This window comes from uncultured Streptococcus sp., assembly GCF_905372115.1.
Lineage (GTDB): Bacteria > Bacillota > Bacilli > Lactobacillales > Streptococcaceae > Streptococcus.
The window spans coordinates 1-57,671 of sequence record NZ_CAJPNR010000005.1; the positions used below are offsets into that span (position 1 = coordinate 1).

54 protein-coding genes and 1 pseudogene are annotated in these 57,671 nt (G+C 42.8%); 45 read left to right on the plus strand and 10 right to left on the minus strand.

The features are described from left to right. The first annotated feature begins 263 nt into the window (after positions 1–263). The 8 genes from ulaG to QZ169_RS02825 all read left to right on the plus strand — a co-directional run bounded on the left by ulaG (position 264) and on the right by QZ169_RS02825 (position 9,812). On the plus strand, positions 264–1,355 hold the full coding sequence (gene ulaG, locus QZ169_RS02790; RefSeq protein ID WP_002899062.1) for an L-ascorbate 6-phosphate lactonase: 1,092 nt from the start codon (positions 264–266) through the stop codon (positions 1,353–1,355). A 298-nt stretch (positions 1,356–1,653) separates the two neighbouring features. After that, positions 1,654–3,630, plus strand: coding sequence for a transketolase (gene tkt / locus QZ169_RS02795; protein ID WP_295504793.1), 1,977 nt, complete (start codon positions 1,654–1,656; stop codon positions 3,628–3,630). A gap of 177 nt (positions 3,631–3,807) precedes the next feature. Next, positions 3,808–4,143, plus strand: a complete 336-nt coding sequence (gene yajC, locus QZ169_RS02800) for a preprotein translocase subunit YajC (RefSeq protein WP_002893835.1) — start codon at positions 3,808–3,810, stop codon at positions 4,141–4,143. Between the two features lie 228 nt (positions 4,144–4,371). After that, positions 4,372–5,121 (plus strand): isoprenyl transferase, encoded by a 750-nt coding sequence (locus QZ169_RS02805; protein ID WP_011837535.1) that lies wholly within the window; start codon positions 4,372–4,374, stop codon positions 5,119–5,121. 18 nt (positions 5,122–5,139) lie between these two features. Next, positions 5,140–5,943, plus strand: a complete 804-nt coding sequence (locus tag QZ169_RS02810; protein WP_011837534.1) for a phosphatidate cytidylyltransferase — start codon at positions 5,140–5,142, stop codon at positions 5,941–5,943. 225 nt (positions 5,944–6,168) lie between these two features. Beyond that, positions 6,169–7,425 carry an RIP metalloprotease RseP gene (rseP, locus tag QZ169_RS02815; RefSeq protein ID WP_126435043.1) on the plus strand — a complete coding sequence of 419 codons (1,257 nt, stop codon included), beginning with the start codon at positions 6,169–6,171 and terminating at the stop codon, positions 7,423–7,425. 65 nt (positions 7,426–7,490) lie between these two features. After that, a complete protein-coding gene (locus tag QZ169_RS02820; protein ID WP_011837531.1) occupies positions 7,491–9,341 on the plus strand; it encodes a proline--tRNA ligase in 1,851 nt (616 codons plus the stop codon). A 90-nt stretch (positions 9,342–9,431) separates the two neighbouring features. Continuing rightward, positions 9,432–9,812 carry a PH domain-containing protein gene (locus QZ169_RS02825; protein WP_011837530.1) on the plus strand — a complete coding sequence of 127 codons (381 nt, stop codon included), beginning with the start codon at positions 9,432–9,434 and terminating at the stop codon, positions 9,810–9,812. An 84-nt stretch (positions 9,813–9,896) separates the two neighbouring features. Here the strand turns inward: QZ169_RS02825 and QZ169_RS02830 are convergent, their stop codons facing one another. Continuing rightward, complete coding sequence (locus QZ169_RS02830) at positions 9,897–10,439, minus strand: hypothetical protein (protein WP_011837529.1); 543 nt, start codon at positions 10,437–10,439, stop codon at positions 9,897–9,899. Positions 10,440–10,605: 166 nt separating this feature from the next. Between QZ169_RS02830 and QZ169_RS02835 the strand changes: the two genes are divergently transcribed. The 5 genes from QZ169_RS02835 (at position 10,606) to QZ169_RS02855 (ending at position 17,452) form a co-directional block, all read left to right on the plus strand. Next, the gene (locus QZ169_RS02835; protein WP_295504801.1) at positions 10,606–14,994 is read left to right on the plus strand and encodes a PolC-type DNA polymerase III; all 4,389 of its coding nucleotides are present in this window, start codon (positions 10,606–10,608) and stop codon (positions 14,992–14,994) included. A gap of 11 nt (positions 14,995–15,005) precedes the next feature. Next, positions 15,006–15,692, plus strand: coding sequence for a class I SAM-dependent methyltransferase (locus tag QZ169_RS02840; RefSeq protein WP_032906159.1), 687 nt, complete (start codon positions 15,006–15,008; stop codon positions 15,690–15,692). Between the two features lie 19 nt (positions 15,693–15,711). Beyond that, entirely contained in the window at positions 15,712–15,864 is a 153-nt protein-coding gene (locus QZ169_RS02845) for a hypothetical protein (RefSeq protein ID WP_011837527.1), read from the plus strand. Between the two features lie 21 nt (positions 15,865–15,885). Beyond that, the gene (locus QZ169_RS02850) at positions 15,886–17,127 is read left to right on the plus strand and encodes an aminopeptidase (protein WP_011837526.1); all 1,242 of its coding nucleotides are present in this window, start codon (positions 15,886–15,888) and stop codon (positions 17,125–17,127) included. Positions 17,128–17,221: 94 nt separating this feature from the next. Next, entirely contained in the window at positions 17,222–17,452 is a 231-nt protein-coding gene (locus QZ169_RS02855) for a GlsB/YeaQ/YmgE family stress response membrane protein (RefSeq protein WP_002893807.1), read from the plus strand. 60 nt (positions 17,453–17,512) lie between these two features. Here the strand turns inward: QZ169_RS02855 and def are convergent, their stop codons facing one another. After that, the gene (def, locus tag QZ169_RS02860; RefSeq protein ID WP_268682402.1) at positions 17,513–18,145 is read right to left on the minus strand and encodes a peptide deformylase; all 633 of its coding nucleotides are present in this window, start codon (positions 18,143–18,145) and stop codon (positions 17,513–17,515) included. Positions 18,146–18,338: 193 nt separating this feature from the next. Between def and QZ169_RS02865 the strand changes: the two genes are divergently transcribed. From QZ169_RS02865 to QZ169_RS02890, 6 genes and pseudogenes are all read left to right on the plus strand, one after another. Beyond that, positions 18,339–19,508, plus strand: a complete 1,170-nt coding sequence (locus QZ169_RS02865; protein WP_295504804.1) for an MFS transporter — start codon at positions 18,339–18,341, stop codon at positions 19,506–19,508. 11 nt (positions 19,509–19,519) lie between these two features. Beyond that, complete coding sequence (locus QZ169_RS02870; RefSeq protein WP_295504851.1) at positions 19,520–20,248, plus strand: pseudouridine synthase; 729 nt, start codon at positions 19,520–19,522, stop codon at positions 20,246–20,248. 197 nt (positions 20,249–20,445) lie between these two features. Next, on the plus strand, positions 20,446–21,441 hold the full coding sequence (locus QZ169_RS02875) for a hypothetical protein (RefSeq protein ID WP_295504805.1): 996 nt from the start codon (positions 20,446–20,448) through the stop codon (positions 21,439–21,441). Between the two features lie 275 nt (positions 21,442–21,716). Continuing rightward, positions 21,717–21,986, plus strand: coding sequence for a 30S ribosomal protein S15 (rpsO, locus tag QZ169_RS02880; RefSeq protein ID WP_004193424.1), 270 nt, complete (start codon positions 21,717–21,719; stop codon positions 21,984–21,986). Positions 21,987–22,425: 439 nt separating this feature from the next. After that, positions 22,426–22,862: pseudogene (locus QZ169_RS02885) on the plus strand (MarR family winged helix-turn-helix transcriptional regulator). 294 nt (positions 22,863–23,156) lie between these two features. Beyond that, complete coding sequence (locus QZ169_RS02890) at positions 23,157–23,810, plus strand: NAD(P)H-dependent oxidoreductase (protein ID WP_125382549.1); 654 nt, start codon at positions 23,157–23,159, stop codon at positions 23,808–23,810. Positions 23,811–24,222: 412 nt separating this feature from the next. On the opposite strand, the gene QZ169_RS02895 is transcribed toward QZ169_RS02890, so the two are convergent. Then, positions 24,223–25,149, minus strand: a complete 927-nt coding sequence (locus QZ169_RS02895; RefSeq protein ID WP_295504806.1) for a S9 family peptidase — start codon at positions 25,147–25,149, stop codon at positions 24,223–24,225. Between the two features lie 287 nt (positions 25,150–25,436). Between QZ169_RS02895 and QZ169_RS02900 the strand changes: the two genes are divergently transcribed. From QZ169_RS02900 to QZ169_RS02915, 4 genes are all read left to right on the plus strand, one after another. Continuing rightward, entirely contained in the window at positions 25,437–25,850 is a 414-nt protein-coding gene (locus tag QZ169_RS02900; protein WP_295504807.1) for a YjdF family protein, read from the plus strand. Positions 25,851–26,037: 187 nt separating this feature from the next. Next, positions 26,038–26,259, plus strand: coding sequence for a DUF4649 family protein (locus QZ169_RS02905; RefSeq protein ID WP_002899027.1), 222 nt, complete (start codon positions 26,038–26,040; stop codon positions 26,257–26,259). 18 nt (positions 26,260–26,277) lie between these two features. Then, on the plus strand, positions 26,278–26,592 hold the full coding sequence (gene trxA / locus QZ169_RS02910; protein ID WP_295504808.1) for a thioredoxin: 315 nt from the start codon (positions 26,278–26,280) through the stop codon (positions 26,590–26,592). Between the two features lie 155 nt (positions 26,593–26,747). Continuing rightward, positions 26,748–27,158: a hypothetical protein gene (locus QZ169_RS02915; protein ID WP_295504809.1), complete on the plus strand. Its 411-nt coding sequence runs from the start codon at positions 26,748–26,750 to the stop codon at positions 27,156–27,158. Positions 27,159–27,348: 190 nt separating this feature from the next. Here the strand turns inward: QZ169_RS02915 and QZ169_RS02920 are convergent, their stop codons facing one another. The 4 genes from QZ169_RS02920 to QZ169_RS02935 form a co-directional block, all read right to left on the minus strand. Next, on the minus strand, positions 27,349–27,585 hold the full coding sequence (locus QZ169_RS02920; protein ID WP_295504810.1) for a hypothetical protein: 237 nt from the start codon (positions 27,583–27,585) through the stop codon (positions 27,349–27,351). 211 nt (positions 27,586–27,796) lie between these two features. Beyond that, the gene (locus tag QZ169_RS02925; RefSeq protein ID WP_295504811.1) at positions 27,797–28,156 is read right to left on the minus strand and encodes a hypothetical protein; all 360 of its coding nucleotides are present in this window, start codon (positions 28,154–28,156) and stop codon (positions 27,797–27,799) included. A gap of 165 nt (positions 28,157–28,321) precedes the next feature. Continuing rightward, positions 28,322–30,118 carry an oligoendopeptidase F gene (pepF, locus tag QZ169_RS02930; RefSeq protein WP_295504812.1) on the minus strand — a complete coding sequence of 599 codons (1,797 nt, stop codon included), beginning with the start codon at positions 30,116–30,118 and terminating at the stop codon, positions 28,322–28,324. A 115-nt stretch (positions 30,119–30,233) separates the two neighbouring features. Continuing rightward, on the minus strand, positions 30,234–31,595 hold the full coding sequence (locus QZ169_RS02935) for an MFS transporter (RefSeq protein ID WP_295504813.1): 1,362 nt from the start codon (positions 31,593–31,595) through the stop codon (positions 30,234–30,236). Between the two features lie 478 nt (positions 31,596–32,073). On the opposite strand from QZ169_RS02935, the gene pnp reads away from it, so the two are divergent. From pnp to QZ169_RS11540, 9 genes are all read left to right on the plus strand, one after another. Next, positions 32,074–34,275, plus strand: a complete 2,202-nt coding sequence (gene pnp, locus QZ169_RS02940) for a polyribonucleotide nucleotidyltransferase (protein WP_295504814.1) — start codon at positions 32,074–32,076, stop codon at positions 34,273–34,275. A 91-nt stretch (positions 34,276–34,366) separates the two neighbouring features. Next, on the plus strand, positions 34,367–34,984 hold the full coding sequence (cysE, locus tag QZ169_RS02945; RefSeq protein WP_002899011.1) for a serine O-acetyltransferase: 618 nt from the start codon (positions 34,367–34,369) through the stop codon (positions 34,982–34,984). A 30-nt stretch (positions 34,985–35,014) separates the two neighbouring features. Beyond that, the gene (locus QZ169_RS02950; RefSeq protein ID WP_295504815.1) at positions 35,015–35,233 is read left to right on the plus strand and encodes a YdeI/OmpD-associated family protein; all 219 of its coding nucleotides are present in this window, start codon (positions 35,015–35,017) and stop codon (positions 35,231–35,233) included. Between the two features lie 13 nt (positions 35,234–35,246). Beyond that, positions 35,247–36,011: a nucleoside phosphorylase gene (locus QZ169_RS02955; RefSeq protein WP_295504816.1), complete on the plus strand. Its 765-nt coding sequence runs from the start codon at positions 35,247–35,249 to the stop codon at positions 36,009–36,011. 8 nt (positions 36,012–36,019) lie between these two features. After that, positions 36,020–36,541: a dihydrofolate reductase family protein gene (locus QZ169_RS02960; protein WP_000301974.1), complete on the plus strand. Its 522-nt coding sequence runs from the start codon at positions 36,020–36,022 to the stop codon at positions 36,539–36,541. A gap of 17 nt (positions 36,542–36,558) precedes the next feature. Continuing rightward, positions 36,559–37,902, plus strand: a complete 1,344-nt coding sequence (gene cysS, locus QZ169_RS02965) for a cysteine--tRNA ligase (RefSeq protein ID WP_295504817.1) — start codon at positions 36,559–36,561, stop codon at positions 37,900–37,902. Further along, a complete protein-coding gene (locus QZ169_RS02970) occupies positions 37,895–38,287 on the plus strand; it encodes a Mini-ribonuclease 3 (RefSeq protein WP_062201056.1) in 393 nt (130 codons plus the stop codon). Before cysS ends, QZ169_RS02970 begins: the two co-directional genes overlap by 8 nt. Positions 38,288–38,306: 19 nt before the next feature. Then, a complete protein-coding gene (locus tag QZ169_RS02975) occupies positions 38,307–38,738 on the plus strand; it encodes a DUF6892 domain-containing protein (protein WP_295504818.1) in 432 nt (143 codons plus the stop codon). Positions 38,739–39,024: 286 nt separating this feature from the next. Then, the gene (locus tag QZ169_RS11540) at positions 39,025–39,447 is read left to right on the plus strand and encodes a hypothetical protein (RefSeq protein WP_002907990.1); all 423 of its coding nucleotides are present in this window, start codon (positions 39,025–39,027) and stop codon (positions 39,445–39,447) included. 124 nt (positions 39,448–39,571) lie between these two features. On the opposite strand, the gene QZ169_RS02985 is transcribed toward QZ169_RS11540, so the two are convergent. Next, positions 39,572–40,528 (minus strand): aromatic acid exporter family protein, encoded by a 957-nt coding sequence (locus tag QZ169_RS02985; RefSeq protein ID WP_295504820.1) that lies wholly within the window; start codon positions 40,526–40,528, stop codon positions 39,572–39,574. 152 nt (positions 40,529–40,680) lie between these two features. Here QZ169_RS02985 and rlmB point away from each other — a divergent pair, with 152 nt between their 5' ends. The 5 genes from rlmB to rpsI all read left to right on the plus strand — a co-directional run bounded on the left by rlmB (position 40,681) and on the right by rpsI (position 43,819). Beyond that, positions 40,681–41,409, plus strand: coding sequence for a 23S rRNA (guanosine(2251)-2'-O)-methyltransferase RlmB (rlmB, locus tag QZ169_RS02990; RefSeq protein WP_295504821.1), 729 nt, complete (start codon positions 40,681–40,683; stop codon positions 41,407–41,409). Then, positions 41,406–41,927 (plus strand): NYN domain-containing protein, encoded by a 522-nt coding sequence (locus QZ169_RS02995; protein ID WP_295504822.1) that lies wholly within the window; start codon positions 41,406–41,408, stop codon positions 41,925–41,927. Before rlmB ends, QZ169_RS02995 begins: the two co-directional genes overlap by 4 nt. Then, a complete protein-coding gene (locus QZ169_RS03000) occupies positions 41,917–42,780 on the plus strand; it encodes a DegV family protein (RefSeq protein WP_295504823.1) in 864 nt (287 codons plus the stop codon). The genes QZ169_RS02995 and QZ169_RS03000 overlap by 11 nt, the downstream gene beginning before the upstream one ends. Positions 42,781–42,960: 180 nt before the next feature. Then, the gene (gene rplM / locus QZ169_RS03005) at positions 42,961–43,407 is read left to right on the plus strand and encodes a 50S ribosomal protein L13 (protein WP_002893769.1); all 447 of its coding nucleotides are present in this window, start codon (positions 42,961–42,963) and stop codon (positions 43,405–43,407) included. Between the two features lie 19 nt (positions 43,408–43,426). Next, positions 43,427–43,819 (plus strand): 30S ribosomal protein S9, encoded by a 393-nt coding sequence (gene rpsI, locus QZ169_RS03010; RefSeq protein WP_002902303.1) that lies wholly within the window; start codon positions 43,427–43,429, stop codon positions 43,817–43,819. 207 nt (positions 43,820–44,026) lie between these two features. Here the strand turns inward: rpsI and QZ169_RS03015 are convergent, their stop codons facing one another. Together QZ169_RS03015 and QZ169_RS03020 are read right to left on the minus strand one after the other, a co-directional pair. Next, entirely contained in the window at positions 44,027–44,905 is an 879-nt protein-coding gene (locus QZ169_RS03015; RefSeq protein WP_295504824.1) for a LysR family transcriptional regulator, read from the minus strand. Positions 44,906–45,032: 127 nt separating this feature from the next. Continuing rightward, positions 45,033–45,383: a helix-turn-helix domain-containing protein gene (locus QZ169_RS03020; RefSeq protein WP_255778474.1), complete on the minus strand. Its 351-nt coding sequence runs from the start codon at positions 45,381–45,383 to the stop codon at positions 45,033–45,035. Between the two features lie 370 nt (positions 45,384–45,753). Between QZ169_RS03020 and QZ169_RS03025 the strand changes: the two genes are divergently transcribed. From QZ169_RS03025 to QZ169_RS03060, 8 genes are all read left to right on the plus strand, one after another. Next, positions 45,754–47,379 carry a malolactic enzyme gene (locus QZ169_RS03025; RefSeq protein ID WP_295504825.1) on the plus strand — a complete coding sequence of 542 codons (1,626 nt, stop codon included), beginning with the start codon at positions 45,754–45,756 and terminating at the stop codon, positions 47,377–47,379. A 76-nt stretch (positions 47,380–47,455) separates the two neighbouring features. Next, positions 47,456–48,403, plus strand: a complete 948-nt coding sequence (locus tag QZ169_RS03030) for an AEC family transporter (protein ID WP_295504826.1) — start codon at positions 47,456–47,458, stop codon at positions 48,401–48,403. Between the two features lie 454 nt (positions 48,404–48,857). Continuing rightward, the gene (locus tag QZ169_RS03035) at positions 48,858–50,414 is read left to right on the plus strand and encodes a type I restriction-modification system subunit M (protein ID WP_295504827.1); all 1,557 of its coding nucleotides are present in this window, start codon (positions 48,858–48,860) and stop codon (positions 50,412–50,414) included. Then, positions 50,404–51,399, plus strand: coding sequence for a virulence RhuM family protein (locus QZ169_RS03040; RefSeq protein WP_295504828.1), 996 nt, complete (start codon positions 50,404–50,406; stop codon positions 51,397–51,399). The genes QZ169_RS03035 and QZ169_RS03040 overlap by 11 nt, the downstream gene beginning before the upstream one ends. Then, positions 51,399–52,727, plus strand: a complete 1,329-nt coding sequence (locus QZ169_RS03045) for a restriction endonuclease subunit S (protein WP_295504829.1) — start codon at positions 51,399–51,401, stop codon at positions 52,725–52,727. The genes QZ169_RS03040 and QZ169_RS03045 overlap by 1 nt, the downstream gene beginning before the upstream one ends. A gap of 50 nt (positions 52,728–52,777) precedes the next feature. After that, complete coding sequence (locus tag QZ169_RS03050) at positions 52,778–53,320, plus strand: restriction endonuclease subunit S (RefSeq protein WP_295504830.1); 543 nt, start codon at positions 52,778–52,780, stop codon at positions 53,318–53,320. A gap of 19 nt (positions 53,321–53,339) precedes the next feature. Continuing rightward, a complete protein-coding gene (locus tag QZ169_RS03055) occupies positions 53,340–54,446 on the plus strand; it encodes an AAA family ATPase (RefSeq protein WP_295504831.1) in 1,107 nt (368 codons plus the stop codon). 2 nt (positions 54,447–54,448) lie between these two features. After that, on the plus strand, positions 54,449–57,544 hold the full coding sequence (locus QZ169_RS03060) for a type I restriction endonuclease subunit R (RefSeq protein ID WP_295504832.1): 3,096 nt from the start codon (positions 54,449–54,451) through the stop codon (positions 57,542–57,544). The last annotated feature ends 127 nt before the right edge of the window (positions 57,545–57,671 follow it).

The window sequence follows — 57,671 nt, forward strand, 5'->3', positions numbered from 1 at the left end:
ATCGCGTTTGGAGTTTTTTTGGTATAACCTTCGATGCGCACCCGCATAGCGGGTGGTTTATTTGTCTCGCACCTTACGGAGCGAGACAGACTGAAAGTCACAAATTAAACCACACCCGCAAGTCCAAACTCGCGGGTGTTTTTATCAAAAAATAAAGTCCAATCTTGAACACAGACCTGTGTTTTATTTGGTCTTTTTTTATCCCTTGAGGCGGACTATACTAGAAGCATAGAAATCAATCAATTTTTGAGGAGGAATGGACTATGCCAAACGTGAAAGACATTACCAGAGAATCTTGGATTTTGTCAACTTTTCCAGAATGGGGCACTTGGCTCAATGAAGAAATTGAAGAAGAAGTAGTGCCAGAAGGCAATTTTGCCATGTGGTGGCTGGGCAACTGCGGTGTCTGGATTAAGACGCCGGGCGGTGCCAATGTCGTCATGGATCTGTGGTCTAACCGAGGAAAATCAACCAAGAAGGTTAAAGATATGGTCAGAGGCCATCAGATGGCCAATATGGCTGGTGTCCGCAAGCTGCAGCCCAATCTGCGCGTGCAGCCGATGGTTATCGATCCTTTTGCTATCAATGAACTAGATTATTATTTAGTTTCTCATTTCCATAGCGATCACATTGACATCAATACCGCAGCGGCTATTGTCAACAATCCTAACTTGGACCATGTTAAGTTTGTCGGACCTTATGAGTGTGGCGAAATTTGGAAAAAATGGGGTGTGCCTGAAGAACGCATCATGGTAATCAAGCCAGGTGAAAGCTTTGAGTTTAAGGACATCAAGGTGACAGCTGTTGAATCATTTGACCGTACCTGTCTGGTGACTCTGCCAGTCGAAGGTGCTGAAGCTCAAGATGGGGAACTGGCGGGACTGGCTGTGACCGATGAAGAAATGGCACGCAAGGCAGTTAACTATGTCTTTGAAACACCAGGCGGAACCATCTATCACGGTGCAGACTCTCACTTCTCTAACTACTTTGCCAAGCACGGTAAGGACTTCCAGATTGATGTAGCTATCAATAACTATGGTGACAATCCTGTCGGTATTCAGGACAAGATGACGTCTATCGACTTACTGCGTATGGCTGAAAACCTGCGGGCCAAGGTCATCATCCCAGTTCACTATGATATCTGGTCCAACTTTATGGCTTCAACGGATGAGATTTTAGCCTTGTGGAAGATGCGCAAAGAGCGCCTTCAATATCAGTTCCATCCATTCATCTGGGAAGTGGGCGGCAAGTATACCTATCCTCTGGACAAAGATAGAATCGAATACCACCATCCTCGTGGCTTTGATGACTGTTTCGAGCAAGAGTCCAATATTCAATTTAAAGCCCTCCTTTAATATTCTTTGAAAATCTTTAAACCTTGTCAGCCCTGCCATGCTGTTTTCAAATTCAGTCCTTGGCTAGCTTTCAAGTTTGCCCTTAGATTTTCATTGATTATAAAATGTTTTTCTACTTGATGAAGCAAAAGTTCAAATGGATAAAGGCTTCAGAAAGTATCCGATGAGATTATCCCTATCTTGCGATATAGGGATAATTTTCTTATAATAGATATGAGACAATTTTTATCGTTTCTACGACCATTGTTTATCCTGTTCTGATGTCAGGACAGATTTTAGTAAAAATAAGGAGAATCCAATGTCACAATTATCAGTTAATGCCATTCGCTTTTTAGGGATTGACGCGATTGAAAAGTCTAAGTCAGGTCACCCTGGCGTAGTCATGGGCGCTGCGCCGATGGCTTATGACTTGTTTACTAAACAACTTCGTATCAATCCAGAAGAGCCAAACTGGATTAACCGCGATCGCTTCGTCCTGTCTGCAGGACATGGTTCTATGCTGCTTTATGCCTTGCTTCATCTGTCTGGCTTTAAAGATGTCAGCATGGACGAAATCAAAAATTTCCGCCAATGGGGTTCTAAGACACCAGGTCACCCAGAGTTTGGTCACACAGCTGGTGTTGATGCCACCACTGGCCCACTGGGACAGGGTATTTCTACAGCTACTGGATTTGCTCAGGCAGAGCGTTTCTTGGCTGCTAAGTATAATCGTGAAGGCTACCCAATTTTCGACCATTACACTTATGTCATCTGTGGTGATGGTGATTTGATGGAGGGGGTTTCAGCTGAAGCTGCTTCTTATGCTGGGCTGCAAAAGCTGGACAAGCTGGTTGTTCTCTATGATTCAAATGATATCAACCTAGATGGAGAGACCAAGGATTCCTTTACAGAAGATGTTCGTGCCCGCTATGAAGCATATGGTTGGCATACTGCCTTGGTAGAAGATGGAACAGACCTTGCAGCGATTGATGCAGCCATCAATGAAGCTAAAGCTTCCGGCAAACCATCTTTGATTGAAGTCAAGACGGTTATCGGTTACGGTTCTCCAAACAAGCAAGGAACGAATGCAGTGCACGGTGCGCCTCTGGGAGCAGAAGAAGCGGCAGCTACTCGTAAAGCCTTGGGCTGGGACTATGCGCCATTTGAGATTCCTGAGGAAGTCTATGCTGACTACCGTCAAAATGTGGCAGAGCGTGGTGCAGCGGCATACGATGCTTGGAAGCAGCTAGTAGAGGACTACAAGCAAGCCCATCCAGAGTTGGCAGAAGAAGTAACAGCTATCATTGCTGGTCAAGATCCAGTAGAGATTAAGCCAGAAGACTTCCCAGTGCTTGAAAATGGCTTCTCTCAAGCGACCCGTAATTCTAGTCAGGATGCTCTCAATGCAGCAGCTAAGGTGCTTCCAACTTTCCTCGGCGGTTCTGCTGACTTGGCTCATTCCAATATGACCTACATCAAGGAAGACGGTCTGCAGGATGATGCCCACCGTCTCAACCGCAACATCCAATTTGGTGTGCGCGAGTTTGCCATGGGAACAATTCTTAACGGTATGGCGCTTCATGGTGGGCTTCGCGTTTACGGTGGAACCTTCTTCGTCTTTTCAGACTATGTTAAGGCAGCTGTTCGTTTGTCTGCTTTGCAAGGCTTGCCAGTGACTTATGTCTTCACACACGACTCTATTGCAGTTGGTGAAGACGGTCCGACACATGAGCCGATTGAGCATTTGGCTGGTCTGCGTGCCATTCCAAACCTGACTGTTTTCCGCCCAGCAGATGCGCGTGAAACTCAGGCAGCTTGGTACCTGGCCCTTAAGAGTCAATCCACTCCGACTGCTCTGATCTTGACCCGTCAAAATCTGACAGTCGAAGAAGGAACAAACTTTGACAAGGTAGCTAAAGGCGCTTATGTCGTTTACGAAACAGGAGCAGATTTTGATACCATCTTGCTGGCTTCTGGTTCTGAGGTTAATTTGGCAGTTGCAGCTGCTAAAGCACTTGCAGCAGAAGGCGCTAAAATCCGCGTTGTCAGCGTGCCATCAACAGAGCTTTTTGATGCTCAAGATGCAGCCTACAAAGAAGAAATTCTGCCAAATGCAGTTCGTCGCCGCGTAGCGATCGAGATGGCAGCCAGCCAGCCTTGGTACAAGTATGTCGGTCTGGACGGTGCAGTTATCGGAATCGACCAGTTCGGTGCATCTGCTCCAGCAGGCAAGGTTCTGGAAGAATATGGCTTTACAGTTGAGCATGTAGCAGAAGTTGTTAAAAATCTTAAATAAAAAGACATAAAATCAGGGTGTTAGTCATCCTGATTTTTGCTTTTTAAAAAATGTGGTTAGGCCAGTCATGCTTCATCCGACTTGAGACGGACTTTGCCTGAAAAGTCAGAATCGTCTTGTAAAAATAAGGGAAATCTGCTATAGTAGTTCATATATGACATTCGAAGGAGAAAAGATATGAATCCAATTATGCTTATTGTATTTGCGGTTGTACTGGTAGGGATGACTTATTTCCAGATGCGTGCCCAAAAGAAACAGGCTCAGCAGCGTATGGAAAGCCTTAACAAGCTGCAAAAGGGTTATGAAGTCATTACCATCGGCGGTTTGTATGGAACGGTAGATGAAGTGGACACAGACAAGAAAACAGTTGTTCTGGATGTGGACGGTGTTTACCTGACCTTTGAACTGACAGCAATTAAGACCGTACTGCCATTAACGGAGGGGATTCCTGCTGTTGCTGGTGGTGAAGGAAGCGTTGACGTTCCTGAGGAAGAATCAGCGATTGAAGAGTAAAGAAATAAACAGCTTGCGGGCTGTTTTTTGTTTTGACTCATACGTTTAGAAGGTGTCTGGTTTCAAGCTTATTGGCCTCGCAGTTTGGACAGGCTGGGTGAGTTTGGATTTTTAGTTGACATTCTGTCCTTATTTTATGCCCTCAGGCTTGAAAAAGCGGATGAATTGCCCACATTCCAAGGATTTATGATATAATGAACTGACAAAACTTTAAATAGGATAAAAAGTATGTTTAGTTTTAAGAAAAAAGAAAAGCTGAACGCACCGCTGAATGTTCCCAAACACATTGCTGTTATTATGGACGGCAACGGCCGCTGGGCCAAAAAAAGGATGCAGCCGCGCGTGTTCGGTCATAAGGCTGGCATGGAAACCTTGCAAAGGGTGACGATTGCCGCCAAGGAAATGGGTGTTCAGGTCTTGACTGTCTATGCCTTTTCAACGGAAAATTGGTCTCGGCCGGAAAAGGAAGTTTCCTTTATCATGAATCTGCCGGTTGAATTTTACGACCGCTATGTGCCGGAGCTGCACAAGAACAAAGTTAAGATCCAGATGATTGGTGACACGGCTAAGCTTCCTAAGGCGACATTTGAAGCTCTGGAAAAGGCTGAAAGCCTGACCAAGCTCAATACAGGTTTGATTCTCAATTTTGCCCTAAACTACGGTGGCCGATATGAGATCAATCAGGCGGTTAAACTGATTGCTCAGGATGTTCTGGATGCCAAACTCAGTCCTGGTGACATTACTGAGGAAGTCATTGGCAACTACCTCTATACCAGCAACTTGCCTAAGATGCTACGCGATCCGGATCTGGTGATTCGGACCAGTGGAGAGCTGCGCCTCAGCAATTTTCTGCCTTGGCAGTCAGCCTACAGTGAGCTGTATTTTACGGATATCCTCTGGCCTGACTTTGATGAGAAGGCTTTGAAGGCTGCAATTGCAGAATACAGCCGTCGGAATCGACGCTTTGGCGGTGTTTAAGGGAGAAAGTAATAGAGTATGAGTAAAAATTTACAAAAACGTCTAATCTTTGGAGGAATCGCTCTTGCTATTTTTATTCCTCTGGTATTGACAGGAGGCGTCATCTTTCAGATTTTTGTGGGACTGCTGGCCATGCTAGCGGTGCATGAATTTCTCCAAATGAAAGGCCTGCCGACAGCGACAATCGAAGGTGTCTTGGCTATGCTGGCAGCCTTTGTCCTAACCCTGCCCCTGGAGAACTATCTGAAGTTTCTGCCGGTTGATGGCAATGTCGTGGCCTATGGCTTGGTCGTCTTTCTTCTGTTGATTTCGACCGTTCTAGGTTCCAACTACACCTTTGAAGATGCGGCTTATCCGATTGCAGCTAGTTTTTATGTCGGTCTTGGTTTTAATGCTTTGATTGATGCCCGCTTGATGAATATTGACAAGGTCCTGCTAGCTCTCTTTATCGTCTGGGCTACTGATAGTGGAGCTTATCTGGTCGGGGTGCGTTTTGGTAAAAGAAAGCTGGCGCCGAGAGTTTCTCCCAATAAGACTATTGAAGGCAGCCTGGGCGGCATTCTATCAGCCGTTCTAGTGACTGGAATCTTTATGTTGGTTCGACCGCAAGTGTACGCACCTTATAATGTCTTTGTCTTTTTGATTCTGGCAGTGCTCTTTAGTATTGCAGGCCAGCTAGGTGATTTGGTCGAAAGCTCAGTCAAGCGTCATTTCGGGGTCAAGGATTCTGGTAAGTTCATTCCTGGCCACGGCGGTGTCTTGGATCGTTTTGACAGCCTTCTCTTCGTCTTTCCGCTGATGCATTTCTTCGGCTTGTTCTAAGACAGTCGAGCATAGCTGAAAGCAAGGGACGGTATGTTTGTCCAAAGACCGCACAATCTGAGAAGGAACTGGGATTTGGAGCTCAAATTTTTGAGAGGAGCTTCTACCCTATTTTCAAGAGTGTCAGCTATGCAGGGGCGGGAAGCTCGGTATTTGGCCGTTTTCTGCTCCTTCTTTGATTTAAAGAAAAAACAAGATTTCTAGGAAAGGTAAAATTAGAAGTCCATGCAGTTTATAACCTTTATTATTATTTTTGGGATCATTGTGGTGGTCCATGAGTTCGGACACTTCTACTTTGCGAAGAAGTCCGGCATTTTGGTCAGAGAGTTCGCTATCGGTATGGGACCCAAGATTTTCTCCCATATTGGCAAGGATGGGACGGCCTATACGATTCGGATTTTACCCTTGGGGGGCTATGTGCGCATGGCCGGCTGGGGGGAAGATTCCACTGACATTAAGGTGGGGACACCGGCTAGTCTGACCTTGGATGCAGAGGGCAAGGTGGTTCGCATCAATCTCTCTGGCAAAAAGGTTGACCAGACAGCTCTGCCCATGAATGTGACTGGCTTTGACTTTGAGGAAAAGCTGGAAATCACAGGTCTAGTCCTTGACGAGCTCAAGACTTATGCAGTAGATCATGATGCAACGATTGTTGAAGAAGACGGCACTGAGGTGCGGATTGCACCGCTGGATGTTCAGTATCAGAATGCTAGTATCTGGGGTCGTCTCATTACCAACTTTGCTGGGCCTATGAATAACTTCATCCTGAGCGTGCTGGTATTTATGCTACTAGCCTTTGTTCAGGGCGGCGTTCGTGATGAGAACAGCAATCATTTTCAAGTCATGGATGGTAGTGCTATAGCAGCTGCTGGGGTTCAAAATAAGGACCAAATCCTTAAAATTAATGACTATAAGATTAGCAACTGGGCGGATCTAACCAGCGCTCTGGCGAAAATCACAGCCAAGAGCAAGGAAGCGCCGACCTTGTCAGTTACCTACAAGCACGGCAGCGAAACGAAAGAAATTACCGTACAGCCTAAAAAAGACGGCAATCGATATCTGCTAGGCGTATCCCCAACAGTCAAGACAGGCTTCTGGGACAAGGTCATTGGCGGATTTACTGCAGCTTGGTCTACCACAGTTCGCATTTTGTCAGCTCTGAAAGATATCATCTTCAACTTCAATATCAACAAGCTGGGCGGTCCGGTCGCTATTTACAATTTCAGCAGTCAGGCTGCAGAGCAAGGCTTGCCAGCAGTCCTCAGCCTTTTGGCCATGCTGTCGCTCAATATCGGTATTTTCAACCTGATTCCTATTCCGGCCTTGGACGGCGGAAAAATCGTCCTCAATATTCTGGAGGCTATCCGCAGAAAACCGCTGAAAAGAGAAACGGAGACCTATATCACTCTGTCTGGAGTTGCTATTATGGTCATCCTAATGATTGCCGTTACCTGGAACGATATCATGAAATTATTCTTCTAGGAAACTAAAGTTCTTAGAACTATGAAAAAGAAATTATTCAATGAAAGTCAAGGAGTTTTGTTTTTATGAAACAAAGTAAAATGTTAATTCCAACCCTGCGTGAGATGCCTAGCGATGCTCAAGTAATCAGTCACGCTCTGATGCTGCGGGCTGGCTATGTCCGTCAGGTTTCAGCTGGGGTCTATTCTTATCTGCCGTTGGCTAACCGCGTAATTGAAAAAGCCAAAAGAATTATGAGGGAAGAGTTTGACAAGATTGGTGCAGTGGAGATGCTGGCGCCGGCCCTGCTCAGTGCAGACCTCTGGCGCGAGTCTGGCCGTTATGAGACCTATGGTGAAGACCTTTACAAACTGAAAAATCGTGAAAAATCTGACTTTATCCTAGGGCCAACCCATGAGGAAACCTTTACAGCTATCGTCCGTGATTCGGTTAAATCCTACAAACAGCTGCCGCTCAATCTCTATCAGATTCAGCCTAAATACCGCGATGAAAAGCGTCCTCGTAACGGGCTCTTGCGGACGCGTGAGTTTATCATGAAAGATGCCTACAGTTTCCACGCTAACTATGACAGCTTGGATGTAGCTTATGATGAATACAAGTCTGCCTATGAGAAAATCTTTACCCGCAGCGAGCTGGATTTCAAAGCCATTATCGGTGATGGTGGTGCTATGGGGGGCAAGGACAGCCAAGAATTCATGGCCATTACGCCGGACCGGACGGATTTGAACCGCTGGGTGGTCTTGGACAAGTCTGTAGCCAGCTTTGATGAAATTCCTGAAGATGTTCAGGAAGCTATTCGGACAGAATTGACCAGCTGGATGGTATCTGGTGAGGATACTATTGCCTACTCCAGTGAGTCTAGCTATGCTGCCAACCTTGAAATGGCGACGGATGAATACAAGCCGGCAGGACGTGTCGTGACTGAGGAAGAAGTAGCCCGCGTTTCAACGCCTGACTGCAAGACCATTGACGAAGTTGCTGCCTTCCTTGGGCTAGATGAAAGCCAGACAATCAAGACCTTGGTTTACATGGCTGACGAGTCTCCTGTCGTAGCACTTTTGGTCGGCAATGACCAGCTTAATGAAGTCAAGCTGAAAAATCATTTGGCAGCGGATTTCTTTGACGTGGCGAGTGAAGATCAAGTTCGTCAGCTCTTGGGAGCAGGTTTTGGCTCACTAGGGCCAGTCAATCTGCCAGAAGGCGTGAGAATCATCGCTGACCGCAAGGTGCAAGACCTGGCTAACGCTGTAGTTGGCGCTAACGAAGATGGTTACCACTTGACCGGTGTCAATCCAGGGCGTGACTTTACCGCTGAGTTTGTGGATATCCGTGAAGTTCGCGAGGGTGAAATTTCTCCGGACGGTCAAGGTGTCCTCAAGTTTGCTCGTGGGATTGAGATTGGGCATATCTTTAAGCTGGGAACTCGCTACTCTGACAGCATGAACGCTAATGTCTTGGACGAAAATGGCCGAGCAGTACCGATGATTATGGGGTGTTACGGTATCGGTGTCAGCCGTCTCCTGTCTGCTGTTATGGAGCAGCATGCCCGTCTCTTTGTCAATAAAACTCCTAAGGGTGAATTCCGCTATGCTTGGGGCATCAACTTCCCGAAAGAGCTGGCACCATTTGATGTGCACTTGATTCCGGTCAATGTCAAGGACGAGGAAGCCTTGGCTCTAACTGACCAAATCGAGGCTAACTTGCTAAGTGCTGGTTATGAGGTCTTGGTGGATGATCGCAATGAGCGAGCTGGTGTTAAGTTCAGCGACAGCGATTTGATTGGCCTTCCAATCCGTGTGACAGTTGGTAAGAAAGCTGCAGAAGGCATTGTCGAAGTCAAGATTAAGGCTACTGGCGATACCATTGAAGTCCATGCCGATAATCTGCTAGAAACTTTGTCTATTTTGACAAAATAAAACAAACTGCCAGTTTTATCTGGCAGTTTTCTTTTGCTTATTGGAGGTGAAAATGCTATAGTAGGAAAAAATAGATTGGAGGACCGATTGATGGGATTATTCGGCGGTTTATTAGGCAATGCCTCTCAGAAAGATATTGAAAAAACAGAAAGACAATTGGAGGATATTCTGACAACAACAGAGAATGTAGAACTGGCTTTTAGCCTCATTCGTGACTTGATTGTCTTTACAGATAAGCGGTTAATCTTGGTCGACAAGCAGGGAATGACTGGCAAAAAGACTTCTTATAAGTCCTTTCCTTATCGCTCTATCAGTCGCTTCTCAGTGGAAACAGCCGGCCATTTCGACCTAGATGCCGAGCTGAAAGTCTGGGTTTCCAGCGCTCAAGAGCCAGCAGAAGTCCTGCAATTTACTAGCGACCGCAGCGTCATAGCCATTCAAAAGGCTTTGGCAGAAGCGGTCTTGAGATAGCGTATTGTCTTCTTGGTTCTTTAAGATAGATAGAAAAAGCCTTCTGAGTATTAACTGTAAAGTTAAATCACTCAGAAAGCTTTTTTATTCTTCTTTAAGTCCTTGCCCCTTCAAATAATCAAAGACAACTTCTGGTTTATCTTGAAGTTTCCTGAAGAAAGTCTGACTACTTTCAGAGTCACTTGCTGATTGAATCAACTGTTCTTGATCTATTTTGCTGAGATCAAAGTCAAAAATGGCTATAGCGTTTTTCTTGTCTTCAGAAATTTTAAGATGAATTTTAAGTCCTTTTAGCTTTTCTTGATCTTCAATCATGGGACTTTTCTTAAGATCTTCTCTATAGATTTTTGTTAGTTCTTCGACGCTCATTTTTTGATTTTCTTCAGGGATGGCCTTGCTGGAAATAAGCTGGAAAGATAGGATCTTGTCTTTAGTATAGAAAAGTTTAACTGAATTAGTATAATACTCATCGATTTTATTAGAAAAAGTTTTCGTCTTTGTCTTTTCTTCTTTGGTTTTGCTTTGATTCTGATTTTGCTTGGGTTTGTTTTCTTGCTTATGCTGATTAGGCATACTGCAGGCAGTCAGGGTCAGCAGACAAGCGCTGGCTAATAGAATTTTCTTCACAATTAAGACTCCTTTTGATAAATGTTCTGTTCTATTATATCATAACTTAGTGTCAAGAAGAATGCATTGACAATTGTGTAGGAGTCGCGCTTTGCCCTACTCTTTTTCTGTCGAAAAAAGTGCTGATTTATGGTAAAATAGGGTCACTACTGTACGAGGAAATGTCATGTCAAACAAGTTTGAAATTTTAATGAATCAGCTAGATATGCCACTGGAAATGAGAAATTCAGAGGCCTTTTTGAATGCTGAAATTGAGAAGGTTCTGGTCCACAAGGTCAGTCGGGTCTGGGAGTTTCATTTTTCTTTTGCGAATATTCTGCCCATTGAGATTTTTCGGGAATTGCAGAAGCGCTTAGCTCAAGAGTTTTCTAAGACGGGCAATCAGGCTGTTTTTGAAATTCACTGTCAGGCTCCTCAGGTATCGGATGAGCTCTTGCAGGCTTATTACCAGCTGGCCTTTGAGGAAGGTCCATGTGCCAGTCATGGCTTTAAAAGCCTGTATCAGGATTTGCGGGTTCATTTGGATGGGGACAAGCTGCTGATTGAGGGGGCTTCGACCATTGATACGGAGCATTTTCGCAAGAATCACCTGCCCAATCTCAGCCAGCAGCTGGTCAAGTACGGCTTTCCTCAGCTGACCTGTCTGGTTCAGCACAGCGATGAGCTGACCCAGCAGCAAGCGGAGAATTTCCAAGCGGAGAATGACAAGATTGTCCAGGCGGCCAATGAAGAAGCGCTCAAAGCCATGGAATCCCTCCAGCAGATGGCACCGCCGCCGGAGGAAAAGCCAGCCTATGACTTCCAAGCTCGCAAGGCTGCGGCTAAACCAAAGCTGGACAAGGCAGAGATTACCCCTATGATTGAAGTTCAGACTGAGGAAAACCGTCTGGTCTTTGAGGGAATGGTCTTTGATCTGGAGCAGAAGGTCACTCGGACCGGCCGGGTCTTGCTCAATTTCAAGATGACAGACTACACTTCCAGCTTCTCCTTGCAGAAATGGATGAAAAATGAAGAAGAAGCCAAGAAGTTTGACATGATTAAGAAGGGCGCCTGGCTGCGCGTGCGCGGAAATGTGGAGATGAACAATTTCACCCGCGACCTGACCATGAATGTGCAGGATGTGCAGGCCGTTACTCACTATGAGCGCAAAGACTTGATGCCTGAGGGCCAGAAGCGGGTTGAGTTTCACGCCCATACCAATATGTCTACTATGGATGCCCTGCCTGAGGTGGAGGAAATCGTGGCAACGGCCGCCAAGTGGGGCCACAAGGCTGTCGCCATTACCGACCATGGCAATGTGCAGAGCTTTCCCCATGGCTACAAAGCTGCTAAGAAAGCTGGTATTCAGCTGATTTACGGTATGGAGGCCAATATTGTAGAAGACCGGGTGCCCATCGTCTACAATGAAGTGGACATGGAGCTGAGCGATGCGACTTATGTAGTCTTTGACGTGGAAACAACAGGGCTTTCGGCAGTTTACAATGACTTGATTCAGGTCGCTGCCAGCAAGATGCACAAGGGCAATATCATCGCTGAGTTTGATGAGTTTATCAATCCTGGGCATCCTCTTTCGGCCTTTACGACGGATCTGACTGGGATTACGGATGAGCATGTCCGCAATGCCAAACCACTGGAGCAGGTGCTGAAAGAATTTCAGGAATTTTGCCAGGACAGTGTCCTCGTTGCCCATAATGCTACCTTTGACGTAGGCTTTATGAATGTCAACTATGAGCGCCATGGCTTGCCGAAAATCATTCAGCCAGTCATTGACACGCTGGAATTTGCCCGCAACCTCTATCCAGAGTACAAGCGTCATGGTCTGAGGCCTTTGACCAAGCGTTTCCAGATTGCTCTGGAGCACCATCACATGGCCAACTATGACGCGGAAGCGACGGGCCGCCTCCTCTTTATCTTTATCAAGGATGTGGCTGAAAAGCATGGTGTGACCAATCTCAAGGATTTGAATACGGATCTGGTCGATGAGAATTCCTACAAGAAGGCTCGGGTCAAGCATGCGACCATTTATGTAAAAAATCAGACGGGGCTCAAGAATATTTTCAAGTTAGTCAGTCTGTCCAATACCAAGTATTTCGAAGGTGTCCCTCGGATTCCACGGACCGTGCTGGATGCCCATCGTGAAGGCCTGATTCTGGGCTCAGCCTGTTCAGAAGGCGAAGTCTATGATGCTGTTGTCTCTCAGGGGGTGGATGCGGCTGTCGAAGTAGCCAAGTATTATGACTTTATCGAGGTTATGCCGCCGGCTATCTATGAGCCACTGATTGCCAAGGAGCAAATCAAGGACCAGGAAGAACTGCAGACCATTATTCGCAATCTGATTGAGGTCGGAGATCGCTTGGGCAAGCCTGTCCTTGCGACGGGGAACGTCCACTATATTGAGCCGGAAGAAGAGATTTATCGTGAAATTATCGTCCGGAGTCTCGGTCAGGGAGCCATGATTAATCGGACCATTGGTCATGGTGAAAATGCCCAGCCGGCTCCGCTTCCTAAGGCTCACTTCCGGACCACCAATGAGATGCTGGATGAGTTTGCCTTTCTAGGCGAGGACTTGGCTAAGAAGCTGGTCATCACCAATCCAAATCAGCTGGCGGAAACTTTTGAGCCGGTAGAGGTGGTCAAGGGCGACCTCTATACGCCTTTCATTGACAAGGCTGAGGAGACAGTTGCCGAGCTGACCTATCAAAAAGCCTTTGAGATTTATGGCAATCCGCTGCCAGATATCGTGGACTTGCGGATTGAAAAAGAGCTGACCTCCATTTTGGGGAATGGTTTTGCCGTGATTTATCTGGCTTCGCAGATGCTGGTGCAACGCTCCAATGAGCGGGGCTATCTGGTAGGCTCGCGGGGGTCTGTCGGATCCAGCTTTGTTGCGACCATGATTGGGATTACCGAGGTTAATCCTCTATCGCCCCACTATGTCTGTGGCAAATGCCAATACAGCGAGTTCATTACAGACGGCTCCTATGGTTCTGGCTTTGATATGCCGGATAAGGACTGCCCAGAGTGCGGCCACAAGCTGAGCAAGAACGGTCAGGATATTCCATTTGAGACCTTCCTTGGATTTGACGGAGACAAGGTACCCGATATTGACTTGAACTTTTCCGGAGAGGATCAGCCGAGCGCCCACTTGGACGTGCGGGATATTTTTGGTGCTGAGTATGCCTTTCGGGCTGGTACCGTTGGTACCGTTGCGGCTAAGACGGCCTATGGATTTGTCAAGGGCTACGAGCGCGACTACGGGAAGTTCTACCGGGACGCCGAAGTTGAGCGTCTGGCGCAGGGAGCTGCCGGAGTCAAGCGGACGACTGGACAACACCCGGGCGGAATCGTTGTTATTCCTAACTACATGGATGTTTATGACTTTACACCGGTCCAATATCCAGCTGACGATGTGACGGCCGAGTGGCAGACCACCCACTTTAACTTCCATGATATTGATGAAAATGTCCTCAAGCTAGACGTTCTGGGACATGATGATCCGACCATGATTCGGAAGCTTCAGGACTTGTCTGGCATTGATCCTAATGACATTCCTATGGATGATGCTGGCGTCATGGCCCTCTTTTCTGGGACAGACATTCTGGGTGTAACTCAGGAGCAAATCGGCACGCCGACTGGTATGCTGGGGATTCCGGAGTTTGGGACCAACTTTGTACGGGGTATGGTTGATGAGACCCATCCGACGACTTTTGCTGAGCTCTTGCAGCTATCTGGTCTCTCCCATGGTACGGACGTTTGGCTAGGAAATGCTCAAGACTTGATTAAGCAAGGGATTGCCGACCTGTCTACCGTTATCGGCTGTCGGGACGACATCATGGTTTACCTCATGCACAAGGGCTTGGATCCTAAGATGGCCTTTACGATCATGGAGCGCGTGCGGAAGGGCCTTTGGCTGAAGATTTCTGAAGAAGAGCGCAACGGCTACATCGCAGCCATGAAGGAAAACAATGTGCCAGAGTGGTACATCGAGTCCTGTGGAAAGATCAAGTACATGTTTCCCAAGGCCCATGCGGCAGCCTACGTTATGATGGCCCTGCGGGTGGCCTACTTCAAGGTACATCATCCGATTTATTACTACTGTGCTTATTTCTCCATCCGGGCCAAGGCTTTTGATATTAAGACCATGAGTGGTGGTCTTGATGCCGTCAAGCGCCGGATGGACGAAATCGCTGAAAAGCGCAAGAACAACGAAGCCTCCAATGTAGAAATTGACCTTTATACGACTCTGGAAATCGTCAATGAAATGCTGGAGCGAGGCTTCAAATTCGGAAAGCTAGATCTCTACAAGAGTCATGCGACCGAGTTTCTCATCGAAGGGGACACCCTTATCCCGCCATTCTCTGCCATGGACGGTCTGGGGGATAACGTTGCCCGCCAAGTGGTCAGAGCGCGGGAAGAAGGCGAATTTCTCTCTAAGACAGAACTCCGCAAACGCGGCGGCCTCTCTAGCACCCTAGTCGAAAAAATGGACGACATGGGTATTCTAGGAAATATGCCCGAGGATAACCAGTTGAGTCTGTTTGATGAGTTTTTTTAAGAAGGATGTTTATGGAAAATATTACGGAACAATTTAATGCGGTTGCTTTAGAATATGATTGGGTAACTACTCTTTTGGAAGGCAAGCCCGATTATCTACTGGATAATTTGCCTGACCGTAGAGTTTCCGCTTTGGATATTGGTTGTGGCGGAGGGAATACCTGCATTTTTCTGTCTTCATATTTTCAACATGTGACAGGAATAGATCTTTCTGTGGATTTTCTGCAGATAGCAAAAGATAAAGTAGAAAAAGAAGATTTACAGAATGTAGAATTACTGCAGGATGATTTTTTAACCGCTGTTTTTGAGAAACAATTTGATTTTATTTTCAGTCGAACGACATTTCATCATTTGGACATCCCTGAAGCTTTGGAAAAATGTAAGAAATTACTAAAGCCAGGTGGCATCCTGTTTGTTATGGACAATGTATCAGAAAAGCCCACTCCTTCAACTTGGACCTATGTTGTAGGTGCCTATTTAGATTTTCCTCGACACTGGAAAAGATTCGGCTTGAAAAATGCCAGAAGAATCTTCAAACATAGCACCTCCAAATCTTGGCTCAATCATTTAGCAACAGATCGCTACCTTTCTAAAAAAGGATATGAAGAGATTTATGGGAAGTTGCTGCCAGGCTGTAAATTAATTCAGGATGGTTGGAATATGAAAGTCATCTGGCATCATAAACCAATAGATGGTTAACAAAGGAAAGGACTCTCTCATGAAACTTAGAATAAATGCCGAAGATAAGCCTGCGCAAAAGGTGTTTGATTACCAGCTGGATCTTGATCCAGATACGATTTTGAAAATGACTTCCTTAATTTGCGGAACAGTGGCAGCGGTTAGCCTGCTGTCCTTGTTTAAAGAGAAATAACAAAAGAAAAGGAGAAGCAGCATGGTTCTGCCAAATTTTAAAGAAAATCTAGAAAAATATGCGAAATTATTGGTTGCGAATGGAATTAACGTCCAACCTGGTCACACGGTGGCGCTCAATATTGATGTGGAGCAGCGTGAGCTGGCTCACTTGATTGTCAAGGAAGCCTATGCTCTGGGTGCTCACGAGGTCATCGTCCAGTGGGCGGATGATTTGACGACGCGGGAGAAATTCCTCCATGCGCCGATGGAGCGCTTGGACAATGTTCCAGACTATAAGGTGGCTGAGATGAACTATCTCCTCGAAAAGAAAGCCAGCCGCTTGGGCGTTCGTTCATCTGACCCAGGAGCTTTGAATGGCGTGGATGCCGAGAAATTATCGGCTTCTGCTAAGGCTATGGGGATAGCCATGAAGCCGATGCGGATTGCAACCCAATCCAATAAAGTCAGCTGGACAGTCGCTGCAGCAGCCGGTACAGAGTGGGCTAAGAAGGTCTTTCCAAACGCAGCCAGTGATGAGGAAGCGGTAGACTTGCTTTGGGATCAGATTTTCAAAACCTGCCGTGTCTATGAGAATGATCCAGTAGCCGCTTGGCAGGCGCATGAAGAAAAACTCAGCTCAAAAGCTAAGGTTTTAAACGAGGAGCAATTCACAGCTCTGCACTACACAGCTCCTGGAACTGACTTGACATTGGGCTTGCCCAAGAACCATCACTGGGAGTCAGCTGGCAGTCTAAATGCTCAGGGCGAGTATTTCATTGCCAACATGCCGACAGAAGAGGTCTTTACAGCACCGGACTTTCGCCGGGCAGAAGGTTATGTGACTAGCACCAAGCCTCTCAGCTACAATGGCAACATCATCGAAGGCATCAAGGTGACCTTCAAGGATGGCCAGATTGTGGATATTACTGCTGAAAAGGGAGACCAGGTTATGAAGGATCTTGTCTTTGAAAATGCTGGTGCGCGTGCTTTAGGTGAGTGTGCCTTGGTGCCAGATCCAAGTCCGATTTCCCAGTCAGGCATCACCTTCTTCAATACTCTTTTTGATGAAAATGCTTCTAACCACTTGGCTATCGGTGCAGCCTATGCGACTAGTGTGGTCGGTGGAGAGAATTTCTCTGAAGAAGAGCTTGAAGCAGCGGGTCTCAACCGCTCGGATGTCCATGTGGACTTTATGATTGGCTCTGATCAGATGGATATTGACGGTATCCGAGAAGACGGCAGCCGTGTAGCAATCTTTAGAAATGGAGACTGGGCAATCTAAGATTTCGAGTTGCCTTAAATGGCGCATTCCATAATGATAGCTTCCACTTGCTTCTTTAGAAGCCTTGCTAGAAATATAGAAAGAAGGGGAATATATGATTGGTAGTATGTTTGTCGGTTTTATTATTGGCCTTATCGCCGGGGCTATTACCAGCCGTGGGGAGCGTATGGGCTGTATTGGAAAAATCCTTTTGGGCTGGTTTGGTTCCTTGATTGGTCAATTTCTCTTTGGCCATTGGGGACCAATGCTTGCTGATACAGCTATTGTTCCATCAGTGCTAGGGGCAGTTATCCTCTTGGCTATTTTCTGGAGACGGGATAGTTAGATAGAAAAAATACCTAGATATGAACTATCTAGGTATTTTTGATAATGATATGCAAGTTATTTACTCAATCACTAACATGCCGTCTTTGACTGCAAACGGGTCTTTTTCATTGATGCGGTCATAGAACATAATGCCGTTGATATGGTCGATTTCATGCTGAACGACAATGGCGTTATAGCCCTTGAGCTTGATACGATGCTTTTGACCGTCCTTGTCGAAGTAATCCACGGTCACTCGTGCATGCCGAACCACGTAGCCCGGTACTTCTCGATCGACTGACAGGCAGCCTTCACCGTCAGCTAAGGCAGCATCCTGAACGGAATGGGCCACAATCTTAGGATTGTACATCAAAGTTTGCAGGCTATAAGCTTCCTTAGGCGGATTTCCCTCTTCGTCATCAGGATTGGGAACTAAAACAGCGATGAGCCGTTTGGAAATATCCAGCTGGGGAGCAGCTAGACCAACACCGCCGCGCAGCCCCATTTTTTCTGCTGTGACTGGGTCCTGGGAATGCTTGAGAAATTGCATCATCTTCTCGCCCAGAATGATTTCCTGATCTGAGAGAGGGAAGCTGACTTCCTCAGCGATAGCGCGCAGGGTCGGATTGCCCTCGCGGATAATGTCCTTCATATCAATTAAATGGGCTGGTTTGGTTAATCGTTCAATAACAGATGTTTTTTCACTCACAGACATGATTCTCTCCTTTTTCTATCCTTCATCATAACATAAAACCTGCAAGAAATAAAGGCGGGAGCGGTTTTGACTGGCTGGGGGTGCCTGCTTTTTGATGAAGCCACAGCGACCCATAATATTCCTGACAAAGAAATTGCGTCTTGACCCAAAAAACTGTATGATAGAGGTAGTGTGAATTTTAAAGGAAAATAGAATGAAAAAATTGATGGAAAAGGTGAGTATCCTCTCGCTTTCTTTGATTCTGACTACGGCTTTTTCGATTTCCAGTGCCCAGTCGGCCATGTTTGCTTTTTATAAAGGGATTCCAGAAAGTTGGGTAGAACTATTGGTTTCCTTGCCTTCGGCTGGGATTATGCTGATGTTGCTGTTTAATAGGGTCATTGAAAAATACCTGACAGAGCGTCAGATGATTGTGAGCGGACTTCTGATCTTTTCGTTCTGCGGCCTTCTTCCTCTTCTTAATCAGTCTTACTGGCTTATGTTTGCCTCTCGGCTTGTCTTTGGGATGGGAATCGGTCTGCTCAATGCCAAGGCGATTTCGATTGTGAGCGAGCGCTATAAGGGACAGGAACGCGTCCGGCTTTTAGGACTGAGGGGATCAGCAGAAGTAGTCGGGACAGCCCTCTTGACTTTTGGAGTCAGTCGGCTTCTTCCTCTCGGCTGGCAGGCTGCCTTTCTCGTCTATACCTTCGGTCTGGTGGTTTTAGCGCTTTATCTGCTTTTTGTCCCTTATGACAAGGTCTCTGAAAAGCAGCAAGAACAGTCTGAATCGACTCCTAAGCTAAGCCGGCAGGATTGGCAGCTGAGTCTAGTTTTTGCCTTTGTGGCGGGGGTCATTGTGCTGACTTATATTGCCATCAATGTGCGCGTGCCGGGGATTGTAGAGAAGTCTGGCATGGGGACGGCCCAGACTGCAGGAGTGATTCTTTCCTTGATGCAGTTGATTGGGATTGCAGCGGGGGTCAGCTTTGCCAGTTTGACACGTGTTTTCAGAGACAAACTGCTCAGCCTTTCTGGTCTGATTTTTGGATTGACTCAGATTATCATTGGCTTCTCACCTAATCTCTTGTCACTCAGCATGGCTACTATTAGCGCTGGCTTTGTCTATAGTGTCGGTCTGACGACCATTTTTTACACCCTGTCCGAGCGCATTTCCGCCCACCTCCTCAATCAAGCCACTTCTATCGTGATTTTAGGCTGCAGTATCGGAGCAACGGCCACTACATTTGTCCTCAGTTTCATTGGGAGATTCTCCAACGCTCCAGCCTTTATCTTCAGCGTTTTGGGGCTGGCTATGATTCTGACCTCGCTCTTTGTGCTAAGATTTAGAAGAGAAAAGAACGGAATAGCTCCAGAAAGCTAGGAGGTTATATGATGCGTCTGGATAAATTTTTAGCAGAAAATGGTCTGGGCTCACGCGCCCAGGTCAAGCAGCTCCTAAAGAAAGGGCTGGTTTTGGTCAATAGCAGAGCAGAGAAATTACCTAAGACTCAGATTGATGAGACAGCAGATGAGATTATTGTTTCTGGCCAAAGGCTGACCTATGAAAAATTCGTCTACTACCTTCTCAACAAGCCGCAGGGAGTCATTTCGGCGACAGAAGATGACCGTCATAAGACGGTTCTGGACTTGCTGGACGAGACTGCCCGTCAGAAAGAAGTCTTTCCTGTCGGCCGTTTGGATATTGATACCCACGGCCTTCTCCTTCTGACCAATAATGGCAAGCTGGCTCATGCCATGCTGTCACCCAAAAGGCACGTAGGAAAAATTTACCGAGCTCAAGTGGCAGGACTGATGAAGCAAGCAGATGTAGAGCGATTTGCTGCAGGAATAGAACTGAAAGACTTCACCTGCCAGCCAGCTCAGCTCAAGATTGTAGAGCTGGACGAGGCAAAAGAGACTTCTCTCGTAGAAATTACCCTAGCGGAAGGTAAATTCCACCAGGTCAAGCGCATGGTGGCTGCCTGCGGAAAAGAAGTCACGGATCTGCAGCGCCTTACGATGGGGCCCCTACAGTTGGACCCCGCACTAGCTCTTGGAGAATGGCGGAGATTGACCGAGGCAGAAATACTTTCTTTAGAAATCTTCGGAGTTGAATTGTAAATAACTTAGTAGTTTACAGCTAATTTTTTACATCTCACATAGTTGTAATCTATCAAATGCTAGCCCAAGTCACAAATTTTTTCACTAGTGAATGTTTTTCTGGTTAATATATATGGTATAATAAATTTCAAGATAGTAAATAGTTAGTTTGCTAGCAATGAGAATTCACGGTTAGAATCATTATAGAGGAGGATGTTATGAATCAGAATGAGTGGGTTGCGCAGTTTGAAGCTACTTATCATCGAAAACCAACAGCTCAAGAGTTTCAAGCGGCAAAGACAAGTGGGCAGTTTGTAACTCAAGAAATTCCTAAAGCAACAACGATGCTTCAAGCTAAGAACAAGCGCCGTAACCTTATAGTGGGGATTTCAATCGCTGTTACAGTCTTAGGAATTTTGGTGTTCGTCCTATTTGGAATGGGACCGAAGATTTCGGATCTTGATGGCGTATGGATTAATCCAGCTGACTCTATTTCTTTTGTTTATGAACTGAATGATAAGAAAAAGCTATTTAATGGTAAAAAAGATATTGAAAAATTAGCTGAAGGAGACAAAGCTAAGGCTGATTTTGAAAAATTTATTAAGGCAGAAAACGATCCAAAAATTAAGACCTTAGCCGATTTTGATAAGCATTTCAAACTCAATACCAAGGCTATTTTTTCTGCTTATATTGACGAAAACAAGATTTACCACCTTCTGCAAAATGATGGAAGTATGATTATTTATGATAGTCGTTCAGGTATCAATAGTTCAAATGACTCACAGTATATCAAGCGTCTTCGATTTTATAAAGTTCAGTATCCTAAGGCATTTGTTGGTGAGTGGAAAATTCGTTATAAAAATAGTGAAAATTCAAAGAACGTAAGTATTTCTGATGTTGGAATTGTAAATATAGAATCCGATCATGATGAAGAATATAATTCTAGTGATTCGAGTAGATTGGGGCTCTATCCCTTTGTAGAATATACGAAATTGATTGCTGATAATTCTGAAGAGAAACTGAGTGAAAAAGAAGTCGGGGAAAAGATTGCCATGATTAAAGAATCAGTCGGAGAAGAAGGCTATCAAGTCAAAAGTAATAAGGATATCTACATTGAAATCAATTCTAACAATTATTTCGTAGTAGTTCAAAATGGTAAGAAAATACTTATTCTTGATACTGGCGGTACAATCAGAGCAAGTTTAGAAAGATAGATGAACTAAAGTTTTTTAACCAGTCCTAGGAGGCTGGTTTTTTATGACTATCCTGAGCAGATTATCTTTTTATTTGCTTGCTGGGGAATAGCTGCTTATGCTTGGCTATCTCGAAAAAATTACAATTTAGATGGGAAGAAGATGGAGTAGAATCATTTGACAAAGGTAGACCTTCTTGGTAGAATAAGTATGTCGTAAAGACAAATAACTTCTTCTTGGTTGCAGGCCATGCCAAACCTGTCACTCGGATGAAGCGTAAAGAAAAGGAGTATATCATGGCAATCTCAAAAGAGAAAAAAAATGAAATCATTGCACAATACGCACGTCACGAAGGTGACACTGGTTCAGTAGAGGTACAAGTTGCTGTCCTTACTTGGGAAATCAACCACCTCAACGACCACATCAAACAACATAAAAAAGACCACGCTACTTACCGTGGCTTGATGAAGAAAATCGGTCGCCGTCGTAACCTCTTGGCTTACCTTCGTAAGAACGATGTTAACCGTTACCGCGAGTTGATCAACTCTCTTGGACTTCGTCGCTAATCTTGCGTCTAAAACGTTTCTATACTTCGTTGACTTCGCCTCGATGTACCATTAGTACAATCTTCGCCTCGTCGCCTAGTTTATAAACGTTTTATCCAGCAAGAATCATGATGCTAAGGGCGTCAAAAATCCGTATGAAAATAGGGAAAAGACACCGTGTTCGATGAACACAAGGAGTTTCATCTTTTTCGCTAGGATTTTAGCCCGAGCTCAAATTGGCTCTCTGACTCCAGGGAGCTTTTTCTGTTACGTCACCTTACCTCGATATACCTAAGTATTATCTTCGGTTACGGTTCCTAGCATTGTAAGGAAAAATAAAACAGAAATCTCCCTTCGGGGGAAGTTTTGTAGATGAAACTAACAATTATGAGCAATTTCTTAATACTTAATTGAAAGAAAAAGTCTTTAAATTAGGAAATTTGTTAGAAAGGAGAAGAATATGTCAAAAGATAAAACCTTTGAAGATTCACTTAACACATGCCTCTTTTTTACGGTGAAAAAATTAGATCGTATTTTAAATACTTATGCAGATGTTGCTTTTGCCCCAACAGGTTTGTCACCAACCTATGGTTTCATTTTATTAGCTTTGGAGGAAAAGGATGGGTTAAGACAGGAAGACTTGAGTCAGTTGTTACACTTAGCTCCGTCTACATTGACGCGTTTTATAGAAAAACTGGTCTATAAGCAATTGGTTAGTACCCAAACCCAAGGAAGAGAAACAAGTGTTTTCTTAACAGAAAAAGGTCATGAAATGACAAAAGAAGTTAAAAAAGTTGGGATTCTTTGCATGATAGATATTTTGCGATATTAGGAAAAACGTTGGGTGATGACTTAGCTATTACACTCAATGATGCAGCTGAAAACTTGAAAGAATAGTTATGAAAGAAGGAGTTTCTGCTCTTTCTTTTTATTTATTTTGAAAAAAATCAAGCAAATCAATTGTATGTACAACGAATTTATGTTATCATATTTTTTCTCCATTAAAGAAATGGAGAAAAAATATGATAACAATGAATGCAATTAAATGGCCTAAAAATGAGCCGGAGGAGTCTAGTGAATTGCCCTTCTTTATTTCACTGAAGAACTATATTTGGGGGAGAAAGAGCCGGTTTAGACGAATCAGATATTGCAGCAGTTTATGATTATCTAGAAAGAAGAGAGAAGATTAATATGGATAGAGAACAAGTTCTTTCCTTGCAACACCAGCGTTTTGCAACGAAGCAATATGACCCCAATCGACCTATTTCTGATGAGGATTGGGAAACTCTTGTTGAGGTCGGGAGGTTAGCTCCTTCCTCAATGGGATTTGAACCATGGAAAATGCTTTTATTGAAAAACGAAAGCATGAAAGAGGAGTTAAAATCGATAGCTTGGGGAGCGGTTGCTAGTTTAGAAGCTGCGAGTCATTTTGTTATCTTTCTTGCACGAAAGGGTGTCACTTATGATAGCGATTATGTTAAGGAATTGATGAGAGAAGTTAAACGTAGAGATTATGACCCAAACTCGGACTTTGCTCAAAGAGTAAAGAGCTACCAAGAGCAGGATGCTCAATTGACGGATGAGCGTTCTTTGTTTGATTGGGCCAGTAAGCAGACCTATATTCAAATGGCAAATATGATGACAGCAGCGACTATGTTAGGGATTGATTCTTGTCCGATTGAAGGATTTGATCGAGCGAAGGTGGAGGCTTATCTAGAAGAGAAAGGTTATCTAGACACAGAAGAATTTGGTGTGTCTGTGATGGCTAGCTTTGGATACCGCAATCAAGAAATTACTCCTAAAACTCGTTGGCAGACGAATGAAATCTATGAAGTGATTGAATAATTAGTGAGGTTAGTTTTAGAGAAGAGATACAGAAAAAACTTTGATCAAGTGTCAAGGTTTTTTTAAAATCTATTTTCTCAAGTAAAATGTTAAGGCCATGTGCAATGACCATGATTGGAAATGTTTATTCTTGTAAGCACGAAGAGCGCTGGTCATACTGTAGAGTTATTTATCATTATCTGAGACACTGTACTCTTCGGACAAAGCATTGATTGATTGATCCTTGCTGTTCTTGTTAGAGGATGTTGGTATAGTTTTTGGTTGGGCTTTTCTCTAAAATACTTTGTTTGCTTGTTAGCCTATATCAATTGATTTGAATATCAGTATTTTTTCTATCTTCAGACAATATTTCTAATTTTTCCAAATAAAAAGTCCTTCTATTTCTTTAGAAGAACTTTTTCGATTAGCAGCTTTACTCTTTCAAGAATTTTTGGATCGCAGGAGCGGCAGTGATAGCAAATCTTTCGTCAATGCGATGTTCCCCACCTTCTACAGTGACCAGCTTTGCATTTGGAATGGTCTGGCTCGCTTCGACCGCATACTGGTAGGGCACGACTGCATCATCAGTGCCGTGGATAATGAGGGTCGGAGCCGTGATTTTGGCCTGCTCTGCTTGGATGTCAATGTTTAAGGCATCGATTAGATAAATCTTGCCCAGAGTAGTATTGTGGTGTGTCAGGCTGTCTGGAAGTTGATCGAAGTCAGGGCTCCCTAGCTCATGATAAGTCGCTTTGGCATCGTCGAAAAGAACGAAAGCTGGAAAGATAAGCATGAGTTTGTGCACGCGGTTCGGATAAGCAGCAGCATAGAGACTGGCAACGACACCACCTTGGCTAGCACCGAATAAATTCATTTTGTTCTTATCTACAAAGGCCTCAGAACGAAGCTTTTCCATGACTCGAGTCAAGTCTGTGAGTTCGGTCTTGACCGACATATTCAGCATATCTTGTCCACCGCTTTTCGATTGGCGACTGCCACCGTAGAAATCAAAGCTGTAAACCAGATAACCTTGCTTTGCCAACAGCTGGCTGTACATTTCATATTGCTCAAGGGTGTTGTTCAATCCATGTGCGATAACAATAGTCGGCAATTTTTTACTCTTGTAGTCAGAAGGAGCAGTAATCTTTCCGTAGAGTTGCTTGTCATCGTGTGAAACGCTGTACTCTTCAGACACAATGTCATCAGTAGGAGTCGGTTGATTGTCGCTCTTCTCGCTAGAAGCTGTCTGCGTGATTTCTGGCTTAGGAGTGGTAGGATTCGATTTAGTCTGGGAGTGCCAGAAGAAAAGACCTAATCCAGCCAAGCACAAGGCTGCTAAAAAAGCCCAAATATACTTCATAGTTCTCTCCTTTCAGTATTTGTAGTATTATAGCGGAAATGAGTGTATTTTACAAGGAGAGAGATATCTTGTTTTTGATTTTTCTGGATTTCATACAAGAAAATCCAATTCAGTCATCTAAGCGAGATGCCGATAACCTTGAGTTTTTTAGAAAATCTTGCTAGACTGTAGCTACTAAGATAAAAACACAGCTCTGGTTGGTAGTCCAGACGCAAAAAATCCATTTTTTGTCAGTAACCTTCCTCCTTGGTTGTCCATTCTTAGGAATTTTTAAAGGAGGGGCTGTCATGGATAAGATTTCAATGACGCTGACAGTTTATTTTGAAGAGGGATTTTGGCACGGTCTTTTCGAGCAGGAATATGCTCAATCTTATAGAGTTTGCCGAGTCACCTTTGGTGCAGAGCCTAGCACGCAGGAATTGTTGGATTTTTTAAACCGTTATTATCATCGGTTGCAGTTTAGTCCTAGCATCAGGGTGAAGGAGAAGACTAAGTCGGTCAGTCCTAAACGCCTGCAGAGACAGGCTAAAAAAGAGCAGCTTGCTTCACGATCTTCAAAGTCTCAGGAAGCGCTGAGTCTGCAATTAGAAGAGCAAAAGATAATTGCTCGAGTCAAGCGCAAGCAGCAGAAAGAACTGGCTAAGCAAAGGAAATTCGAACTCAAACAGCAAAAACGATTGGAAAAGCACAAGGGGCATTGAGCCTGCTTTTTCTTATTTCTATGGAAAGGTCTTCCGATGGGAGGCTTTTCGTTTGTTAGGAAATCGGTGAGTGGCTTGAAAAGCGAAGTGATTTCTCCAAGTCGTTTTATTTGACAGATGTAACCAAACCAATTACAATATAATCATAAAATAAAAATTACAAGCGTAGTTTTGAAAAGGAGAAGTTATGATTGAAATCACATATTTGGATGCTGTCAAGCAGGAGCGGAAGATGACCTTTGAGTCTTATCAGGAGTTTGAGCAGTCCCAGCAAGCCTGCTTGATTGGAGTGGCAGATTATTACCCAGTTAAAAAGTTGACCTATAAAGGCCATGATTTGAACTACCAGGGTACTTACGGCGATGTCTTCTTTTTCCTGATGAAGCAGGATTTGACAAAGTTTGACTAAGAATAAAGGAGAAAAATAATGGTAAAAGCAATCACAGATGCAACATTTGAGCAAGAAACAAAAGATGGTTTAGTGCTCATTGACTTTTGGGCCACTTGGTGCGGACCTTGTCGGATGCAGGGACCAATCCTTGACAAGCTCTCAGAGGAACTTTCCGAAGACGAGCTCAAGATTTTTAAGATGGATGTGGACGAAAATCCAGCTACAGCACGCGCTTTTGGCATCATGTCTATCCCGACCTTGCTTTTTAAAAAAGACGGTCAGGTCGTCAAGCAGCTAGCGGGTGTTCATACAGCCCAGCAGATTAAAGCTATTGTGGCGGAGTTGGGATAAAGTAAAATTACGGTTATATAGACCTGTTTTAAAATGAGACTGCTCTTGTTATAGAGCGGTCTTTTTTATTGCGATTATAACAATAATGAGTCAATTTAAAAATTTTGTTCGAAAATTCACTTTTTAAGGTATAATAAGTAGAGGTAAATTTTCCAATGGATCGCGCTAGAGATCTGGGTTATTTAAAACATGATGGGAATGAGGTAATGATTATTATTGAGTTGCTAAAACATCTTTTATTTATCTTTATGATTTTTACACCATTCATCGCTCCAGCGGCTTTGTGTTTCTTTGTGGGGTGGATGATTCCTAGAGAGCAGATCACGCAAAAAAGAATCATACTAGTATTAGCCTTGTTGATTCCTGTTTTGCTTTTAATTTCGTATTTTGCCCCTCAGATATTAGGCCTCGTGTTTTGGAGTTTGATCTGGTTTTTCATCGGGTTGCTGCGAATGAAGAATTATACTAAGTCACAGTACTGGATAAGATGGCTTATATTTATCGCTTGTTTTAGTGCCTATATTTTACTTTATCTCCGCTTTTTTGGATCGCTTTATTTTTATTGAACTATTTAAAAATCAGCTTGAAGATTTGCTTCAAGCTGATTTTGTTTATTCTTTATTTCCCTAAATCCTCGCTATAAACAATAATCTGATCGACTGTGTAAGACAAGAATTGGATGGTGTAGCGGAGTGGTTTGTCTGTCTTGTGCATATTTATTGATGGGAACTGAACAAATTTAGAAAAGAATAGATGTTACCATTCTAATCCTGCATTTGCTATTTCTTTTTTTGAAGCGAACTGGCCGTTAGGACGATGCCACCTGCCATTAGAATCTTTAAAATATCCACTGGCAGTTACTGTTTCTTGTTGTTCTGCCGCTTGTCTTTCCGCTGCCTGTCTCTCCGCTTCTTGGCGTGCTTCCTCTGCAAGGCGTGCTTCTTCAGCCCGTTGGTTAATTGCATTTTGAACTCGTCCGATGCGATCCGTCAAGTTAGATTTTGTAGTTGGATCTGAAACGCGTTCGACTGCTGCCTGTGCCGGAGAAATATTTTCTGCGACCTGATTATTTTCAAGCTGTTGGACAGCCTGATTGGCTTCTTCAACAATTTTCTTAGTCTCTGCTTCTTTACGTGCTTGTTCCTCGCGAGCTTTTTTCTCCTCTTCCTGCTTTTGTTTCTGAGCTTCCTTTAGCTCTTTTTCTTTACGTTCTTTCTCTTTTTTTACTGCTAGATGCTGTAGAGCTACTAGTTTGTGATGACGATGAGCTAGTTGAGGAACTATTAGATGTAAATTTTGTTACCTGGCTTTGTTTTGTCTGCTCTTTAATAACATCAGGAGTTAACTTCCCTACTGCATAGATTCCTAGTATCCCGACAATAGTGACGGCAATGGCAATATTGCGCTTTTGAATATTCGGTTTTCGTTTAGTGAAGCGCCAAATACCAAAGCATCCTCCTATGAACATCAATGGCATGGTGATTGGTGCAAGAATGATGATGAAGAGAACTGCCAGAACAAGCAGTATTTTCTTCAAGGTTGGCTTTTCAAAAAAAATTTTCATATTAAAACTCCCTTCGGATATTTATCCAAGGACATCATATCACAAAACGGAAGCGTTTTCAACAAATATTTTGTAGTAATTGAAAATACAGATTTAATTTTGTTTTTTAAAAGAAAAAAATCAGACTCAGATGCATAATCTGAGTCTGATTTTAAAGATATAGGCTTATTCCCCTAACTCCTCGCTGTAAGCAATAATCTGATCAACTGTGTCTGACAAGAACTGGATAGTATCACGGAGTGGTTTGTCAGTTGAGATATCTGCTCCGATAATCATGGCTGACTCAAGCGGAGTCTTGCTGCCGCCAGATTTGAGCAGTTCAAGCCAGTCACGGGCACCATTTTCGTTATTTTTCAGGTGTAGATAACCGGCGGTAGAGATGACTAAGCCTGCTGAGTAAGTATAGCTGTAAAGCCCCATGTAGTAGTGGGCTTGGCGCATCCAGGTCAGGGCAGCATCGTCGTCAATCTCAACGGCATCGCCCCAGAATTCTATCAAAACTTCTTTCATGATAGCGTTGAGTTTGCTTGCACCGAAGGTTCCGCCTTCTTCAATCAAAGTATAGACCTTGCGTTGGAAGGCAGCTTCCAGCAAGTGAGTAATGAAGTTGTGGAAGTAGGTATCCGTCAGACGGTGAGCCAGGGCAAAGCGTTTCTGGCGTGGGTTATCAAACTGGCGTTCCAGATAATCACTGAGCAGGAGCTCATTAAAGGTAGACGGTGCTTCCACATAGTAGGTGGACATGTGGGCGTTGAAATAGCTTTGGTGATTGTCAGAGAAGATAAACTGACCGGAGTGGCCAATCTCGTGAATCAGAGTATAGACATCACTCATACGTCCAGTCCAGCTCATGAGGACATAAGGGTGAACCCGATAAGGATCAGCAGCATAGCCTCCAGAATCCTTTCCAGCATTGGCCGCAAAGTCGACCCAGCGTTCTTCCTTATAGCGGGCAACTTCTTGGCAATACTCTTGTCCGAGTGGCTCGACTGACTTCATGACGAGGTCATAGGCATCATCAATGCTGACTTCGGGATTGAGCTCGCTGTCCAAGTCCAGCTTCCAGTCGGCAAAAGTCATTTTTTCAAGTCCGTTTACCTTAGCGACATGCTTGAGGTATTTCTGAGCTACTGGGGCAAATTCACTCATAATCAAGTCAATCTGCCGGTCAAACATAGAGCGATCAACTTCTTGCTCTGCCAGCAAGTAGTCAAAGACAGACTCATAGCCCTTCATGTCAGCCAGTAATTTTTCAGACTTGACCTGAGCTAGATAAGCAGCTGAGGCAGTGTTTTGATGCTGACGAAGCCCTTCTGAGAAAGAGCGGAAAGATTTTTCGCGGATTTCTGCATTTTCATGGTTTTGGTAGAAATTCTCATAGGTGACAAAGCTGTTTTTGAAAACTTTGCCGTCTACTTCAAAGTCAGCCATGGCAAAGTCGCCGGCCCGCATCTTGGTGTAAATATCCTGTGGACTGTAAAAGACTTCACCTAGATTGGTCAAGGCTTTTTCGACATCTGCTCCCAGATAGTGGGCTTTTTTGATTTTAGCCTGGCGAATGGCTGAGGTCAAATGGGGCTCTTGGCCTAGTCTCTCTAAGACAGACTCATCTGCACTGACCAGAGCGTCGTCAAAGAAGCTGAGTGCGACATTGGCCTCGGTCTCAAACTCCATGGCTGCTTGGGCAATCTGCGCAAAGCTCTCGTCGCCAAAGTCAGTGGTCTGTGGCATAAAGCCGTAGTTACCAATGTGGCTGATTTGGATATAAATCTGCTCTAACTCAGCAAATGCCCGCTCAAAATCTTCGAAAGTGCTAAGCTTGCCTTGATAATCACGGACGAATTTCTGGATGTCCTCTCTGGCCTTTTCGATGGCCCGCAGGAAGTCCTCCTGGTCTTGGTAAAGGGCTGTTAGGTCCCAGAGTTCATTTTCTGGAAATTCAGAACGATGTTTTTGTTCCATAGTCTACTCCTTTTGTCGTATATAGAAATAGTATAGCAAAAAATCCCCCAAAATGTCTTTGGGGGAGAAGGATAAGTCAGTAATTTTTAGCTGTTTATCAGATCGAGGATAAAAGTCAATGTTTCTTTGCTGCAATCCTTTTAAAAAGCAGTAAATAAGACAAGAATACGAAGATAACCAGGCCTAATAGCAGGGTGAAGACGTTTTGAGTTCCTTTTGTCATATTGGGAGCTTGATTAGCGATGACGGCCGTTACTGCGGTACCTATAGCACCCGCAAAGGTCTGGGCCAGCTGAAACAGCGCGGTCGTATCTGCAGTCTTTCCTTTATCAATTTGAGTCGTCGCTAGGGCAAGTGTGTTATTGAAGGCCATGTTTCGTCCCAAGGTAAAGCAAATATAAATCGCAATAACAGCTGTTAAGGTAAGTTCTTTTGTAAAGATAAGGAGCAAGAGTACAGCCAGGAAAAGAAGTGAATTTCCTGTAAAAAGGGTTGGTTTAGGACCATTTCTATCATAGAGCTTGCCAAAGACAGGAGAGAGGAAGGCTCCGAGCATGGTTCCTGGAAGCAGCGCAAAGCCTGCCTGAGCGGTTGAAATGTCTTTTTCTATGACTAGGAAGTTGGGAATCAGAAAATTAGCTGATAGGTTGATAAATTGAAAAATAAAGAAGGGTAAAATAGCCAATAAGACTGTTGGTTGCTTTAAGATACGAATATCTAGGAATGGATGATCAATCTTTAAGCTCCGATAGATGAAGCAAGCTAGTGGTAGTAGACAGAGAATAAGATAGGGCCAATCGATATGTCCTTCTTCTAAGCTGGAGATGGCTACAATGGCAAAGACGAGTGAGCTTGCTAAGAGGATAAATGAGGGGAGATCGAAGGCACGTTTCCTAGACTTCTCGGAATTTCTTAAAAAGAAAAAGCCAAGGATAAAGGAAATGATTGGGACAGGAAGAATAAAGGTATAAATCATATGCCAGTCAAAACGACTAATCATAAAACCACCGTAAGTCGGACCAATTGCTGGTGCTAGGCTGACCACCATTCCAGATAAGCCCATGTAGGTTCCAATTTTTTGCTTAGGAACACGCTCAACAATCAAGTTAAAGAGCAAAGGAATGGCTAATCCAGTAGCTCCTCCTTGTAGGATCCTCCCTATCATCAAGATGGGAAAGCTTGAAGCCAACATGGCAATCAGAGTTCCCAAGCAAAAGTTGGCCAAAGCGGTAAAGAGGATGGTTCTTTCTTTCCAATTGTGGGCCAAGGTTGCTCCTAAAGTAATCGTAATGGCCACTGCTAACAAATACCCTGTCGTAATCCATTGTAGCGTTCCCAATCCTAATCCAAAGACCTTGCTTAGGTGCGGGAAGGTTACATTCATACTGGTTTCAGATAAGATGCCTGCAAAGCTGACTAAGGCTGTCGCAAGGAGTGAGAAAAAATCTTTCTTTTCAACTGTTTGATGTTCTGGCACGATTGTCTCCTTTATATGTTTGAAATGAGTCACTGTATTTATTATAAAGCAAGAAGTCCTCTTTGAAAAGTGAATAGTGGCTATACCGCCATCCTATTTGACGAATCGAAAGGGAAAAAACGAACTCTGACAGCCAGCTATAATCAGCTATAGAAAAGAAAAATAGGTTTTCAGTACTTTTATAGAAAAAAGCCATTTTCAGACTTTTTCTTTTGGCTGAAATTGTGGTAAAATAAGGTCTGTACGTGCTTGATACAAAGATGAGGATATAATAAGCTACTAAGACCATGATATTAAAGTCAAAGTGCTAACTGAACACGTCCTAGGTTTTTTGTAAAAAAAGATAAATCTATCTAGGAGCAGTCGCTCCGTCGTTCGCTTTCCTATTTTTACTTTGCTTTTTGACGGTCTTAGTATCTTGATCTTTGTAGCCAAGGCGTATGAAAAAATTTGAGCATGTGCTCGGCAAGGAGTCTTTATGACAAAACAAGTTTTTAAAACCGTTTTTGCAGGTCGTGAGCTGGTAGTTGAAACCGGTCAGGTTGCAAAGCAGGCAAATGGCAGCGCCGTTGTTCGATATGGAGAAAGTACCGTTTTAACTGCGGCAACCATGTCTAAAAAGATGGCTACTGGTGACTTTTTCCCATTGCAGGTCAACTATGAGGAAAAAATGTATGCAGCTGGGAAATATCCTGGTGGCTTTAACAAGCGCGAAGGCCGTCCGTCAACGGATGCGACTTTGACTGCCCGCTTGATTGACCGTCCGATTCGCCCTATGTTTGCGGAAGGCTTCCGCAATGAAGTTCAGGTTATCAATACCGTTCTTTCTTATGATGAAGATGCTTCGCCTCAAATGGCAGCTATGTTCGGTAGCTCTCTGGCTCTTTCTATCTCAGATATTCCTTTTAACGGTCCTATCGCAGGAGTTCAAGTTGGCTATGTAGATGGTGAATTTATCATCAACCCGAGCAAGGAACAAAAAGAAGTTTCACTTTTGGAACTGACAGTGGCTGGTACCAAAGAGGCTATCAACATGGTAGAGTCTGGAGCCAAGGAGCTGTCTGAAGATATCATGTTGGAAGCTCTTCTCAAAGGGCACGAAGCGGTCAAAGAATTGATTGCCTTCCAAGAAGAAATCGTTGCGGCAGTCGGCAAGGAAAAAGCGGAAGTAGAATTGCTGCATGTTGATGAAGAGCTGCAGGCAGAGATTGTCGCAGCCTACAACAGCGACTTGCAAAAGGCTGTTCAGGTAGAAGAAAAGCTGGCACGTGAAGCAGCGACTCAGGCTGTCAAAGACCAAGTCACAGCAGTTTATGAAGAAAAATATGCAGACCACGAAGAATTCGACCGTATCATGCGTGATGTGGCTGAAATCTTGGAGCAAATGGAGCATGCAGAAGTGCGTCGTTTGATTACCGAAGATAAGGTCCGTCCTGACGGTCGTAAGGTTGATGAAATCCGTCCACTGGATGCGGAAGTGGATTACCTGCCGCGTGTGCATGGTTCTGGTCTTTTTACTCGTGGTCAAACCCAAGCCTTGTCTGTCCTGACTCTGGCACCAATGGGCGAAACGCAAATTGTTGACGGCTTGGATCCAGAATACAAGAAACGCTTCATGCACCACTATAATTTCCCGCAATACTCTGTCGGTGAGACAGGCCGTTATGGGGCTCCTGGCCGTCGTGAAATCGGACACGGTGCTCTTGGGGAACGTGCCTTGGAGCAAGTATTGCCTAGTTTAGAAGAGTTTCCTTACGCTATCCGTCTGGTAGCAGAAGTCTTAGAGTCAAACGGTTCTTCCTCACAGGCCTCTATCTGTGCGGGTACTCTGGCTCTGATGGCAGGTGGTGTGCCGATTAAGGCACCGGTTGCCGGAATTGCTATGGGCTTGATTTCAGATGGCAGCAACTACACGGTTCTGACGGACATTCAAGGTTTGGAAGACCATTTTGGTGATATGGACTTTAAGGTAGCTGGTACTCGCGAAGGGATTACCGCCCTGCAAATGGATATCAAGATTGAAGGAATTACAGCGGAAATCTTGACAGAAGCTCTGGCTCAGGCTAAGAAAGCCCGCTTTGAAATTCTTGATTTGATTGAAGCGACGATTCCAGTTCCGCGTCCTGAGTTGGCTCCAACTGCTCCGAAAATCGACACCATCAAGATTGATGTGGACAAGATCAAGATTGTCATCGGAAAAGGTGGGGAAACCATCGACAAGATTATCGCTGAAACTGGTGTCAAGATTGACATTGATGAAGAGGGTAATGTGTCCATCTACTCCAGCGACCAAGACGCGATTAATCGTGCTAAGAAAATCATTGCTAGCTTGGTCCGTGAAGCAAAAGTGAATGAAGTTTACCATGCCAAGGTTGTTCGAATTGAGAAATTCGGTGCCTTTGTTAATCTCTTTGACAAGACAGATGCACTGGTTCACATCTCAGAGTTAGCTTGGACTCGGACTAATAATGTCGAGGATGTCGTACAAATCGGTGATGAAGTGGATGTCAAGGTGATCAAGATTGATGCCAAAGGCCGGGTAGATGCTTCCATGAAAGTATTGCTGCCGCGTCCACCAAAGTCTGATAAGCCAAAACATCATCATGACAAGGGACATCATCCACACAAGGAGCACAAAGGTCACAAAGACCATCAAGAAAGCCCTAAAACAGAAGAATAAGAGGTCGCTTATCCCTATAGACCTCATCAAAAATCGGCAGAGGCGAGCCTAGTTCTCGTCTCTCCTTGTTTAGAGAAGGAAGGAGGCTAGCATGGGTTGGTGGAAGGAATCTATTGATATTGTAAAAGAAAATGACCCGGCGGCACGGACGTCGCTGGAAGTCTTGCTAACCTATCCAGGCATCAAAGCTTTGGCGGCCCACCGCCTCTCGCATTTTTTGTGGCGGCACGGCTTTAAGCTGCTGGCGCGCATGCACAGTCAATTCTGGCGTTTCTGGACCCAGATTGAGATTCATCCTGGCGCTCAGATTGAGTCAGGTGTCTTCATTGACCATGGCAGTGGACTGGTGATTGGAGAAACGGCCATTGTGGAGAAGGGAGCCATGCTTTACCACGGTGTGACCCTAGGCGGTACGGGCAAGGATACAGGCAAACGCCATCCGACCGTCCGTCGGGGTGCCTTGGTCTCTGCCCATGCCCAAGTTATCGGACCAATTGAGATTGGCGAGAAGGCCAAGGTCGGAGCTGGTGCAGTTGTTGTAGCTGATGTTCCAAGTGATGTGACGGTGGTTGGCGTACCAGCCAAGATTGTCCGTGTTCACGGTGAGAAAGACGAGCCAACCATTCACGAGGTAGAGGAAAAACGGGAATACTATCTAGACAAGCTAGAGCATGCCCGTGAAGCCAGCCATCATTCATCAAGTCTGTAGAAAAGGCTAGCAAAGTTATCTAAGTAAAATATGACGGGAGGAACCGACATGTCAGATTTATCAGATGCTATTTTGAATCAGGTAGTCCTTGAACTGAAAGAAGGTTTGGACGGTCTTGCCAAGGAGCGCTTTACCAAACTACCGCCTAGCCACCAGCGCGAATGGGCTCGCTATATCAGTGAAGCCAAGAAAGATGAGACCAAGCTGCGCCGCATAGAAAAGATGAAGGCGGATTTGCTGAATCCTTAAAGAAAGAGAACTTATGCTATTAGAGGAATTTGAAGATATAGCAGCAGTCATTGAGCCAACTGAAAAGCCAGTCCATGACAAGGGTGAAGTATGCAAAACCATCATCCTGTCCTTTAATGGCGAAATTCTGAAACGTTTGATTGAGTCAGAAGAAGTCTATCCAGGAGGCTATTTGAAAAGCATAAACGGACAGCATCCATGGTATATTTACCGCCAAGGTCCTAGCAAGCTAGCAGTTATGTTGGCTCCGATTGGGGCTCCCATGATAGTCGGCCAGCTGGAGGAGTTGGTGGCCAGAGGCTTCACGAATTTCATCATTCTAGGTTCCTGTGGCGTTTTGGATCGCTCAATTGAGGCGGATAAAATCATTCTGCCGGCTGCTGCTTTGCGAGATGAAGGGACTAGCTATCACTATGCCCCACCGGGTGACGAAGTCGCCTATAACGAATCACTGTTGATTAATTTGGAAGCCATCTTTGATAAGCACAATATCGAGCATATCCGCACCAAGTCTTGGACGACTGATGCCTTTTATCGGGAAACGCCTGATAAGGTCAAGTGTCGCTTGGCTGCTGGAGCACAAGTGGTGGACATGGAAGCTTCGGCTATCATGGCTTGGAGTCAATTTCGCAAGAGTAAAGTCTATCAGTTCTTCTACACAGCTGACTATGTGGATCATCATAACCGAATCTGGGATGCCCGCCATGAAGAGCGGACAGCTGATGCCATGACTTTTTTCACTATCGCTTTGACAATAGCAAAGGAACTAGAAAGGTAACTACAAGAATGGCAGTATATTTTTACGGCTGTATCACCATGGATGGCTACTTGGCAGACAGCCAGCACAGGATAGACTGGCTGCATCAGCTTGGTTCTGTAGAGGATACAGGCTATGATGACTTTTACAGGCAAATGGATATCACCATCATGGGCAAGCGGACCTTTGAGGAAATCCAAGATTTGCAAGATGTAGAAAGTTTTTATCAAGCTACGGAAAACTATGTCTTTACGCATGATAGGCACCTGCCTGTCAGCAATTACCAGCCAGTAGCTGGGGATGTGGTGGACTTTGTTCACCAGATTGACAAAGGAAAAAATGTCTTTGTGATTGGTGGTAATTCCTTGGTAGGACCGCTCTTGGATGCGGATCTTTTCGACCACCTCATTATTCAGATAGCGCCCCTTATCCTAGGAAAGGGGGTTCCCCTCTTTACCCAAGAGGAAGGACAGCGCTTTTACCAACTGGATAGCCTCAGACAATTTGGCCCTTTTGCAGAGCTGGTTTTCAGCCGAAAAAGTCAGAAATAGAGAAGGGAGTGGACCGCATGATTAAAATTTACGACACCATGACCCGCAGCCTACGTGAATTTGTGCCCATTGAAGAGGGCAAGGTTCGCATGTATGTCTGCGGTCCGACGGTTTATAACTATATCCATGTCGGCAATGCCCGCTCAACAGTAGCTTTTGACACAGTTCGTCGCTATTTTGAGTATCGGGGATTTGAGGTCAATTATATTTCCAATTTTACAGATGTAGATGATAAGATTATCCATCGAGCCAAGGAAGAAGGCATCACTCCCAAAGAAGTGGCTGACAAGTATATCGCAGCTTTTCGTGAGGATGTGACGGCCTTAGGTGTTAAGCTGGCTACTCAGCATCCGCGCGTGATTGACTTTATGGAGGCAATCATTGACTTTGTGCAGACTTTGGTGGACAAGGGCTACGCCTATGAGTCAGAGGGCGATGTCTATTTCCGAGTGGAAAAGTCTCACAATTATGCCAAATTAGCCAATAAAACCTTGGCAGACTTGGAGTTGGGTGCTTCAGGTCGTACCGATGAAGAAACGGCTCGCAAGGAAAATCCTGTAGACTTTGCCCTTTGGAAAGCTGCAAAACCAGGCGAGATTTCTTGGGACAGTCCTTGGGGAGCAGGCCGTCCGGGCTGGCATATTGAGTGTTCGGTCATGTCAACGGAGATTTTGGGTGATACTATTGATATTCACGGTGGAGGAGCAGACCTAGAGTTTCCTCACCATACCAATGAAATCGCCCAGTCAGAGGCCAAGACTGGTCAGACTTTTGCCAACTACTGGATGCATAATGGCTTTGTCAACATCGACGATGTTAAGATGTCCAAGTCTTTAGACAATTTTATCACTGTTCACGATGCCCTCAAGACCATTGATGGCCAGGTGCTGCGTTTTTTCTTTGCTACCCAGCATTATCGTAAGCCAATTAATTTCACGGAAAAAGCAGTTCATGATGCAGCGACCAATCTTAAGTACTTGAAGAATACTTATGAGCAGCCTTTCACTGGTCAGGCAGATTCTGCTCAGCTTCAAGCCTTTCTAGACAAGTTCACCGCCGCTATGGACGAAGATTTCAATGCGGCTAATGGTATCACAGTTGTCTTCGAGCTAGCCAAGTGGATCAACTCTGGCAACTACACCTCTGAAGTTAAGGCAGCCTTTGCCGAGCTCTTAGAAGTTTTTGGTATCGTCTTTGTAGAAGAAGTCCTAGACGCGGACATTGAGCGCTTGATTGAGGAACGCCAAGCAGCGCGGGCTAATCGAGACTTTGCGACTGCAGACCGTATTCGGGATGAATTGGCCACTCAGGGCATCAAGCTTTTGGATACAAAGGACGGAGTGAGGTGGACCCGTGACTGATGTCAACCTGATTAACGGCATTGCCCTCGCCTTTGAGGGAGATGCTGTCTACTCCATGTATATTCGGCGCCACCTGATTTTTCAAGGGCTAACCAAGCCAAATCAGCTGCACAGGGAAGCGACCAAGTACGTTTCTGCCAAGGCTCAGGCTAATCTCATCTCTCTCATGCTGGAAGAAGGGATCCTGACGGAAAAGGAAGAGGATATCTACAAGCGCGGCCGCAATGCCAACAGCCACACCAAGGCTAAGAATACGGACATCGTCACCTATCGCATGTCTACCGGCTTTGAGGCAGTCATGGGCTACCTGCATATGACCGAATCTATTGAGCGACTGGAAGAGCTGATTGGTTGGTGTATTCGGAAGATTGAGGCCTCGTTCTGATTATGAAAGGAACTAATTTATGAGTGATTTCTTACAATTTGATAATTTTAATTTCAAGTTGGCTATTATTCAGGAGTTAATGTATGAACAAAACGTGCTTGAACCACGATTTGACGTTTACAGTTTTTGTGAATCTGAGAAATTATCTATAGATCCAGAAGACTTCTATGAGACACCAATTCCTGAAGTAGAGGCTTATTTCGAACGATTGGAAATACCTAAAGAGTATGCGCAGAATGTGGAATGCCTCTTCTTTGATGGAGGTAATGATATCTATGCGCAATTAATCCCTTTATGGGATGGTGAAGATGATCAATTTGATTTGGAAAATGTGACTGAAAAAGAGCTATCGCAGTTTTCGAATTTAAAAACCATTGACGGAACAATCTTTCCATTTTCTAAAGAAGTACGTGATTTATTTGAATCCAAAGGAATTGATATCGAAGAGTAATATTATTGAATAAAGGAATCTTATGAAAAAATTTATATTGTTTGCAGTCTGCTTGTTTAGTCTGATGACACTTAGCGCCTGTATGTTTGTCCCTCTTTTCAGACGAAGTGGCAATACTTCGTCGTCATCTAGCTCTAGCTACTCAAGAAAACAGAGCTCATCTTCGAAAAAAGAATACTCTGATGACGACTATGACTATAGCTCATCTAGTTCGTCTTCTACAATTGAAGATGATCCATATACTCTCTTTAATGACTTTGGTCAATCTTTGGACGCCCTTACTGATATGCAAGATATTGATAAGTGGGAAGAATTTAAATCCATCAATCTCATTTATTTTGAAGAGGAGTCTGATAGGGTTGCTACTAAAAAGGATGAAGTACGTGCTAAGCTGGGGCAGCCAACTTCAGAGCTAAGTAGTGGAGGTGACCTGTGGAAGTCGGATAATTATACTATCCTTATTGCTTATGATGAAAATTCTGTTGTTATGAATAAGCTTATTACATTCACTTCCTCTAAACAGGTGGAAAGTTTAAGCGGTATTTCCAAAGGAATGTCAGCCCAAGATGTTGTGAAAAAACTAGGGAAACCACGTGGTCTGGATGTGACTGGTATGTTTACTCGCTTCGTTTGGGCGGACGAGGATGATAAGGACTATTACGTCTATTTTAAGGGCAACAAGGTTTATGACACTAAGGAACCTAATTAAAAAGACATCAGTTATATAGCCGATGTCATGAAATGAAAACAAATTATTTTAATTCGGAGATAAAGGTGAATAAAGGCCTTTATCTCTTTTTTAGTTTTAGTACTTTATTTGCTAAACAAAGCAACTAGTCTTCTTTATATTTTTCGTAAAATTCCACCTTAATTCTAATAAAGGTCTCCAAGTCTCGCAGGAGCTGCAGGAGCATGGCGCGGGTTTCAAATTCCTGACGCGTCTTAGGGAGTGGCCTCTCACGAAAAACGGTCAAATAGTTGTCAATCTCGCCCAAGAGGTCTCGGGCGGGATTTTCTTGGCTCAGCTGCTTAGCGGTCTGGGAGAAGAGGCGGGCTAAAATTAAGCTTTCGCTGGCTGCTAGATAGCAGTTATTGATATTGCTGGCCATGTCTTGCAGGATACGGTTTTGGGTCTGCCGCATTTCGAAATAGTGGATATGGTAGTTGGTCTGGTGAAAGAGGTGGTTGGAGTGATCCAGATAGACCAGCTGCAAGGCCTGCTGCAAAATCTTGTCCAGCTCCTTGATCAGAGCTGCATCATTTCGGCCGTCTCCAGATTTTAAGAAATATTCAAAGCGCAGAAGAATCTTTTTCAGTTGTTCCTCCACTTGCTCGTGGTAGCTGTCAATCTCTTGCTGACGCGAGGGCATATAGAGATTGGCTAGGAGGGCAAAGCCAGTTCCAATAAGAAATAGAGCTAGCTCATTGCCAAGCAGAGACCAGAAGGTGGATTTTTCTAAGAGCAGATGGGTGACCAGGACGGTGCTGGGTGTGATGCCGATTTCCCAGCCAAGCCGAAAGGCCAGAGGCACATAGATCGCGATATAGATGGCCAATGCTCCGAGATGAAAACCTAGAAAGTGAAAGGCTAGGCTTCCGATAGCCAGAGCCAGCAGGGTAGATAAAAAGCGATTGCCAGCTAGCTTTGCAGTGCTGCGGCGGGTATTGGTCACGCTGAGGATGGCAATAATTCCGGCTGAAGTTGAGTAGGCCAGACCTAAAAAGTCAGCCAGCCAAGCAGCTAGACAGGTAGCTAGTACTAGCTTGATGGTGCGTTGGAGGAGAGACATGAGTAAGAGTTTCCTTTTTTAGACTTCTTTCTATTATAGCATGACTGGCGGGGAATCTTGGAAGCTGCTGATTGCTTTTTATCAGAGCAGAATTCTGTCTCGCCCGAGTAAATCCTGCCGCCATTTTTTCGCCTTTGTGTTATACTAGTCCTATGGAAAAAAACGATATTGTCTACGGTGTGCATGCGGTGACAGAGGCTCTCGCAGCTAACACTGGAAATAAACTCTACATTCAAGACGACCTGCGTGGTAAAAAGGTCGACAAAATCAAAGATTTAGCAGCGGAAAAAAAGGTCTCCATCTCCTGGACACCTAAGAAAACCTTGCAGGAGATGACTGACGGAGCTGTTCACCAGGGCTTTGTTCTGCGAGTGGCGGAGTTCGCCTATACTGACTTTGAAGCGCTTTTGAAAAAAGCAGAGCAGGAAGACAATCCGCTTTTATTGATTTTGGATGGACTAACTGACCCCCATAATCTAGGCTCTATCTTGAGGACGGCTGACGCGACCAATGTGGCTGGAGTTATCATTCCCAAGCACCGGGCAGTCGGTGTGACACCAGTCGTAGCCAAGACCTCAACGGGTGCCATTGAGCATATTCCCATTGCCCGTGTGACCAATCTTAGCCAGACTCTGGACAAGCTCAAGGAAGCTGGTTTCTGGATTTTCGGGACGGATATGCAGGGGACGCCTTCTCATAAGTGGAATACAGCAGGCAAGCTAGCCCTTATCATCGGTAACGAAGGTAAGGGGATTTCAAGCAATATTAAAAAGCAAGTGGACGAGATGATTTCCATTCCTATGAATGGCCATGTCCAAAGCCTTAACGCTAGCGTGGCAGCGGCGATTCTCATGTATGAAGTCTTTCGCAATCGCCTATGAAAAGAAAAATCTTACTGGTGGACGGCTACAATATGACGGCCTTTTGGCGGGAGACTCGTCCTTACTTTAACCGCGGAGAGCTAGATGCTGCGCGAACGATTCTGCTTCAGAAACTCAGCAATTATGCTAGCTTTGAAGGACTGGAAGTTATCTGTGTCTTTGATGCCCAGTATATGCCGGGAGTTCGGCAGACCTACGAGGAGTTTAATGTGACGGTCGTTTTCACTGAAGAGGAGGAAACGGCAGATGACTATATCGAGCGCTTGGCAGCTGAGCTCAATACACCCAAAAATCAGGTGTCGGTTGCGACCAGCGATCTCAATGAGCAGTGGACTGTCTTTGCCCAAGGGGCTTTGAGAGTGTCCGCTAGAGAGCTAGAGAAGCGAGTGGCTATTACCAAATCAGACCTCAATAAGCTGAGCGGACAAATTAACCTGCAAAGACCGCCCTTGCGACCGATGGACAGCCAATCTTTGCGCGATTTACAAAAACTGATGGAGAAAAAAGATGACCTTTAAGATTTTAACTGATTCAACAGCAGACCTGCCAGAAAACTGGACCCAGGAAAATGATGTGCAGGTCCTAGGCCTGACCATTCAGCTAGATGGACAAACCTATGAGACAGTTGGTGCAGGCAAGCTGACCAGCCAAGAACTTCTGGATAAGATGGAGTCCGGCAGCAAGCCAACCACCAGCCAGATCAATGTCGGCCAGTTTGAAGATGTCTTTCGAAGCTATGCCAAGGAAGAGACACCAGTTCTCTATGTAGCCTTTGCTTCGGCTCTATCAGGTACTTATCAGAGTGCTGTCATGGCACGGGAGATAGTCTTAGAAGATTTTCCAGATGCACTGATTCGTATCATTGATACCAAGGCGGCTTCTATGGGTGAAGGACTTTTAGTCATGAAGGCAGCAGAAGCTAGAGCTGCAGGCCAGACTTTGGCGCAGACAGCAGACTTGATTGAGAGCTTGGTGCCTAAGGTTAAGACTTATTTTCTGGTTGATGACCTCAATCACCTCATGCGGGGCGGTCGGATTTCCAAAACTGCTGCGCTTATGGGGAGCTTGGTCAATATCAAGCCGATTATCGCTGTCAAGGGAGATGGAACTCTGGACTCGGTCGCTAAAGTTCGCGGCAAGAAAAAGGCACAGGCTGAAGTTGTCCGCATGACTCTGGAAGGAGTTGCTGATCCGCGAGTGGTCATCGCCTATGCAGGTGTCAAAGAGGTTGCTGAGAGTTTAAAAGCTCAGCTGCTGGAAAGCGACCAAGTAGAGGAAGTTCTCCTCATGCCTCTGGGGCCTGTCATTTCTACCCATACTGGTCCTGGAACTTTGGGACTCTTTAGTATCGCCCAAGACATTCAAGACTAAGAAAACATGAAATCGCTATTTCATAAATAATTGCTTCAAATCTATTGCTTTTGCCTACTATTTTTGATATGATAGTAGGCGGTATTGTTTACCCCATTTGTAAGGCCCCGGAACCTTTCAAATAACTCGCGGACCGGAACATCCGCCCTGTAAACAAAAACGATATTCATAGGAGAAATCATGAACAAAACAACATACATGGCTAAGCCAGGTGAAGTTGAACGCAAATGGTATGTAGTGGACGCTACTGATGTCCCTCTTGGACGCCTTTCTGCTGTTGTAGCAAGCGTACTTCGCGGAAAAAACAAACCAACCTTTACACCACACACTGATACAGGTGACTTCGTAATCGTTATCAACGCTGAAAAAGTAAAATTGACTGGTAAAAAAGCGACTGATAAGATCTACTACACTCACTCTATGTACCCAGGTGGATTGAAACAAATCTCAGCAGGTGAGCTTCGCTCTAAGAATGCTGTTCGTTTGATCGAAAAATCTGTTAAAGGTATGCTTCCGCACAATACTCTTGGCCGCGCTCAAGGTATGAAGCTGAAAGTATTTGTAGGCGCTGAGCACACTCACGCTGCACAACAACCAGAAGTTCTTGATATTTCAGGACTTATCTAAGGAAAGGAACAAATAAGCTATGTCACAAGCACAATATGCAGGTACTGGACGTCGTAAAAACGCTGTTGCACGCGTTCGCCTTGTTCCAGGAACTGGTAAAATCACTGTAAACAAAAAAGATGTTGAAGAATACATCCCACACGCTGACCTTCGTTTGGTTATCAACCAACCATTCGCAGTTACTTCAACTGTTGGTCAATACGACGTTTTCGTAAACGTTGATGGTGGTGGCTACGCTGGTCAATCAGGCGCTATCCGTCACGGTATCGCTCGTGCCCTTCTTCAAGTAGACCCAGACTTCCGCGATTCATTGAAACGCGCAGGCCTTCTTACTCGTGATGCCCGTATGGTAGAACGTAAGAAACCAGGTCTTAAGAAAGCTCGTAAAGCGTCACAATTTAGTAAACGTTAATTCGAGAGAATTACAATACATACAAAGAGCACCTTTCGGGGTGTTCTTTTTTATCGACACTTTGTAGATTTATAATTGGGAATCTCGTTGAATGGTATCAGGTAAATGAAAAGATTCGTTGATAATATCCTATTTCTTCGTACTTTAGTCTAATACCTATAATGTAAAAAACTCTAGCTATCAGGTAGTTGATAGTTAGAGTTTTTTCTATTCATATGATTTAATTAGATTAAATAAGTCCTCTACTTCTGATGACGGTGTAGCTGATTTGAGATAAGCGTAATAAACTGTAAATGTTATCTGGTCCTCCGGTATTAGAGGGATTTTTATTAAATCATCATCTTCATCAGAAAGTGCGATATCAGCCAGTAAACTTACGCCAATCCCTTTCTTTAAAAGTTCTTTAATAATGATAATGTCGTCACTCTTAAAGAATATTTCTGCCTTGTTTTGATACTTTTGATTAAGTAGTTCAAAAGCTTTCAGGTGAACAAAGTGTTCGTCTAATAGTATAAAGGATTGATCTACTAATTCTTCAAAAGTGAGGGAAGGAGCAGTAGCAAGAGGATGGTTCTTAGATAAAACGACATAAAGTTCTTTATGAAAGAGTTCATGCGTCTCTATTGAAGGATGATTGAGTGGTTCAATCAATCCGAGTAAGCTCGCATCTAGTTCTCCCTTAAGGAGAAGGTTTAATAATTCTACGGATCCACCACGAATAGGACGTACCTTTTTTAAAAAATCAAATTCAGTTTCTTTATGTAAGACAGAGAAAAGATACTGAATGATAATAGGAGGGAATCCTACAGTAGAGCAATGCGCCAAAGAGCGATTAATTTCTTTGCGAGTAGAAATGACCTCAGGTAAAATCAGTTCTGTATGCTTCAGAAGGATTTGTCCTTGATTAGTTAATTTAAAGGAGCGATGTGAAGGATCATGGTGAATCAATTTGCAATTAAAAGATTCCTCTAAGCGCTTGATGGCATAAGAAATAGATGGTTGGCTGACTTTATGTTGTTTTGCCACTTCCGTATAGGATTGAAGCTGGCAGAGGTCATAAAAATATTGTAGATCTTTTAAATTCATATGGGCTCACTTTCAATAGTTGGAGAAGGAAAATAAGTGGAAATCACCAGATAAATAATTTTTATCCGTATCCTACAATTTGACTATACGAGTATTCGCTGGTTAAAATGTAAGTGAGTCAGGGATATCAAAGATTATCTAAGATACTTTCAAAAATGACCAAGATCTTTTCTCGTTTATCAATAGGGAGCTGTTTAATCTTCATGTTGATTCTTTTGAGTGAAAGATTGTCGGTCTTATCAGAGGTTGATTCAAGGCTATCAAAATTGAAAAATTCCTCTGGGGTCATCTCTAGGGCGACAATCACTTTTTCAAGACTGTGAATGGTCAGATTCACATTTTGGTTTTCTAGTTGATTGATATACTTAAGCCCAAGTCCTGCTTGTTCCGAAAGTTCTTCCTGGCTCATTTTTTTCTGTGTTCGAAAATATTTCACTTTTTGGGAAATATATTGTTGTAAATAGTTTTTATTCGTCATATAAATAGAATACAAGTTTTGTATGACAAAAAAACACCTTAAAAAATACGAAGTATTGTATAAAAAACTTAAATAATATTTATCTATTGTAATTTGCCTTATAAATTTATATTCTAGTATGGCTTTATTTGTTCGATGGTAAAGAGCGATTACCGAAAATCTTATGAGTATAGAAATTTATAACATAAAGAGGTTAAAGAATCACAAAATGGTGCTTTGAGTAATAATCTACAGAATAAAGAGTTTTCAATAACGCTTTACTTCTAGACTCATTATAACATATACACTAACGATTGTATTTTTTAAATAACAAAGTTCGCCTAAAAATACATATTAAGTGGTATAATATTATCAAAAAGGAGGTTGCACTATGACTGCACATGATATTTTAAACAACCCTTTCCTTAATAAAGGGACTGCCTTTACCTTAGAGGAACGGAAGGAACTAGGTCTTATTGGTTTATTGCCACCTTATGTTCAAACCATTGAAGAACAAGCGACACAAACTTATGAGCAAATGCAAACAAAAGTAAATGATTTGGAAAAACGTCTTTTCCTAATGGAAATTTTTAATACCAACCGTACTCTCTTCTATTATCTCTTTTCTCATCATTTGGAAGAATTCAATCCAATTGTATATGACCCAACCATTGCAGATACCATTGAAGGCTACAGTGACCTCTTTGTAGATCCGCAATATGCGGGGTATCTTGATATTAATCATCCTGAAAATATTGAAGCCACTTTGAAAAATGCTGCTGGTGATCGCGAGATTCGTCTCATTGTTGTAACAGATGCAGAAGGAATCCTTGGAATTGGAGACTGGGGAACAAATGGTGTCGATATTTCTGTTGGAAAATTGATGGTCTATACGGGTGCTGCTGGAATCGATCCTTCTATGGTTCTTCCTTTAGTCATTGATGCAGGGACTAACCGTGAAGAACTTCGGAATAGTCCTAATTACTTAGGAAATCGTCACGAACGGGTTCGCGGAGATCGTTACTATGACTTCATTGACCAATTCGTTCAAACAGCAGAACGTCTCTTTCCTAAACTCTACCTTCACTGGGAAGACTTCGGCCGCTTGAATGCTGCCAATATTCTTGAAAAATACCGAAAACAAATTCCAACTTTTAATGATGATATTCAAGGTACAGGAATCGTTACCTTAGGTGGTATCTTTGGTTCACTGGATATTAGTGGTGAAAAATTAACAGATCAAGTTTATCTCTGCTATGGTGGGGGAACAGCTGGTGCAGGAATTGCCTCTCGTGTTCTTCGTGAAATGGTGAGTGAAGGTCTTTCTGAAGAAGAAGCTTATAAACGTTTCTTTATGGTTGATAAGCAAGGTCTTCTCTTTGATGATATGGATGACCTAACTCCTGAACAAAAACCGTTTGCTAAGAAACGTGCTGACTTTAGTAACGCATACAAGTTGACTGACCTGCTTGAAGTAGTGAAGACTGTGAAGCCAACCATTCTTGTAGGAACTTCGACTCAACCTAATACCTTCACTAAAGAAGTAGTAGAAGCTATGTGTGAAAACACAGAACGTCCAATGATCTTCCCCTTGTCAAATCCAACCAAATTGGCAGAAGCAAGTGCCAAAGATTTGATCGAATGGTCAGATGGCAAAGCTTTTGTTGCAACAGGAATTCCTGCTGATACGGTTTCTTATAAAGGTGTCGACTATGTGATTGGTCAAGCCAATAATGCCTTGATTTACCCAGGTCTTGGTCTAGGTATGCTGGCTTCTGAAGCAAGTCTTTTAACTGATGAAATGATTGGAGCAGCGGCTCATTCATTGAGTGGTATTGTTAATCCAGGCCAACCAGGAGCTCCTGTCTTGCCACCATTCAAGTATGTTGCAGATGTTTCTATTAAAGTAGCAGAAGCAGTTGCTAAAAAAGCGCAAGAGCAAGGTCTTGCACGCGCTAAGGAAACAGATATGGCCAAAGCCGTTCGTGATTTGAAGTGGTATCCAGAGTATAAATAATTCATTTCTGCTGCTATCCTTCTATACCGACAGATTTATATAGGCTGTGGACTTAAGAAATTTAGAAAGGATACCTATGTCACTCTTTTTAACCTCGATTACGAGTATCATTCCGATTATCGCTATTATTGTTTTGGGGTATATTCTTCAGGTGAAGGGATGGTTTGGAGATAGCTTTGGTTCCAACCTGTCTCGTTTGATCATGAATGTAGCCTTGCCAGCATCAATCTTTGTGTCGGTGATGAAATACCTAACACTAGATAAACTAATCAGTCTTTCTGGAGGTCTCCTTTATACTTTTGTAGCCTTTATCTTGGGATATATCGTAGCTTATATTGCAGTTATACTTTTCAAGGTCCGTCCAGGACGGCGAGGGACCATGATTAATACCTTTGTGAATGCCAATACTATTTTTATCGGTTTACCATTAAACGTTGCTCTTTTTGGGGATCAGGCTCTTCCTTATTTCTTAATTTACTATATCACCAATACGATTTCCACCTGGACATTGGGCGTGTATTTGATGACGAGCGACAGTAAATCGGGTCAAAGCAAGGAGACAACTAAATTTGACTGGAAGAAATTGCTACCAGCTCCGCTTGTAGGTTTTCTTGTGGCTCTAATAGTTTTGATTTTTCGAATCTCTATTCCAGAATTCGCAACGAATACCTTAACCTATGTTGGAAATATCGTCACTCCCCTATCTCTGATTTATATTGGTATCGTTCTTGCAAAGGCAGGCTTGAATACCATTGCTTTTGATAAAGATACAATTGTCACTTTAGTTGGACGCTTTATCCTAGCTCCTCTAATCATGCTTCTTGTATTGAAGTTCCTTGCACCAAATATGGCGACAGTAGAATTTAAGACCTTTATGATTCAGTCCGCTACGCCAGCTCTAGCTGTTCTTCCAATCCTTGCTAATCAAGGAAAAGGAGATGTGGAATTCTCTACGAATGTAGTGACTCTAAGTACGGTTCTATTTATCGTTGTTATTCCAATATTACAAACTTTATTAGGATAAGAAGGAAGAGGATAGGATTGAAAGCTATGCGCTAAGAAATTCCCCTATTTAAAAAAATATTGATTCCAATTTTATGAAATTAATCAGTAGATATCGTTTTGAAAAGCCTTGATATTACGCTATTTTTAGTCCAACTGAAACCCACACTTTCCAAACCAGATCTTAAGAAAGCTCGTAAAGCATCACAATTTAGTAAACGTTAATTCGAAAGAATTACAATACATACAAAGAGCACCTTTCGGGGTGTTCTTTTTTTGCTTGTGAATTGATTTAGGATAGTTTACCTAATTATTAGTCGCTTCAATTTTGTTATCGAAACCTAAGTAGATTTTTGATTGGTAATCAATAAGATGATAGTTAGATTGGAAAAACTCTTGAGAAATTCACTCTGACGAAATTAAATATTGAGAAAAATGATATAATAAGAAGAATAAAAAGTTAATGAGGAAATATGATGTCAGAACAGGTACAAAGGCAGGAGTTGCATAGAAAGATATGGGCAATTGCGGACGATGTTCGTGGTGCAGTAGATGGTTGGGACTTCAAGCAGTATATTTTGGGAATTCTATTTTATCGCTTTATCAGTGAAAACTTCAGACTCTATATCGAAGGTGGCGATGAATCAATTAACTATGAAGAGGTCTCTGAAGATTTAATTACACCTGAAGTTCGAGATGATGCCATTAAAACTAAGGGTTATTTTATTATGCCTTCGCAGTTGTTTTCCAATGTTGTCAAAACTGCTCGCCAAAATGAGCACTTGAATACAGATTTAAAAGACATCTTTGATGATATTGAGTCAAGTGCGATTGGTTATGCGAGTGAACATGACATTAAGGGTCTTTTTGATGATGTAGATACCAGAAGTAACAAGCTAGGTAGTACAGTTCCGGAGAGGAATCAGCGCTTGGCTCTGATTCTTGAAGGAATTGCAAGTCTTGATTTTGGAAACTTTGAAGATAACCATATTGACCTCTTTGGGGATGCTTATGAGTATCTAATCTCTAATTATGCTTCTAACGCTGGGAAATCTGGTGGAGAATTTTTTACACCGCAAAGTGTATCGAGACTCTTGGCGCGGATTGTTATGCTGGGCAAGAATGAAAAAAATAAAATCAATAAAATTTACGATCCTGCTTGCGGTTCGGGTTCGTTGCTCCTGCAAGCTAAAAAGCAGTTTAATGAGCACATAATTGAAGATGGATTTTACGGGCAGGAAATTAATATGACCACCTATAATCTAGCTCGGATGAATATGTTTTTACACAATATCAATTATGATAAGTTTAGCATTGAGCGTGGCAATACCTTGCTTGATCCTAAGCATGGGAACGATAAGCCCTTTGATGCTATTGTGTCAAATCCACCCTACTCTATCAAATGGATAGGAAGTGATGATCCAACGCTTATCAATGATGATCGCTTTGCACCTGCGGGTGTATTGGCACCTAAATCTAAGGCTGATTTTGCTTTTATTATGCATAGCTTGTCATACTTGTCAAATAAGGGACGAGCTGCAATCGTAACTTTCCCAGGTATTTTCTATCGGGGAGGTGCTGAGCAAAAGATCCGTCAATATCTAGTAGACAATAACTTTGTTGAAGCGGTTATTCAGCTACCAGACAATCTCTTTTTTGGGACCTCCATTGCGACCTGTATTCTGATTTTGGCAAAGAATAAGCCAACGACGGACATCCTCTTTGTTGATGCAAGTAGGCAGTTCAAGAAAGAAACTAATAATAATGTCTTGACAGAAGAGAATATCGAAAAAATCTTAGCCAGTGTTGAAAAGAAAGAAAATGAAGATTACTTTTCTTCTATGGTGGCACAAGAAAAAGTAGCAGAAGCAGATTATAATCTTTCGGTGTCAACTTATGTGGAAAAAGAAGATACACGTGAAAAGATTGATATTGATGTGCTCAATAAAGAAATCGCTGAGACTGTCGCCAAGATTGACCACTTGCGTTCAGAGATAGATAAGATTGTAGAGGAATTGAGCCATGGCAAATGATATGATTCTCTATAGAACAGATGACGGAGAGTCCGCTATTGAGCTTCACTTGGATAATGGAACAGTCTGGCTGACCCAACAAGAACTAGCTGAGCTCTTTCAAACTTCCAAGCAAAACATTAGTAAACATATAAAGGCTGTTTTTGATGATGGAGAATTAGTGGTAGAGGCAACTGTCAACTATAAGTTGACAGTTCAAAATGAGGGTGGCAGGAGTGTTCAGCGAAATGTTGCCTACTACAATCTGGATATGATTTTGGCGATTGGCTACCGTGTGCGCTCCCCTCGCGGAATCCAGTTTAGGCACTATGCTTCGACAGTCTTGAAAGAGTATCTGATCAAGGGCTTTGCTATGGATGATGAGCGCTTGAAAAACTTGGGTGGAGGCTCTTACTTTAAAGAACTCCTTGAAAGAATCCGAGACATCCGCTCCAGTGAAAAAGTCTTTTACCGTCAGGTTTTGGATCTTTTTGGGACGTCAAGTGATTACAATGCCCATTCACCAGAGGCAAAGAAATTCTTTGCGACGGTGCAAAACAAGATGCATTATGCTATTCACCACAATACTGCGAGTGAAGTCATCTATCATCGTGTCGATAGTGAAAAGGAGTTTATGGGCTTGACCACTTTTAAGGGCGACCTCCCTACCCTATCTGAAGCAAAAGTTGCCAAGAACTATCTGACAGAAAAGGAACTCCGTGGGCTCAATCAGCTTGTATCAGGATATCTAGACTTTGCTGAAAGGCAGGCTGAGCGAGAAGAAGTCATGACCATGGCTGACTGGGTGGCTCATGTAGATCGTATCCTTCAGGCTACTGGAGAAGACTTGCTGGACAATAGTGGTTCTATCTCTCGTGAACAGATGAAGCAGAAGGTAGATAAGGAATATAAGAGCTACCAAGCCAAGACCCTTAGTCAAGTTGAAAAAGATTACCTCAAGGAAATTAAAAGTATCGAAAATCTAGCCAAGGAAGGAGGTAAGTGATGAACATCCTAGAAGAAATCCAGAACTGCTCTGTTGAGTGGAAAGAGTTGGGGGAAGTGTGTGATACGGTAACAGATTTTACGGCAGCAGGCTCGTTTGCTTCAAATGCAAAAAACGTCAAATATATTCAAGAAGCTTCTTTTGCTCAACTTGTCAGAACAACAGATTTAAAAAGTGGATTTAAAGGAAATAATTTTGTTTATGTTGATGAACATGCCTTTAACTATTTATATAGAGTAAATCTAGATCAAGAAAGTTTGGTTATGCCTAATGTTGGTAATTGTGGAGAGATTTATTACATAGAACCTGAAAATTTACCATACGAAAATAATGTTTTAGGACCAAATGCTTTGTTGGTTAGAAGTTCTAAAGAAAATAATCGCTACCTATTTCATCTTTTTCAATCTGGACAATTTCAGAATGAGTTGGCGAAAATAACTTCTAATACTGGACAGACCAAGTATAATAAGACAAATTTGAAAAAAATTAGAATTCCAATCCCTCCTCTAGAAATTCAAGAAAAAATCGTGCAAACACTTGACAAATTTACCGATTATGTTACAGAATTGACCTCAGAATTGACCTCAGAATTGACCTCACGTAAAAAGCAATATTCTTATTATCGAGATAAACTTTTATCATTTGAGGATGAAGTTTATCAGGTTGAGTGGAAGACTTTGGGAGAATTATTTGTTTTTAAGAATGGGTTGAACAAAGGAAAAGAATTTTTTGGGAGTGGAACACCTATAGTTAATTATACTGATGTATACAGGAACAATAAAATATCAGCGAATGTTTTGAGAGGAAAAGTTAGAGTAAGTCCTGAGGAAAAAGAACGTTATGGTGTTCAAAGAGGGGATGTCTTTTTTACACGAACTTCTGAAACACAAGAAGAAATTGGAAAAACTTCCGTATTATTAGATGAAGTTAAAGACGGAGTTTTTAGTGGATTTGTTTTGAGAGCGAGACCGATTACGAAATTATTGCTTCCTGAATACTGTGCATATTGTTTTGAATCAACTACTTTTCGAAGGGATATTGTGCGGTATAGTACTTATACAACCAGAGCTTTAACGAATGGTAGTGCACTTTCGAAATTGAAAATCCCAGTCCCTTCTCTAGAAATCCAATCCCGCATTGTTCAAGTTCTAGATAACTTCGACATGGTTTGTCACGACCTGAATATCGGACTCCCTAAGGAGATTGAACTTCGTCAAAAACAGTATGAATATTTTAGAGAAAAACTCTTGACATTCACCGCCGAAGGCGTGTACACTGACAGTACAGTACAGTACAGTACAGTACAGTACAGTACAGACAAGACCTGATTAGGCTCTTGACTTGGGTGTTTGGGCCAATTCGAGTGGAGTTGGGTGCTATGGCACGTTATAGCAAGACTAGGATAGAGGCTACGAGATTGACTTCTGAGAATTATGTTGGGGTGGATAATTTGTTGCAAGATAGAAATGGGAAAACAGTCGCCACTTATTTACCTGAGCAAGGAAGTTTTACAGGTTATGGCCAAGGTGATATTTTGATTGGGAATATTAGACCTTACCTTAAGAAAATATGGTATGCTAATCAATCTGGTGGAACTAATGGAGATGTGCTAGTTATTCAAAATTTATTTCCTTCTTGTTTGGAAAGTCAGTATCTTTATTATGTTTTATCAGACGATCGTTTCTTTTCCTATGATATGCAGTATGCAAAAGGTTCAAAGATGCCTCGTGGAGATAAAGCAGCTATTATGCAGTATAGCTTTATCCTCCCATCTCTTTCCGAACAAGAAAGAATCGTTTCTATTCTGGATCATTTCAACACCTTAACCACCTCACTTTCTCAAGGTCTCCCTAAAGAAATAGAGTTGAGACAGAAACAGTATGAATACTGGCGGGAACAATTGCTTAATTTTGATTTATAGAAAAGAATAGGAAAGGGATATGGCAAAAGCGCTAAGTGATATTGCACAAGAGTTAAAAGATTCAGACAAAAAAGTTCAGCTGATCTACGCCTTTAATGGGACGGGTAAGACCAGGCTCTCTAAAGAATTTGCTAAGTTGGTTCAAGCTGAAGAAGGCGGTCTTACGAGAGATAAGATTCTTTATTATAATGCTTTTACTGAGGACTTGTTCTATTGGGATAATGATCTTGACAGTAATCAAGATTTTAAACTGAAGATTCAGCCAAATTCTTTTATATCTTGGATTATTCAAGAGCAGGGACAGGATCAGAATATTATTTCAAATTTTCAGCATTATACAGACGATAAGCTGAATCCTATCTTTGATTTAGCTAATAATCAAGTTCTTTTCACTTTTCAGAGAGGAAACGAGGAAGAACATGAACAAGTGAAGCTCTCTAAGGGTGAGGAAAGCAACTTTATTTGGTCGGTATTTTATACCTTGCTGGAGCTTGTGATAAGTGAGCGAAAGATAGCTGAGCCAGATGAACGAAGCACCCGAGATTTTGATAACCTAGAATATGTTTTTATAGATGATCCGGTTTCGTCCTTGGATGAAAATCATTTAATGGAAGTTGCTTCTAACTTAGCTGGATTGATAAAAGAAAGTAATCTAGAACAATTAGGTTTAAGATTTGTTATTACTACCCATAATCCTTTATTTTACAATGTTTTGCACAATGAACTGGGCAATGCGGATAGATATAGACTAGAAAAATTAGAGGATGGGACTTACAAAATGCCGATACAAAGGAATGATTCCCCTTTTGCCTATCACTTATTTCTGTGTGAGCAAATTACTCAAGCGATAAAAGATAATAATATTCAAAAATTTCATTTTAATTTCCTGAGGAATTTGTATGAAAAAACATCGACTTTTTTAGGCTACAAAGATTGGAAAGAGTTATTTCCGCAAGAGTCCGATGATGATGTGAAAAATGCTTATAAAAAAAGAATTGTAGATTTTTCAAGTCATTCTAAAAATGCAGCAGAGGAAGTTGCTGAATTAAATAATCAGCACAAGCAAATGTTGATTTATCTCTTTGAGGATTTTATAGAGCGATACCATTTTTATAAAAAGGAGTAAGCATGTCTGAGATTTCACAAACAGATACAATTTTGGAGGCTAACAACTTCATTGTTTTAGAGAAATACATCAAGCCTGTACAGACTAGTTCCTATCAGACAGAGGCGGACTTGGAGAAAGAGCTGATTGCTGACTTGCGTCAGCAAGGATACGAGTATCTTACTTATTTGACGACCCCAGAGGCGCTTTTGGCTAATCTCAAGACCCAGATGGAAGTTCTGAATAATGTGGTTTTTACAGATGCTGAGTGGTTGCGCTTCTTGGATGAGTACCTCAATAAACCCAGTGACAGTTTGATTGATCGTACCAGAAAACTTCATGATAACTATATTTATGATTTTATCTTTGATGATGGGCATATCCAGAATATCTATCTATGGGATAAGAAAAATATTAGTCGAAACAAACTGCAAGTCATTAATCAAATGAAGCAAGTTGGTACCAGCAGCAATCGTTATGATGTGACCTTGCTGGTAAATGGATTGCCTCTGGTACAAATTGAACTTAAAAAACGCGGAGTTGCAATTCGAGAGGCCTTTAATCAGGTGCACAGATATAGTAAAGAAAGTTTCAATGAGGAGAATTCTCTCTTTAAGTACCTTCAAATTTTTATCATCTCAAACGGAACGGATACTCGGTATTTTGCTAATACGACCAAGCGAGATAAGAATTCTTATGAGTTCACCATGAACTGGGCTTTGAAAAATAATAATCCTATTAAGGACTTGAAGGACTTTACAGCAACCTTCTTGAGTCAACAGACCTTGTTAAATGTCTTGATAAATTATTCTGTCTTTGATACTAATGACACTCTTCTTATCATGCGTCCTTATCAGATTGCGGCAACTGAGAGAATCATCTGGAAGATACGTTCAGCTATTGCTTCAAAAATCAAAAGCGGTCCTGATACAGGTGGCTATATTTGGCATACTACCGGTTCAGGGAAGACCCTGACAAGTTTTAAAGCTGCTAGACTTGCTACTGAGATGGAAGAAGTGGATAAGGTTTTCTTTGTGGTGGACCGCAAGGACTTGGATTATCAGACTATGAAAGAGTACCAGCGATTTTCACCTGACTCAGTCAACGGTTCAAATAGCACTGCAGGACTCAAACGCAATATCGAGAAGGATGATAATAAAATTGTCGTGACGACCATTCAGAAGCTTAACAATTTTATGAGCAGTGAGAGCCAGCATGAAATTTATCAAAAGCAAGTGGTTTTCATTTTTGATGAATGTCATCGTTCTCAGTTTGGTGAAGCGCAAAAGCGGCTCAGGCAGAAATTTAAGAAATATTGTCAGTTTGGTTTTACGGGTACACCGATTAAGGTAGAGAATGCGCTTGGTTCCGAGACAACGGCATCTGTTTTCGGGCGTGAATTACATGCTTATGTGCTAACTGATGCGATTCGAGATCAAAAAGTTCTGAAGTTTATGGTGGATTATAACGACGTTCGTCCGCAGTTTAAGTCAATTGAAAGCGAGCAGGACTTGACCAAGTTATCTGCAGCTGAAAATAAAAAAGCACTGCTTCATCCGACTCGAATCGCTGAAATATCTAGGTATGTCTTAGATCATTTTGGTCAAAAAACGCATCGATTAACTGGTAAAGGTTTCAATGCTATGTTTGCTGTTTCAAGTGTTGATGCAGCAAAAGCCTACTATCAAGAGTTGCAAAATCAGCAAAAAGATTCTGATAAACCATTGAAGATTGCGACTATCTTTTCCTATGCTGCGAATGAGTCTCAGGTGGCTATTGGTGAAATTGATGATGAGAGCTTTTCACCGGCAGATTTAGCGGATATTAGTAGTAAAGAATTTTTGAGTAGTTGTATAGATGATTATAATCAGTTGTTTGGCACTAATTTTACTATTAATAGCAATGATTTTCAGAATTACTATCGTGATTTGGCTAAACGCGTCAAAAATCTGGATGTGGATCTCTTAATTGTAGTTGGGATGTTCTTGACTGGCTTTGATGCACCGACTTTAAATACTTTATTTGTGGATAAAAATCTGAGATATCATGGTTTAATCCAAGCTTTTTCACGCACCAATCGAATTTATGATGCTACTAAGTCATTTGGGAATATTGTAACCTTCCGGGATTTAGAGAAGGCAACAACTGATGCTATTAAGCTATTTGGAAAGACTGAGACAGCAGAGGTATTGCTCGAACGTTCTTATCAAGAGTATATGACAGGCTTTACAGAGGCTGGTGAAGAGCAAAAGGGTTATATGGCAGTTGTTCAAGAGTTACAAGAAAAATTTCCGGACCCGCAAGCTATCATTAAAGAGAGTGATAAGAAAGAATTTGTCTCTTTGTTTGGTCAATTTCTTCGTTTAGATAATATCTTACAAAACTACGATGATTTCATGAGTCTACGAGCTTTACAAGAACTTGATATCTTAGATGATAAGGCTGTAGAGGCTTTCAAGGAACGTTTCCATGTTGATGATGAAACTTTAGAGGAGTTATCTAGGTTAGACATCCCAAGTACTAGGGAAATTCAAGACTACCGTTCAACCTATAATGACATTAAGTCATGGTATGAGAATGAACGCCGTAATCAGGAAGATAGCGAATCTAAAGTTGATTGGGATTCGATTGTCTTTGAAGTTGAATTACTAAAATCTCAAGAAATCAATCTAGACTATATCTTAGAGCTAATTTTTGAGACTAATAAAAAGGTTTCAGATAAGGATGAACTTGTTTCGGAAATTACTCGGACCATTCGAGCAAGTCTTGGCAATCGAGCTAAAGAAGATTTGATAGTCGCTTTCATCCATGACAGTGATTTAGATAGTTTTGCTGATAAATCAGATATCATTGAACAGTTCTTTATTTTTGCGCAAGGTGAGCAGAAAAGGGAAGCGGATGAGTTGATACAGATTGAGGGATTAAATGAACAAAGTGCTAAGCGCTATATACAAGCTTCATTGAAGCATGAGTATGCTAGTGAAAATGGGAATGATTTGAATGAAGCTCTGCCGAAAATGAGCCCACTAAATCCACAATATCGTACAAAAAAACAAACCGTTTTTCAAAAGATCAGTAGTTTTGTTGAAAAATTCAAGGGAATTGGTGGAGATATTTAAAAATTATTTGATTGAGTAACGAAATAAATCTGCCTAAACAATAAAAAGTAGCTATCAACTGTGCTTAATAGTTACCTTTTTATTATTCTATTTTCTGCTTTTAGGAAATTATTTCTATCATTTTTGA

Coding starts and splice junctions, on each gene's coding strand:
- ulaG (WP_002899062.1), top strand. CDS start 264: ATGCCAAACGTGAAAGACATTACCAGAGAATCTTGGATTTTGTCAACT.
- tkt (WP_295504793.1), top strand. CDS start 1,654: ATGTCACAATTATCAGTTAATGCCATTCGCTTTTTAGGGATTGACGCG.
- yajC (WP_002893835.1), top strand. CDS start 3,808: ATGAATCCAATTATGCTTATTGTATTTGCGGTTGTACTGGTAGGGATG.
- QZ169_RS02805 (WP_011837535.1), top strand. CDS start 4,372: ATGTTTAGTTTTAAGAAAAAAGAAAAGCTGAACGCACCGCTGAATGTT.
- QZ169_RS02810 (WP_011837534.1), top strand. CDS start 5,140: ATGAGTAAAAATTTACAAAAACGTCTAATCTTTGGAGGAATCGCTCTT.
- rseP (WP_126435043.1), top strand. CDS start 6,169: ATGCAGTTTATAACCTTTATTATTATTTTTGGGATCATTGTGGTGGTC.
- QZ169_RS02820 (WP_011837531.1), top strand. CDS start 7,491: ATGAAACAAAGTAAAATGTTAATTCCAACCCTGCGTGAGATGCCTAGC.
- QZ169_RS02825 (WP_011837530.1), top strand. CDS start 9,432: ATGGGATTATTCGGCGGTTTATTAGGCAATGCCTCTCAGAAAGATATT.
- QZ169_RS02835 (WP_295504801.1), top strand. CDS start 10,606: ATGTCAAACAAGTTTGAAATTTTAATGAATCAGCTAGATATGCCACTG.
- QZ169_RS02840 (WP_032906159.1), top strand. CDS start 15,006: ATGGAAAATATTACGGAACAATTTAATGCGGTTGCTTTAGAATATGAT.
- QZ169_RS02845 (WP_011837527.1), top strand. CDS start 15,712: ATGAAACTTAGAATAAATGCCGAAGATAAGCCTGCGCAAAAGGTGTTT.
- QZ169_RS02850 (WP_011837526.1), top strand. CDS start 15,886: ATGGTTCTGCCAAATTTTAAAGAAAATCTAGAAAAATATGCGAAATTA.
- QZ169_RS02855 (WP_002893807.1), top strand. CDS start 17,222: ATGATTGGTAGTATGTTTGTCGGTTTTATTATTGGCCTTATCGCCGGG.
- def (WP_268682402.1), bottom strand. CDS start 18,145: ATGTCTGTGAGTGAAAAAACATCTGTTATTGAACGATTAACCAAACCA.
- QZ169_RS02865 (WP_295504804.1), top strand. CDS start 18,339: ATGAAAAAATTGATGGAAAAGGTGAGTATCCTCTCGCTTTCTTTGATT.
- QZ169_RS02870 (WP_295504851.1), top strand. CDS start 19,520: ATGCGTCTGGATAAATTTTTAGCAGAAAATGGTCTGGGCTCACGCGCC.
- QZ169_RS02875 (WP_295504805.1), top strand. CDS start 20,446: ATGAATCAGAATGAGTGGGTTGCGCAGTTTGAAGCTACTTATCATCGA.
- rpsO (WP_004193424.1), top strand. CDS start 21,717: ATGGCAATCTCAAAAGAGAAAAAAAATGAAATCATTGCACAATACGCA.
- QZ169_RS02890 (WP_125382549.1), top strand. CDS start 23,157: ATGGATAGAGAACAAGTTCTTTCCTTGCAACACCAGCGTTTTGCAACG.
- QZ169_RS02895 (WP_295504806.1), bottom strand. CDS start 25,149: ATGAAGTATATTTGGGCTTTTTTAGCAGCCTTGTGCTTGGCTGGATTA.
- QZ169_RS02900 (WP_295504807.1), top strand. CDS start 25,437: ATGGATAAGATTTCAATGACGCTGACAGTTTATTTTGAAGAGGGATTT.
- QZ169_RS02905 (WP_002899027.1), top strand. CDS start 26,038: ATGATTGAAATCACATATTTGGATGCTGTCAAGCAGGAGCGGAAGATG.
- trxA (WP_295504808.1), top strand. CDS start 26,278: ATGGTAAAAGCAATCACAGATGCAACATTTGAGCAAGAAACAAAAGAT.
- QZ169_RS02915 (WP_295504809.1), top strand. CDS start 26,748: ATGGATCGCGCTAGAGATCTGGGTTATTTAAAACATGATGGGAATGAG.
- QZ169_RS02925 (WP_295504811.1), bottom strand. CDS start 28,156: ATGAAAATTTTTTTTGAAAAGCCAACCTTGAAGAAAATACTGCTTGTT.
- pepF (WP_295504812.1), bottom strand. CDS start 30,118: ATGGAACAAAAACATCGTTCTGAATTTCCAGAAAATGAACTCTGGGAC.
- pnp (WP_295504814.1), top strand. CDS start 32,074: ATGACAAAACAAGTTTTTAAAACCGTTTTTGCAGGTCGTGAGCTGGTA.
- cysE (WP_002899011.1), top strand. CDS start 34,367: ATGGGTTGGTGGAAGGAATCTATTGATATTGTAAAAGAAAATGACCCG.
- QZ169_RS02950 (WP_295504815.1), top strand. CDS start 35,015: ATGACGGGAGGAACCGACATGTCAGATTTATCAGATGCTATTTTGAAT.
- QZ169_RS02955 (WP_295504816.1), top strand. CDS start 35,247: ATGCTATTAGAGGAATTTGAAGATATAGCAGCAGTCATTGAGCCAACT.
- QZ169_RS02960 (WP_000301974.1), top strand. CDS start 36,020: ATGGCAGTATATTTTTACGGCTGTATCACCATGGATGGCTACTTGGCA.
- cysS (WP_295504817.1), top strand. CDS start 36,559: ATGATTAAAATTTACGACACCATGACCCGCAGCCTACGTGAATTTGTG.
- QZ169_RS02975 (WP_295504818.1), top strand. CDS start 38,307: ATGAGTGATTTCTTACAATTTGATAATTTTAATTTCAAGTTGGCTATT.
- QZ169_RS11540 (WP_002907990.1), top strand. CDS start 39,025: ATGCAAGATATTGATAAGTGGGAAGAATTTAAATCCATCAATCTCATT.
- QZ169_RS02985 (WP_295504820.1), bottom strand. CDS start 40,528: ATGTCTCTCCTCCAACGCACCATCAAGCTAGTACTAGCTACCTGTCTA.
- rlmB (WP_295504821.1), top strand. CDS start 40,681: ATGGAAAAAAACGATATTGTCTACGGTGTGCATGCGGTGACAGAGGCT.
- QZ169_RS02995 (WP_295504822.1), top strand. CDS start 41,406: ATGAAAAGAAAAATCTTACTGGTGGACGGCTACAATATGACGGCCTTT.
- QZ169_RS03000 (WP_295504823.1), top strand. CDS start 41,917: ATGACCTTTAAGATTTTAACTGATTCAACAGCAGACCTGCCAGAAAAC.
- rplM (WP_002893769.1), top strand. CDS start 42,961: ATGAACAAAACAACATACATGGCTAAGCCAGGTGAAGTTGAACGCAAA.
- rpsI (WP_002902303.1), top strand. CDS start 43,427: ATGTCACAAGCACAATATGCAGGTACTGGACGTCGTAAAAACGCTGTT.
- QZ169_RS03015 (WP_295504824.1), bottom strand. CDS start 44,905: ATGAATTTAAAAGATCTACAATATTTTTATGACCTCTGCCAGCTTCAA.
- QZ169_RS03020 (WP_255778474.1), bottom strand. CDS start 45,383: ATGACGAATAAAAACTATTTACAACAATATATTTCCCAAAAAGTGAAA.
- QZ169_RS03025 (WP_295504825.1), top strand. CDS start 45,754: ATGACTGCACATGATATTTTAAACAACCCTTTCCTTAATAAAGGGACT.
- QZ169_RS03030 (WP_295504826.1), top strand. CDS start 47,456: ATGTCACTCTTTTTAACCTCGATTACGAGTATCATTCCGATTATCGCT.
- QZ169_RS03035 (WP_295504827.1), top strand. CDS start 48,858: ATGTCAGAACAGGTACAAAGGCAGGAGTTGCATAGAAAGATATGGGCA.
- QZ169_RS03040 (WP_295504828.1), top strand. CDS start 50,404: ATGGCAAATGATATGATTCTCTATAGAACAGATGACGGAGAGTCCGCT.
- QZ169_RS03045 (WP_295504829.1), top strand. CDS start 51,399: ATGAACATCCTAGAAGAAATCCAGAACTGCTCTGTTGAGTGGAAAGAG.
- QZ169_RS03050 (WP_295504830.1), top strand. CDS start 52,778: ATGGCACGTTATAGCAAGACTAGGATAGAGGCTACGAGATTGACTTCT.
- QZ169_RS03055 (WP_295504831.1), top strand. CDS start 53,340: ATGGCAAAAGCGCTAAGTGATATTGCACAAGAGTTAAAAGATTCAGAC.
- QZ169_RS03060 (WP_295504832.1), top strand. CDS start 54,449: ATGTCTGAGATTTCACAAACAGATACAATTTTGGAGGCTAACAACTTC.